This window comes from Paenibacillus sp. WG02, assembly GCF_055396115.1.
Genome location: NZ_AP036016.1, coordinates 4584436 through 4642106, shown reverse-complemented (window position 1 = coordinate 4642106; position 57671 = coordinate 4584436). Strand labels below are relative to the sequence as shown.

Annotated in this window: 49 protein-coding genes and 4 pseudogenes (2 of these 53 only partly in view); 40 read left to right on the top strand and 13 right to left on the bottom strand. The window is 43.8% G+C overall.

Annotation, left to right across the window (positions count from 1 at the left end; genetic code table 11):
- Positions 1 to 102, bottom strand: partial view of a helix-turn-helix domain-containing protein gene (locus ACBP55_RS21000; RefSeq protein ID WP_464644697.1) — the 5' portion only. 459 nt of this gene lie to the left of the window's left edge; only the first 102 of its 561 coding nucleotides appear in the window; its start codon is at positions 100 to 102; the stop codon falls past the left edge of the window.
- Between the two features lie 138 nt (positions 103 to 240).
- On the opposite strand from ACBP55_RS21000, the gene tdh reads away from it, so the two are divergent.
- From tdh to wrbA, 5 genes are all read left to right on the top strand, one after another.
- Positions 241 to 1281: an L-threonine 3-dehydrogenase gene (gene tdh / locus ACBP55_RS20995; RefSeq protein ID WP_464653367.1), complete on the top strand. Its 1041-nt coding sequence runs from the start codon at positions 241 to 243 to the stop codon at positions 1279 to 1281.
- A gap of 51 nt (positions 1282 to 1332) precedes the next feature.
- Positions 1333 to 2508: a glycine C-acetyltransferase gene (locus ACBP55_RS20990; protein ID WP_464644695.1), complete on the top strand. Its 1176-nt coding sequence runs from the start codon at positions 1333 to 1335 to the stop codon at positions 2506 to 2508.
- Between the two features lie 145 nt (positions 2509 to 2653).
- On the top strand, positions 2654 to 2827 hold the full coding sequence (locus ACBP55_RS20985) for a hypothetical protein (RefSeq protein ID WP_464644694.1): 174 nt from the start codon (positions 2654 to 2656) through the stop codon (positions 2825 to 2827).
- A gap of 545 nt (positions 2828 to 3372) precedes the next feature.
- Positions 3373 to 3792, top strand: a complete 420-nt coding sequence (locus ACBP55_RS20980) for a DoxX family protein (protein WP_464644693.1) — start codon at positions 3373 to 3375, stop codon at positions 3790 to 3792.
- Between the two features lie 110 nt (positions 3793 to 3902).
- Positions 3903 to 4517, top strand: a complete 615-nt coding sequence (wrbA, locus tag ACBP55_RS20975) for an NAD(P)H:quinone oxidoreductase (RefSeq protein WP_464644692.1) — start codon at positions 3903 to 3905, stop codon at positions 4515 to 4517.
- Between the two features lie 111 nt (positions 4518 to 4628).
- Here wrbA and ACBP55_RS20970 read toward each other — a convergent pair whose 3' ends face one another.
- The gene (locus ACBP55_RS20970) at positions 4629 to 5276 is read right to left on the bottom strand and encodes an alpha-amylase family protein (RefSeq protein WP_464644691.1); all 648 of its coding nucleotides are present in this window, start codon (positions 5274 to 5276) and stop codon (positions 4629 to 4631) included.
- A gap of 191 nt (positions 5277 to 5467) precedes the next feature.
- On the opposite strand from ACBP55_RS20970, the gene ACBP55_RS20965 reads away from it, so the two are divergent.
- The 26 genes and pseudogenes from ACBP55_RS20965 to ACBP55_RS20840 all read left to right on the top strand — a co-directional run bounded on the left by ACBP55_RS20965 (position 5468) and on the right by ACBP55_RS20840 (position 38204).
- Positions 5468 to 7255: a sensor histidine kinase gene (locus ACBP55_RS20965; protein ID WP_464644690.1), complete on the top strand. Its 1788-nt coding sequence runs from the start codon at positions 5468 to 5470 to the stop codon at positions 7253 to 7255.
- Positions 7248 to 8852 (top strand): helix-turn-helix domain-containing protein, encoded by a 1605-nt coding sequence (locus ACBP55_RS20960; RefSeq protein WP_464644689.1) that lies wholly within the window; start codon positions 7248 to 7250, stop codon positions 8850 to 8852. The genes ACBP55_RS20965 and ACBP55_RS20960 overlap by 8 nt, the downstream gene beginning before the upstream one ends.
- A 110-nt stretch (positions 8853 to 8962) precedes the next feature.
- Positions 8963 to 10300, top strand: a complete 1338-nt coding sequence (locus ACBP55_RS20955) for an ABC transporter substrate-binding protein (protein ID WP_464644687.1) — start codon at positions 8963 to 8965, stop codon at positions 10298 to 10300.
- A 114-nt stretch (positions 10301 to 10414) separates the two neighbouring features.
- Complete coding sequence (locus tag ACBP55_RS20950; protein ID WP_464644685.1) at positions 10415 to 11299, top strand: carbohydrate ABC transporter permease; 885 nt, start codon at positions 10415 to 10417, stop codon at positions 11297 to 11299.
- On the top strand, positions 11299 to 12117 hold the full coding sequence (locus ACBP55_RS20945; RefSeq protein WP_464644684.1) for a carbohydrate ABC transporter permease: 819 nt from the start codon (positions 11299 to 11301) through the stop codon (positions 12115 to 12117). Before ACBP55_RS20950 ends, ACBP55_RS20945 begins: the two co-directional genes overlap by 1 nt.
- A gap of 29 nt (positions 12118 to 12146) precedes the next feature.
- A pseudogene (locus ACBP55_RS20940) lies at positions 12147 to 12862 on the top strand (glycoside hydrolase family 36 N-terminal domain-containing protein); the annotation flags it as partial.
- Positions 12851 to 14254: an alpha-galactosidase gene (locus tag ACBP55_RS20935; RefSeq protein WP_464653366.1), complete on the top strand. Its 1404-nt coding sequence runs from the start codon at positions 12851 to 12853 to the stop codon at positions 14252 to 14254. The pseudogene ACBP55_RS20940 and the gene ACBP55_RS20935, both read left to right, overlap by 12 nt.
- Positions 14255 to 14794: 540 nt before the next feature.
- Positions 14795 to 16225, top strand: coding sequence for a serine hydrolase domain-containing protein (locus tag ACBP55_RS20930; RefSeq protein ID WP_464644683.1), 1431 nt, complete (start codon positions 14795 to 14797; stop codon positions 16223 to 16225).
- Between the two features lie 90 nt (positions 16226 to 16315).
- Complete coding sequence (locus tag ACBP55_RS20925) at positions 16316 to 16471, top strand: hypothetical protein (RefSeq protein ID WP_464644681.1); 156 nt, start codon at positions 16316 to 16318, stop codon at positions 16469 to 16471.
- Positions 16472 to 16513: 42 nt separating this feature from the next.
- Positions 16514 to 16735, top strand: a pseudogene (locus ACBP55_RS20920) (cell wall hydrolase); the annotation flags it as partial.
- A 138-nt stretch (positions 16736 to 16873) separates the two neighbouring features.
- Complete coding sequence (locus ACBP55_RS20915; protein WP_464644680.1) at positions 16874 to 18106, top strand: aminopeptidase; 1233 nt, start codon at positions 16874 to 16876, stop codon at positions 18104 to 18106.
- 28 nt (positions 18107 to 18134) lie between these two features.
- Positions 18135 to 18743 (top strand): TetR/AcrR family transcriptional regulator, encoded by a 609-nt coding sequence (locus ACBP55_RS20910; RefSeq protein WP_464644679.1) that lies wholly within the window; start codon positions 18135 to 18137, stop codon positions 18741 to 18743.
- Positions 18744 to 18765: 22 nt separating this feature from the next.
- A complete protein-coding gene (locus ACBP55_RS20905; RefSeq protein ID WP_464644678.1) occupies positions 18766 to 19644 on the top strand; it encodes a GNAT family N-acetyltransferase in 879 nt (292 codons plus the stop codon).
- A 291-nt stretch (positions 19645 to 19935) separates the two neighbouring features.
- The gene (locus ACBP55_RS20900; protein WP_464644677.1) at positions 19936 to 21147 is read left to right on the top strand and encodes an ROK family transcriptional regulator; all 1212 of its coding nucleotides are present in this window, start codon (positions 19936 to 19938) and stop codon (positions 21145 to 21147) included.
- On the top strand, positions 21134 to 22264 hold the full coding sequence (locus ACBP55_RS20895) for an extracellular solute-binding protein (RefSeq protein ID WP_464644676.1): 1131 nt from the start codon (positions 21134 to 21136) through the stop codon (positions 22262 to 22264). Before ACBP55_RS20900 ends, ACBP55_RS20895 begins: the two co-directional genes overlap by 14 nt.
- Positions 22265 to 22328: 64 nt before the next feature.
- Positions 22329 to 23411 (top strand): ABC transporter ATP-binding protein, encoded by a 1083-nt coding sequence (locus tag ACBP55_RS20890; RefSeq protein ID WP_464644675.1) that lies wholly within the window; start codon positions 22329 to 22331, stop codon positions 23409 to 23411.
- 15 nt (positions 23412 to 23426) lie between these two features.
- Positions 23427 to 25157, top strand: coding sequence for an ABC transporter permease (locus ACBP55_RS20885; protein ID WP_464644674.1), 1731 nt, complete (start codon positions 23427 to 23429; stop codon positions 25155 to 25157).
- Positions 25158 to 25234: 77 nt separating this feature from the next.
- Entirely contained in the window at positions 25235 to 27760 is a 2526-nt protein-coding gene (locus tag ACBP55_RS20880) for an NEW3 domain-containing protein (protein WP_464644673.1), read from the top strand.
- Positions 27761 to 27822: 62 nt separating this feature from the next.
- The gene (locus ACBP55_RS20875; RefSeq protein WP_464644671.1) at positions 27823 to 28584 is read left to right on the top strand and encodes a creatininase family protein; all 762 of its coding nucleotides are present in this window, start codon (positions 27823 to 27825) and stop codon (positions 28582 to 28584) included.
- A gap of 4 nt (positions 28585 to 28588) precedes the next feature.
- Positions 28589 to 30097 carry an argininosuccinate lyase gene (argH, locus tag ACBP55_RS20870; RefSeq protein ID WP_464644669.1) on the top strand — a complete coding sequence of 503 codons (1509 nt, stop codon included), beginning with the start codon at positions 28589 to 28591 and terminating at the stop codon, positions 30095 to 30097.
- The gene (locus tag ACBP55_RS20865) at positions 30097 to 31083 is read left to right on the top strand and encodes an N-acetylglucosamine kinase (protein ID WP_464644668.1); all 987 of its coding nucleotides are present in this window, start codon (positions 30097 to 30099) and stop codon (positions 31081 to 31083) included. The genes argH and ACBP55_RS20865 overlap by 1 nt, the downstream gene beginning before the upstream one ends.
- Positions 31084 to 31104: 21 nt before the next feature.
- Positions 31105 to 31848, top strand: a complete 744-nt coding sequence (locus ACBP55_RS20860; protein ID WP_464644666.1) for a PIG-L deacetylase family protein — start codon at positions 31105 to 31107, stop codon at positions 31846 to 31848.
- A gap of 397 nt (positions 31849 to 32245) precedes the next feature.
- Entirely contained in the window at positions 32246 to 35227 is a 2982-nt protein-coding gene (locus ACBP55_RS20855; protein ID WP_464644665.1) for a carbohydrate binding domain-containing protein, read from the top strand.
- A 287-nt stretch (positions 35228 to 35514) separates the two neighbouring features.
- Complete coding sequence (locus tag ACBP55_RS20850) at positions 35515 to 35823, top strand: ArsR/SmtB family transcription factor (RefSeq protein WP_464653365.1); 309 nt, start codon at positions 35515 to 35517, stop codon at positions 35821 to 35823.
- A 133-nt stretch (positions 35824 to 35956) separates the two neighbouring features.
- Positions 35957 to 36490: a GNAT family N-acetyltransferase gene (locus ACBP55_RS20845; RefSeq protein WP_464644664.1), complete on the top strand. Its 534-nt coding sequence runs from the start codon at positions 35957 to 35959 to the stop codon at positions 36488 to 36490.
- A gap of 211 nt (positions 36491 to 36701) precedes the next feature.
- Positions 36702 to 38204 (top strand): MDR family MFS transporter, encoded by a 1503-nt coding sequence (locus ACBP55_RS20840; RefSeq protein WP_464644662.1) that lies wholly within the window; start codon positions 36702 to 36704, stop codon positions 38202 to 38204.
- Positions 38205 to 38282: 78 nt separating this feature from the next.
- On the opposite strand, the gene ACBP55_RS20835 is transcribed toward ACBP55_RS20840, so the two are convergent.
- On the bottom strand, positions 38283 to 38444 hold the full coding sequence (locus tag ACBP55_RS20835; protein WP_464644660.1) for a hypothetical protein: 162 nt from the start codon (positions 38442 to 38444) through the stop codon (positions 38283 to 38285).
- A 177-nt stretch (positions 38445 to 38621) separates the two neighbouring features.
- On the opposite strand from ACBP55_RS20835, the gene ACBP55_RS20830 reads away from it, so the two are divergent.
- Entirely contained in the window at positions 38622 to 39074 is a 453-nt protein-coding gene (locus ACBP55_RS20830; protein WP_029197525.1) for a cupin domain-containing protein, read from the top strand.
- A 148-nt stretch (positions 39075 to 39222) separates the two neighbouring features.
- Positions 39223 to 39633: a hypothetical protein gene (locus tag ACBP55_RS20825; protein WP_464644658.1), complete on the top strand. Its 411-nt coding sequence runs from the start codon at positions 39223 to 39225 to the stop codon at positions 39631 to 39633.
- Positions 39634 to 39901: 268 nt separating this feature from the next.
- Here the strand turns inward: ACBP55_RS20825 and ACBP55_RS20820 are convergent, their stop codons facing one another.
- Entirely contained in the window at positions 39902 to 40381 is a 480-nt protein-coding gene (locus ACBP55_RS20820; RefSeq protein ID WP_464644656.1) for a hypothetical protein, read from the bottom strand.
- Between the two features lie 137 nt (positions 40382 to 40518).
- On the bottom strand, positions 40519 to 41946 hold the full coding sequence (locus ACBP55_RS20815; protein WP_464644654.1) for an aminotransferase-like domain-containing protein: 1428 nt from the start codon (positions 41944 to 41946) through the stop codon (positions 40519 to 40521).
- A 116-nt stretch (positions 41947 to 42062) separates the two neighbouring features.
- Here ACBP55_RS20815 and ACBP55_RS20810 point away from each other — a divergent pair, with 116 nt between their 5' ends.
- Together ACBP55_RS20810 and ACBP55_RS20805 are read left to right on the top strand one after the other, a co-directional pair.
- On the top strand, positions 42063 to 43010 hold the full coding sequence (locus tag ACBP55_RS20810) for a DMT family transporter (protein WP_464644652.1): 948 nt from the start codon (positions 42063 to 42065) through the stop codon (positions 43008 to 43010).
- Between the two features lie 104 nt (positions 43011 to 43114).
- Entirely contained in the window at positions 43115 to 44395 is a 1281-nt protein-coding gene (locus ACBP55_RS20805; RefSeq protein ID WP_464644650.1) for an L-cysteine desulfidase family protein, read from the top strand.
- 175 nt (positions 44396 to 44570) lie between these two features.
- On the opposite strand, the gene ACBP55_RS20800 is transcribed toward ACBP55_RS20805, so the two are convergent.
- Both ACBP55_RS20800 and ACBP55_RS20795 read right to left on the bottom strand, forming a co-directional pair.
- On the bottom strand, positions 44571 to 45806 hold the full coding sequence (locus ACBP55_RS20800; protein WP_464644649.1) for an MFS transporter: 1236 nt from the start codon (positions 45804 to 45806) through the stop codon (positions 44571 to 44573).
- Positions 45776 to 46225, bottom strand: coding sequence for a MarR family winged helix-turn-helix transcriptional regulator (locus ACBP55_RS20795; protein ID WP_464644648.1), 450 nt, complete (start codon positions 46223 to 46225; stop codon positions 45776 to 45778). The genes ACBP55_RS20800 and ACBP55_RS20795 overlap by 31 nt, the downstream gene beginning before the upstream one ends.
- Before the next feature lie 417 nt (positions 46226 to 46642).
- Here ACBP55_RS20795 and ACBP55_RS20790 point away from each other — a divergent pair, with 417 nt between their 5' ends.
- Entirely contained in the window at positions 46643 to 47149 is a 507-nt protein-coding gene (locus ACBP55_RS20790) for a GrpB family protein (RefSeq protein WP_464644646.1), read from the top strand.
- 43 nt (positions 47150 to 47192) lie between these two features.
- Here the strand turns inward: ACBP55_RS20790 and ACBP55_RS20785 are convergent.
- The 3 genes and pseudogenes from ACBP55_RS20785 to ACBP55_RS20775 form a co-directional block, all read right to left on the bottom strand.
- Positions 47193 to 48330, bottom strand: a pseudogene (locus tag ACBP55_RS20785) (NADH:flavin oxidoreductase).
- A gap of 81 nt (positions 48331 to 48411) precedes the next feature.
- Positions 48412 to 49650, bottom strand: a pseudogene (locus tag ACBP55_RS20780) (MFS transporter); the annotation flags it as partial.
- Between the two features lie 4 nt (positions 49651 to 49654).
- Positions 49655 to 50269, bottom strand: coding sequence for an FMN-dependent NADH-azoreductase (locus tag ACBP55_RS20775; RefSeq protein WP_464644645.1), 615 nt, complete (start codon positions 50267 to 50269; stop codon positions 49655 to 49657).
- Positions 50270 to 50435: 166 nt separating this feature from the next.
- Here ACBP55_RS20775 and ACBP55_RS20770 point away from each other — a divergent pair, with 166 nt between their 5' ends.
- The 3 genes from ACBP55_RS20770 (at position 50436) to metE (ending at position 54589) form a co-directional block, all read left to right on the top strand.
- On the top strand, positions 50436 to 51080 hold the full coding sequence (locus ACBP55_RS20770; protein ID WP_464644644.1) for a helix-turn-helix transcriptional regulator: 645 nt from the start codon (positions 50436 to 50438) through the stop codon (positions 51078 to 51080).
- Positions 51081 to 51271: 191 nt separating this feature from the next.
- Positions 51272 to 52174 carry a LysR family transcriptional regulator gene (locus ACBP55_RS20765; RefSeq protein ID WP_464644643.1) on the top strand — a complete coding sequence of 301 codons (903 nt, stop codon included), beginning with the start codon at positions 51272 to 51274 and terminating at the stop codon, positions 52172 to 52174.
- A gap of 111 nt (positions 52175 to 52285) precedes the next feature.
- Positions 52286 to 54589, top strand: a complete 2304-nt coding sequence (metE, locus tag ACBP55_RS20760; RefSeq protein WP_464644642.1) for a 5-methyltetrahydropteroyltriglutamate--homocysteine S-methyltransferase — start codon at positions 52286 to 52288, stop codon at positions 54587 to 54589.
- A 121-nt stretch (positions 54590 to 54710) separates the two neighbouring features.
- Here the strand turns inward: metE and ACBP55_RS20755 are convergent, their stop codons facing one another.
- Genes ACBP55_RS20755 through ACBP55_RS20745 form a run of 3 tightly spaced genes read right to left on the bottom strand, consistent with a single transcriptional unit; the run spans position 54711 to position 56751 of the window.
- Positions 54711 to 55499 (bottom strand): hypothetical protein, encoded by a 789-nt coding sequence (locus ACBP55_RS20755; RefSeq protein WP_464644641.1) that lies wholly within the window; start codon positions 55497 to 55499, stop codon positions 54711 to 54713.
- A complete protein-coding gene (locus ACBP55_RS20750; RefSeq protein WP_464644640.1) occupies positions 55472 to 56176 on the bottom strand; it encodes a hypothetical protein in 705 nt (234 codons plus the stop codon). The genes ACBP55_RS20755 and ACBP55_RS20750 overlap by 28 nt, the downstream gene beginning before the upstream one ends.
- Positions 56170 to 56751 (bottom strand): GxGYxYP domain-containing protein, encoded by a 582-nt coding sequence (locus ACBP55_RS20745; protein ID WP_464644639.1) that lies wholly within the window; start codon positions 56749 to 56751, stop codon positions 56170 to 56172. Before ACBP55_RS20745 ends, ACBP55_RS20750 begins: the two co-directional genes overlap by 7 nt.
- Before the next feature lie 405 nt (positions 56752 to 57156).
- Between ACBP55_RS20745 and ACBP55_RS20740 the strand changes: the two genes are divergently transcribed.
- Positions 57157 to 57671, top strand: the beginning of a protein-coding gene (locus ACBP55_RS20740) for an amidohydrolase family protein (RefSeq protein ID WP_464644637.1). 604 nt of this gene lie beyond the right edge of the window; only the first 515 of its 1119 coding nucleotides appear in the window; it begins with the start codon at positions 57157 to 57159; its stop codon lies off the right edge, out of view.

Genomic DNA, 57671 nt, shown 5'->3' with positions numbered 1-57671 from the left:
ACTCACACCAGTCAATTCAGCGACTTGATCTAAGCTTAATCCTCTTGTTTTGCGAATATTTAATAGTTTTCTACCCACCATTTTATGTATCGGTTCGTTCATTTCAGGCCCCCCAAAAATTTATTTTCCGTTTTGTCAAAATGCCTATTTACAATATAACATACATTTGTATAATATGGTATATAGATGATAAAGCGCACGTTTGTGCATTATATTAAACTTTACTTGGGGGGAACCATGATGGGCGCAACCATGATTGGATTGGTTAAAGAGCACAGAGGACCTGGTGCCATTTTGAAAGAAGTTCCTATTCCGACTTGCGGTGCCGATGAAGTTCTTGTCCGCATTAAAGCAACTTCGATTTGCGGAACAGACTTACATATTTACAATTGGGATGCTTGGGCAGATAAAACCGTTGTAACTCCAAACGTCTTTGGTCATGAATTCGCAGGTATAGTTGTGGAAGTCGGAGAACGTGCCACAGGTGTGGCGATCGGTGATTATGTTTCTGCGGAGGGCCACATGGTATGCGGTATCTGTAAAGCATGCCGTACAGGAAATGCACATGTTTGCCCGAATACGAGAAGCTTCGGGATTACGGCACCTGGCTGCTTTGCCGAATATGCCGTTGTGAAGGCGACCAACATTATTCATAATGCTCCTGATCTGCCTTTTGAAATCGCTTGCTTGCAGGATCCGCTCGGTAACGCCGTGCAAACGGTTCTGTCCGGCGACATTGTAGGCAAGTCGGTTGCCATTATTGGTGTGGGCCCGATTGGTTTATTGGCCATTCAAGTAGCAAAGGCTTGCGGAGCAGGAGCTATATATGCCGCGGATATTAACCCTAACCGCTTGGAGCTCGCCAAAAAAATGGGCGCGGATTACACGATTAACGCCATGGAAACGCGTATATCCAAGGCTCTCCGAGAAATGACGGATGGAGAAGGCGTTGAGGTTGTTCTTGAAATGTCCGGAAATCCGCAGGCCATCGTAGACGGATTTGAAGCTGCTGCCAATGCGGGCAGAGTATCCTTGCTCGGTATTCCAACCAAAGAGGTGAGCCTGGACCTAACGAATCAAATTATTTTCAAGGGGCTGCGCGTTGAAGGGATTACAGGGCGAAAGATGTACCAAACTTGGTATCAAATGAAGGGATTACTGAATCAGAAGCGAATTGATCTGGCACCGGTTATTACGCATAGATTTACATTAGATCAGTATGAGGAAGCTTTCCGGTTAATGAATCAAGGTCAATGCGGGAAAATTGTATTTACACATTAGGCGGATGCTTACGAAGCAAGTTTTGCTCCGCAAAACTCTGAGGAGGTTCACATGAACTATTTGAACGATTTGGCAGCGGATATTGAAGGGTGGAAGCGAGAAGGAAGATACCGCTCCATTAAGGTATGGGAGAGCGGTTCCGATTCCTGGATGTACCTCAATGGGAAGAAAGTTCTTCAAATGTCTTCCAATAATTATTTGGGCTTGACCCATCATCCGAAGCTCAAGGAAGCTGCGATCGCAGCAATCGAGAAGTACGGGGTTGGCAGCGGTTCGGTGCGAACGATTACGGGAACTCTCGATATTCACGATGAACTGGAGATCGAGCTAGCCAAGTTTAAAGGCACGGAGGCTGCCCTTGTGTTCCAGTCTGGTTTTACAACGAACCAAGGCGCATTGTCAGCAGTTCTGGGAGCCGATGATGTGGTGATTAGCGATGAGTTGAATCATGCGAGTATCATTGATGGCATTCGCTTGACGAAAGCGAGCCGTAAAATTTTCGCTCACAAGGACATGAATCAGCTTGAAGCCATTTTGAAAGAAACGCAAAAACATCGTAAACGTGTCGTTGTGACGGATGGCGTCTTCAGTATGGATGGCGATATCGCGCCGCTTCCTGACATTGTTCAACTAGCAGAAGCATACGACGCCATTGTGTACGTGGATGATGCCCACGCGAGCGGAGTGCTTGGCACAAACGGTAAAGGTTCGACGGACCATTTCGGTCTTCATGGCAGAGTGCATATCCAAATAGGCACCCTATCCAAAGCAATCGGAGCCGTCGGTGGCTATGTTGCCGGCGCTCAGCTCTTAAAAGAGCATTTGATTCATACGGCAAGGCCGTTTCTGTTCAGCACCTCGCAAACACCTGCCGTTGCAGCTACGTGTTTAGCCGCTATTCAAGTGCTTAAGGAAAGCTCGGATTTAGTAACAAAGCTTTGGGATAACGCGAATGGATTTCGAGCATCTTTACAGCAATTAGGCTTTGACACGGGTGCAAGTGAGACACCTATCATACCGATTATTATAGGCGATCCTGCACAAACCATGCGCTTTTCGGATCGTTTGCTGGAAGAAGGCGTGTTTGCCCAAGGAATTATCTATCCAACGGTTGCCATGGATAAAGGCCGAGTGCGGCTAATTGTTACGGCTCAGCATACAAAGGAAGACTTATCTTTTGCCTTAGATAGATTGCAGAAGGTCGGTCAGGAGTTCGGACTGATTTAGTAAAAGTAAAAGTAAAAGTGCTGCCAACCTCTAAACAAGGTTTGCAGCACTTTTTTGTGCTTTTAGAACCATGCCATATGGATATGTCCAACTCTTAATCTCTCACATAGGATATAGCATCCTATTTTTATAGGAGGTGAGAGAAATGAAAGTGAACTATTATACGTTAGCTTTGGGTTTACTAGGAGCAGCCAAGTTGATATTGAATGCTTACGGATTAGATATTATTCAAGATGATCAAATGAATGCTATTGCTAATGGCGTTGCAGCTGTCCTATCTATAATCGGGGTTTACACCAACCATCAAAAACCTGTCTAATTTCGGATGAAATTGCAGAGGTGATAAGGCTCAGAATTTAGATTCACTTAGGGGCAAATGAAAATTAATGGGCTGGCATTCTTCTTGCCATCTCTTTTTTTTGTTTTCTGTCGATAAAATTGCAAGTATAAGATTTGGTGATTGATAATATTTCGTTATCTGTTGGTAAACAATTAAATAAGATGCGAAAGAAAGGAGCAATGAACATGGGTGACAACGGACCAATCAAACCAAACGGGTCTCAACATGCCGAGAAACCTTCAAACGATCCGGAGAAACAAGGAAGATCCGCAGCTAAGAAAAAATCAAAGTAGTGGATTGAATTTTATCATCTAATGCTTGATTAGCAAGGTTATATCATAGGATCATTGTTAAATTGATAATCACGGCTGCCGAGTGCAGGCGTGATTATTTACGTTAATACATAATAAGTATAATAATAAATTATTTATAGTTACTTGACATTAGTAAGCAAAATACAGTATTATACGAACATAAAGTTTATGACTTTAAAAAAGTTAGTGAAGTAAGGGGGACATAAAAGAGTGAAAAATAATTATCATATTGGCGCATTGATACTAAGAGTGCTGCTAGGAATTACCTTCTTTGCTCATGGTTTTTCTAAGTATCAAGGAGGTATTGGCAATATAGCAGGCTGGTTTGACAGTATCGGTATTCCAGGCTTTATGGCTTACGTCGTGGCTACGATTGAACTGATAGGGGGCCTTGCACTGATTTTAGGTTTTGGTACACGTATTGTATCCGCACTAATGGTAATACTCCTTTTAGTCGCTACTTTTAAAGTGAAATTAGCCGTCGGATTCCTCGGGAATGGTCAAATGGCCGGATACGAATTGGATCTTTCCATGATTGGGGCCGCTATTTATCTTCTCCTAAATGGCAGTTATGTCATTTCCATTGATTCTTTATTCAAAAAGAGTCAAAAACCAACACAGCATATGTAATGTTTCTATGGTCTAAGAGGTTCATTCCAGTAAATAAATGATGGTGGTGTTTTGTTATGGGCTTTCTCGATAAAATTTTTGGAAATACAGCGAAAACGGAGCGAATTAAGATGACGAATGTAAAACTTGCAGTTATATACTACAGTTCAACAGGAACGAACCACACACTTGCCAATTGGGCAGCTGATGGCGGAAGAGAAGCAGGCGCGGAAGTTAGAGTCTTAAAGATTCCTGAACTTGCTCCACAATCAGCCATTGATTCCAATCCAGTTTGGAAGGCGCATGTTGAATCAACTAAGCATATCCCTACTGTCACTTTAGATGATTTAGATTGGGCTGATGCGATTATTTTCAGTATCCCAACACGTTTTGGCAATATGCCAGGTCAAGTGAAACAATTTTTGGATACAACAGGCGGTCTATGGTTCCAAGGGAAACTCGCTAACAAAGTTGTAAGTGCAATGACATCAGCTCAAAATTCACATGGTGGACAAGAGCAAACGATTCTATCTTTATACACAAGTATGTATCATTGGGGTGCAATTGTTGCTGCGCCTGGTTATACAGATCCTGTCATTTTCTCTTCCGGAGGTAATCCTTACGGTACGAGTGTGACTGTTGATCAATCCGGTAAGATGGTTGAAGATGTTGAGAAGTCGGTTATGCATCAAGCGAAGCGTACAGTGACTGTAGCTCGCGCGATTAAAGCAGGCTTAGCTAATTAATTGCTAAATATAAGAAGTGACAGTTAGTCAGATATTGACTGCTGTCACTTTTTTCTTTTGCATAAGAAGAAGCTAGATCGATCATTTGATGGGAAAATGGTATGCGGTGCATCAATAAACATAGATGGTGTATTCATACTTAATAAAGATGTCTTGAGGTGCGGCGAGTAAAGCATCACGAATAATCTTCATGCCGATCCGATAAGCTTGAATGCCATTTTTCGAGGCGTCGAAATGGTTTCCTTCGAACATGCCGAAGTCGAGAAAATCTAGTTTTACGTAATCGATGCCTGCATTTACATAATAGGTGTTCATTAGATATCGGAGATAAGTTTGCGCGGCGGGATGTGTGGCATCAACGATATACGTATTTATATAGGTCTGGATGGGGTTGCCGTTGTCGTCCTTAAGCGCGATGTCTTGAAATGTATATGCCGGTGCACCGGGCACTGGTGTTGATAAGGAATCAAAAATACCAAAGGGTACTGCGTATCCACCTGCTTTCATCCCTTTGCCATGTACATAATTCGCAAAATCCAGAAAATCCGATCCCTGCGACTGGCCGGAGACACCTTTATAACAGCAATCCAGATTCATATACGTATAACCGAGGGGTTTGAGGTGAGCGGCGAAGTAATCGACCGTTGAACGCATGGCTTCGACCGTTGGGAAGTTATAGAAGCTGTTATATCCCATAGGAACACCTTTGTTCCATTCCAGCTTTGGCTCGCCAACAGCGTATGTGCTTCCGAATTGCATGTGTTCTGAATGTCAAATTTTTGGTGCATCAGGTTGCACGTCGAAAAATTGAACATCAACAACGCAAAATATTGGATTGCCCTTTCTTTTTAGTTAGATAGAATGAAGGTGGGGCTCTCTGAGCAACAAAATATGCTCATAAAACGACAGGCTTGATATAATTGTTCTATCAATGATGGGGGGCAGCTAGAATGATCAAGCTTTTCTTGAATCGAAGTATCAAAACGAAAATTGTCTGGATCAGCGTAGTTATTTCAATGATTCCATTACTTTTACTAGCCCTTTTATTTTATAAAACAAGTACGCAATTATTAGAAAATACCATGGTTCGAACGGCAGATCAGAATGCTGACTATTTATCAGACTATCTGGATAAGTATTTTAGTACGATTAATTATTCCGCCCTGCAGGTATACGGTTTTAAAAGCATTATGGATCTAATGGAAAATGGAAGCGATTATAACAATGCTGACATAATCAATGTGAGGGATTCTCTTAGTAATTATTACACGCTGCTGCAAAGTCAGAATGAAGATGTTATTAAAATCATGCTCTATGGGAAAAAGAATACTTTAGAAGAAAGCTGGTCTAGAGCCAGTATTTACGATTCGCTTCAACTAGGGGATGACTTTCCAAATTCGGAAGCCTTACTGGATTTGCCTTTTCAACGAACCTTTATGTTGACTTACTTTGATCAAAAGTTAAAGCAGTCTTTTTTTGTTTATGCCATCACCATTTATGATCCTTATTACAAGAAAAAAATTGGAACCGTTTTATTTTACATTCAAAATAAAGATTTTCAGAAGAGGATTGAGCTGTATAATCGTGCTCCCAATGCCATTGTTCTGCAAAACTCGAAGGGGGAGAGGTTCTATCAGACTAGCGAGGCCTACTCACAAGAAATTAAGGATTATTCAATCTCCTCATTTCCGATTAGTACCGTTAAGCATGAACTGAATTTTAATGACCGTCGAGATCTATTAATAAGTACGTCTTATTTGGATCATGGCAACATTCAGCTAAGCATCGTTTACCCTAACACAGAGTTGAATAAGAACCGTAAATATATTTTATACCTCACCCTTGTCATTCTATTTGTCGTGATCTTATTTATCTATTTATTCTCTCTGATGTCGCAGCAGTATATCACCAAGCCTATTCAAAGGTTAGGAAAGATGATGAAAGCCGTGCGTAATGGCAATTTCTCCGTCTCCTTAAAAGTAAATGATTGGCGGGATGATATCTCTGAATTGTCCAGAAATTTCAATTTCATGACCCGTAAAATTAGTGACTTAATCGAATCGGAGTACGAAATGAAATTACGCAATAAAGAGGCGCAAATCATAGCATTGCAGACGCAAATTAATCCGCATTTCTTATACAACACGTTGCAAACGATTGGTGGGAAGGCGGTACTCAACGGTGATTACGAAGTTCACGAAATGTGCAGTGCGCTCGGAGACATGTTTCGATACAGCTTCTATGAAGGCAATAAGGAATCAACACTAGGTTTGGAGTTGCTGCACGTTAATAATTACTTGCACATTCAAAAATTTCGTTTTGATGAGCTTTTGCAAACAAAAATTGATGTGGAAGAAGGTCTGATGGATTGTCAAATGTTACGATTCGTCCTGCAGCCTATTATAGAAAATGCGATCGTGCATTCTTTGGGAAAAACAGAAAAAACTGTGCTTAATATCCATTTATCTGCCATCCGAGATTCCCAGAATATTATGATTTTGATTCAAGACGACGGGCCTGGTATGAATGATAATGTGCTGACCGATATGCAAAATGCTTTAGAAAACAATGTAGGGACAGTGTATTCCGGTGTTTCTATTGGATTAAAAAATGTGCATGAACGATTGAGAATGGTTTATGGCCCAGAGTATGGCCTACATTTGGAAAGTATTAGGGGTCAAGGGACGAGCGTTTATATCACAATTCCCTATCAAAAGGGAGGTACGGATCATGTATAAAGTCATGGTAGTTGACGATGAACAGTGGGGAAGACGCTCGATTCGCAAGTTAATCGATGAGCTCTCTGTCCATGCAGAGGTAGTTGCAGAGGCCAAACATGGGAAAGAAGCCCTGCAGCTGATTCAGATAAACAAGCCTCACATTGTTGTAACGGATATGAATATGCCGGTTATGGACGGCAAACAGTTTCTGGAGAATCTTTTTCATTTGCACAGGGAGATCAAAGTTATTGTAATCAGCGGATACTCGGAATTTGAAAATTTAAAAGCGGCATTAACGTATCAGGTATGCGACTATGTGCTAAAGCCTGTTTCTGTCACAGATTTAAACAATGCCATCTGTAGGGCCATAGATGCACTGCAAAAAGACGGAGTTCATCGTGAACAAGAGCATCACGCGAATGCTGTATGGAAGTTAAAGCGTGAGGTTTTTCTGCAGCATGTGTCTAATCAGCGCATTGTGAATCAGTCCGATATCATGAAGCAAGCACAAGAATTTAAAATAGCACATTCTTTCAACAGGTATCGCATGGTGATGCTAACTTTGCGTCAATTTAAGCAAGTGTCCGAAAGTAAATTTCACGGAAATGCTGATTTGGTGATGTTTAGCTTGGAAAACATTTTATCCGAAATGTTAAAAAACCAAGCTCCGTTAGTTTTCACTGCGGATGACCGGATGAAATTGTGTGTGATTATGTCTGCAGACGAATTTGATTCGGAACGAATCGAACTTGTGTTAAATGAGTTCCAAGTTGCGGTTCATACCATGCTGAAGGTGGATGTGGTTGTTGGCATTAGCCGTAATATGGATAGATTGGAAACGCTGCCTATCGCTTACGAAGAAGCGCTCTCCGAGCTTTGGAATAATAAATTTCATAAGACCGGTTTATGCGTCTCGAAAGCTGAGTTGAAAGATGAAGTCTCCACTGTTAAAATTCTGTCTTCTTTTGACTTGAAAGCGTTAAAACGTGCCGTAGTCAACAAAGACGAGAAGGAAATCAATCAATGGCTGGAGCAATTCAGGAGAAGAATAACTCTTTCAACTGATATTCGTATTCAAGACGTGCACTATGAATGCACCAAACTGGTAGAGACGCTTGACAGCGGTATGAAGGAGATTTCATATGCCAATCAGGCAATTGTTGATTATCCAAGTCTTCAGCATGTGATGGATATCGACAGCATAAATGTCTGCCTTGATAAAATGAGTGCTCATATTGCCGACTTATGTGTCCACTTTGGCGGGCAAGATTCCTCTTTCTCTGTACAAGAAATTACTGATTTTCTCGGTAAGCATTATTTTGAAGATTTGAGCTTGGTTGATGTGGCTACACGCTTTCATCTGGATCCCAGTTACTTCAGCAAATTGTTTAAAACGGTTACCAATGAGAATTTCATTGAATATTTAACCCGACTGCGTATGGACAAAGCATGTGAGCTCCTCGTCTCCTCAGAACGAAGGGTAAACGAAATCTCCGAATTGATCGGCTACGAGAATCAAAGATACTTTAGTCAGGTATTTAAAAAATTCACGGGTCAAACGCCTTCGGAATACCGGGAATTTCATGGAGGCAGTTCAAAAATCACAAAAAAATGAACATACCTTACACAAGATTTTGTATTACTGTCTGATATGCATACAACTACAATTAGAGATAGAGGAACGTTATGTTCATCTGCAACCTGAATAAGAAAAGGGGATATGGCATGGAAAACAGGATCAGTTTTACCTTATGTACGCTCATTGTGATGGGGTTACTATCGGCGTGTGGAAACAGCGGAACCACGAACTCTTCAACCTCAACTCCTGCTGCAAGCGCAGCGGCAACAGCTGCTGGTACGAGTACGCCCGTCAAGAAAGAAGAAAAAGTTACAATCTCCTTTATGCATTTCAAGAGTGACATTACGGACGGCGTTCAGAAAATTGTTGACCAATTCGAGAAACAAAATCCGAACATCAAGGTCGAAGTGCAGCCGGTTAAATATGATGATTATTACACACTGCTCAAAACGAAAGTCGCTAGCGGCGATGTTATTGACGTATTTTCACTCAATTCAGGGAGTCAAACAAAGCTTCTTGTAGATGGCGGTTATTTACAGGATATTACAGATCAGCCTTTTATGAAAAATTTTGATTCGAGTGTGCTTAAAGAGCAAGCAACCGACGGGAAAAATTACATCATGCCGGTAAACAGCACACCGATCGCCGTTTTTTACAATAAGAAAATCTTTAAAGATCTAGGATTGGAAATTCCTAAAACTTGGGATGCGCTAATGGCTTCAGCCAAGAAAATTAAGGATTCTGGTAAGACGCCGTTTGCTCTAGGTTGGAAAGATGGCTGGCCGCTTGGGATGTGGGTCACTCGTGATATGCCGAGTAATACAGCTCTTATCTTCAATCAACCGGATTTCTTTGAGAAAATGGAAAAAGGTCAGGCCAAATTTGCGGATAATCCAGCAGCAAGAGTAACGATAGAGCATGCCAAGCAATATTTTGAATATGGCAACAAAGATCAACTCGGCGTTGATTACAACGGTGCCGTAGATTTATTCGCCAAAGGCGAAGCCGCAATGATGTACATGGGCACGTGGCCGCTTCCGGATATTGAGAAAAAGAACCCTGACTTGTACAAAAATGACATCGGTTATTTTCCATATCCATTCAGTAATGATGCAAGCAAAAATAAACTGGAATTTAACCCAGATGCCTCTTTGGCTGTAAGCAGCAAATCGACGCATAAAGAAGCGGCTTTGAAATTCCTGGCCTTTTTTGGAAGTAAAGAGGGCGGAGACGCATGGGTAAATAACACCAAATCGCTGAGCTACGTGAAAGGTGCAGTCACTAATATCGCTCCAGCGGTTGATGATTTAAAGCCGTATATTGAAGCAGGAAACATCTATAATTCACAAACTTACTTGGCAAAATCGACGATTGATTGGGCAGGCCAATTTAATCGGGACTTGCAAAAATTGGTATTCAACAAGATGACGGCCGACGAAATCATTAAAGATATGGATAACTGGGTCGAAAAGAATCATAAATAAGCTTAAGTAATAGGGCATGTAATGGCAGGTGAGTCTGCCTGGATGAACGTTTAAACCTTCATTAGGCAGACTCTTCTTACTTTGTGCTGCTGTTATATCGCTGGAAAGGACTTCATGATGAAAGCTTTGAAACGCTTATGGAAAATTGAGTCATGGTATGTTTTGTTTACACTTCCGGGTTTGTGTTTATTTATATTCGCGCTTGTTATTCCCTTAGCGATGGGGATCAAGTATTCTTTTACCGATTGGGACGGAGTTTCCACAACGCTTCACTACACGGGCTGGGATAACTATGTCCAAGCCATTGGGGATAGTGACTTCTGGAGGGCCTTAACGAACACCTTCAAATACGCCATCATTTTGACCATTTTGGTCAATAGTATATCGCTGCTATTTGCAATAATTTTGGATTCCTTTCTGAAGTTTAAAAACATCTTTCGAACGATATTTTTCTTGCCGGGCGTCATTTCGATTGTATTGTCCGGGTTTATTTGGAGCTATAACTACAGTAAAGGGCTGCCTAATTTATTGAAACTAGTTGGGATAGATGGTGTGACGAGTCCATTAGGAAACCCAAGCTACGCCTTGTGGGGGATCATTGTGGTTGCTGTCTGGCAGGGAATTGGCACGCCGATGATTATTTTCATAGCGGGATTACAGAATATCCCGAGTGAATTAATCGAAAGCGCTAAGATGGATGGAGCCGGTGTCAGACATACCTTTTGGCATATCACCTTACCATTAATTGCGCCTTCCATTACGATCAATATGGTTCTGGTATTGACAGGAGCACTCAAGGTATTTGATTTAGTGTATGTGACAACGAACGGTGGTCCAGGATTTTCTACGGATGTGCTTACCACCTTTATTTATCGTGCTTCGTTTGCTTCGCTTAAGGGCGGCTATGGTACCGCATTATCGATGATCTTTTTCATTTTGCTTGTTGTCGTTACCCTCATTCAAATTAAGATATTTAGAAAAAAGGAAGTGGAATTATAGTGAAACAGACGCAGGTTGCTGTCTTCGTGTTAATGTTGCTTCTGTCACTAACCTTTCTGTTTCCTTTTTATGTAGCCATCCTCATGTCACTGAAAACGAGTCAGGAAACTTTCTTATCCTTCTATGGTCTTCCCTCGGGAGTCAATCTTGCGAATTATATTCATGCCTGGAATACTTCCCATTATCCTAGAGCCATTATGAATAGCTTCCTTGTTACGACAGGTGCGGTTGTACTCATCATTACTGTTTCCTCTCTGGCAGGATATGCCATTGCAAGAAGAACAGGGTTATATTTTCAACTCATTTTCCTCTTATTTTTAGCGGGAATCATGGTGCCTTTTCAGATTACGATGCTGCCTCTTTATCAGTTGGGGAAAATGTTTCATATGATCAATACGCGTTGGGGCATCATTTTGATTTATGGCGGCGCTGGCGTTCAAACCGGTGTATTCTTCTTTACAGGATTCATTAAAGCCATTTCGAGAGAATTGGAAGAGGCAGCCAAAATAGACGGGTGCTCTGTGCCGGGGATTTTCTTTCGGATCATTTTTCCCTTGTTAAAGCCGGTGACAGCTACAGTCATGGTACTGAATACGCTTTACATATGGAATGATTTCCTGCTTCCGTTACTTTTTCTGCAAAAAGAGAAATTGCGTACAATTCCGCTCCAGCAGTATTATTTTTTCGGTCAATACAGCAGTGATCTCAACCTGGCATTTGCTTATGCGGTGATGGGGATGATTCCAATCGTTGCTTTCTTCTTACTTATGCAGAAATTTATTGTAAAAGGCATTACCGCAGGAGCAATCAAAGGGTAACATTAAATTACAACAATGGGGTGGCTTCCATGTCGATAACCTTTCACGAAGATTTGCGATTGTTCGAAATTCAATTGAGAAGTACGTCCTATCTGTTCGGTATCAACGAAAAGGGGATCTTGCAGCAGGTTTATTGGGGAGAAACGGTTGATGCGCGGGAATGTGGGTATCTTCTTAAGAGCCATCACCACAGTTCATTCGATGCGGAATTGGAACGGGAGATGGAGGAATATGGCTGTTGGGGTGGAAGCAGTTATGTGGAACCTTGCTTGAAAGCACGGTTTCATGATGGTGTAAGAGATTTGAAAATGGCCTATATCGGGTATGAAATACAATCTACGGATACTTTAATCGTTCAGCTCAAAGATGTTTATTATGATTTCGCTGTGAACATTCATTATAAAATGGTTTACCACCTTGATTTAATTGAGAGACATGTTGAAGTATGGAATCAAAGTAAGGAAGACATCGTGATTGAACAGCTGATGTCCGCTGCATGGTCATTACCTTCTCTTTCGGACTATCGTCTGACTCACGTTTCGGGGAGATGGGCGGGGAATTCCAGCTGAGAGAGACGATGCTGTCGGAAGGTAAGCAAACACTTGAATCGAGAAGAGGCTTCACAGGACCGCATGCGAATCCTTGGTTTGCGATTGATAATGGCAAAGCTGACGAAGCTTCAGGTAAAGTCTGGTTCGGTGTGCTCGGTTGGAGTGGAAATTGGAAAATCGTTATGGAGAAGTCCAACTTTAATCATGTCAGAGTCGTAGGCGGCATAAACGATTTTGATAGTTCGATTATGTTACATGCCGGAGAAGTATTCACTTCCCCTTCCTTTATTGGTGGTTTCACCTCTTCTGGGTTTGGTGATATGAGCAGAAAGCTGCATACGTATCAAAGGGAAGCAATTTTTCCTTCTCGAGCTCCACGAAGAGTGCTTTACAATTCTTGGGAAGCTACCTATTTCGACGTGGAGGCCAAGGGACAGAAGGAGCTGGCACAATCAGCTGCCCGTCTTGGTGTAGAGCTGTTTGTCGTGGATGACGGATGGTTTGGCAGCCGAAACAGCGATAAAGCTGGACTTGGGGATTGGTATGTAAACCCGTCCAAATTTCCGAACGGTCTTCACGAGCTGATTGATGAAGTGACGAGCTTGGGGATGGATTTTGGCCTTTGGGTAGAACCAGAGGCTGTGAATCCAGATAGCGATCTTTATCGAAAGCATCCGGATTGGGTTTATCAATTTCCTACACGAGAAGGCACCCAACTTAGGAATGAGTACACGTTGAATGTAGGTAAACCGGAAGTTAAGCAATTTATTTTGGATTTCATGACGGACTTATTAAGTACCAATCAGATCTCTTTTATCAAATGGGACATGAACCGTACCATTACAGAACCGGGAACGAGTTACAAATTTCAAAATCCGAATCATGCCATATGGGTTAAACATGTACAGAATTTATATGAGATATGGGCTGAACTAAGAAAAAGGTTTCCTGACGTTGAATTTGAATCATGCGCAGGCGGGGGAGCACGGATTGATTTCGGTATCCTGCGATATGCGGATCAAGTCTGGCCTAGCGACAATACGGACGCCTTCGATCGGCTTAGCATTCAGGAGGGCTTCTCGTATGTGTATAGTCCTCATGTGATGATGTGTTGGGTCACGGATTCACCGCACGGTTTAAATGGAAGAAAACTTCCATTATCATTTCGCTTTCATAGTGCCATGATGGGGGGATTGGGCATTGGAGCGAACTTGAAGCAATGGTCGGAAGACGAGTTTCAAGAGGCGTCCACTTTCATTCAGTTATATAAACAAATAAGGCCGATTATTAGTGCGGGAAATCTATATCGGCTGCACTCCCTTCGAGAATCTAATTTCGCAGCAGTCCAGTATATAAGTACAGATGGCAGTGAGGCCGTTGTTTTTGTCTTTTTGCATGCTCAGCGATTTGCCTCTGAATTACCTCGATTATATCTTCAAGGTCTTGAGCCAGATGTTGACTATCAGGTTTTTGGGATTGAAAACGGCCCCATTCAATTCAAGGGTAAAAATTTAATGCATGTCGGCTTAAAGGTAAAGCTAACAGGGGATTTTGACAGTAAATTGATTCGATTGAAAAGACTCTGAAGAGGGTAGAAACCGTTTCATTTCCTTAAAGGGGGAAGAAGCGGTTTTTTTCGGCACGCAGGTTGTTCGAAGGAGACCTTCGATTCATTCGTCCAATTTTGCTCTGCATTGAGGTGTCTTAAATCGGGTTCAAATCTCCTAAATGCTGAATTGAGGTTGCTTAATGAATGATGTTGCAGAAAGTGCAACAATTGTGCCAAAATCTCACCTCTTTCCCTACATTGTTGCATAATGTACAACAAATTGGCATTATAAAGGCGATTTCTCATCAAATGGTCTCGAATTGTTGTACAAACTATAACTTCAACTTGCAAAATAGCCTTGAGCGTGTGTATTGTTGCAGAAATTACAACATTGTTAGCCACACTATTGCTCATCTGCCCTCACAAAAGCCGAATGCTCTAAGGAGTTGAATACCTGTAGTAAATCAATTGACGGTCGTAGTAGTCTTGTAATCTATTATTTGTAAAAGTACCCATTGTAAGTGATATAATAGTCTTGTTGATTTACATATTCTGGTGTGTAGAAGGAGAGACAAGAATGAGTCCAATTCGATCCCTACCAAGAAGTCAGCCTGAGCGTCAAGGTATCGCGTCTTCCTCGATTACGAGCTTTCTAAAAGAAATTCAAGACCGCAGTCTAGAGCTTCATAGCTTCATGCTCCTCCGACATGGGCACGTTGTTTCGGAAGGATGGTGGACACCTTATTTGCCTGAACGTCCGCATATGCTATTTTCCTTAACTAAAAGCTTTGCTTCAACAGCCATCGGATTGTTAGTGGGAGAAGGGCGAGTCTCGCTCGATGACCGGGTTGTCTCCTTTTTCCCTGAGGATTTGCCGCCAGAAGTTTCACCTAACCTAGCTGCAATGACCATCCGACACTTACTCATGATGGGTACAGGTCATGCGCAAGATACGAGTGGAAAGATGCAGTCAACCGATAACTGGGTCAACAATTTCTTAAACATTCCCGTGGAACATGAGCCAGGTACGCATTTCGTGTATAACAGCGGGGCGACTTATATGCTTTCGGCCATTTTACAGAAGGTAACCGGTCAAACGTTACTGGACTATTTGCAGCCGCGACTGTTGGAACCGCTGGATATCCAAGGTGCCACTTCGGAAAGCTGCCCTCGCGGCATCCACATTGGCGGCTGGGGAATGAAGATCAAAACCGAGGATATTGCCAAGTTTGGACAGCTATATTTACAAAAAGGTCAATGGGATGGGAACCAGCTCATTCCTGAGATTTGGATAGAAGAAGCGACAACGAAGCAAATTTCCAATGACTCCAGCACCAATAATGACTGGTCTCAAGGGTATGGGTATCAATTCTGGAGATGCCGTCACGGCGCATATCGAGGAGACGGAGCTTTCGGGCAGTTCTGCATTGTTCTCCCGGAGCAGGATGCCGTCATCGCGATAACGTCTGGAGTCAATAACATGCAAGACGTACTTGATGTAGTCTGGGAGCATCTGCTGCCTGCCATGAAAACCGAAGAGCTGCCTGTGGACACGGAAGCCTATGAGTCGCTAACCCATGTGCTGCATGGACTGAGCTTAGAACCGCCGCGATTTCTTTCAAGCTCAGCGCTGGAGACCAGCATATCGGGAATCGAGTTTGAGTTAGAAGAAAATGAGGAGCAAATTCAAACATTTTCCATTGATTTTACAGAGGATTCAGCCAATGTTACGGTTCAAAATAACGCAGGGAAACATACGATTTACTTTGGTAGAAACGAATGGTTGGAGGGAATCTATACACTGCATATGAGACAGAAAAATGTCGCATTCGGCTCAGCAACATGGCAGGATTCGAATATGCTCTTATTAACGTTAAGATACGTGGAAGCGCCATTTTGCGTAACTGTCGTATGTACGTTCAATGATGGAAGTTTACAGCTGCAATTTCGACAGAACGTTAGGTTCGGCAATGAGGAGCCTAAGTGGATTCAAGGAAAAGTTAGTTGAACGTTAGTTGAAGAAAGGAAAGGTCGGTCTGCCGCAGCAGACTGACCTTTTTCTATATGCTTTAGGCACAGTGACAGAAGGGAAATTGACATGCGCGCGTTACTGGAAGCAGCAGCCCATGCCAATTATGGTGGTTTGTTAGCGCTTGAGCTATGGCACCCCGTAGAAACGAACCCTGTATGCACGATGGCAGAGGATGTCCAGAGTTCCATCGCTTTTTTACGGGAGAGCGTGGAGAATCTGTAGGGTTAATGATTATAAGTCTGTACAAGTTAAATCATATAGCACGGATACTTTTATCAAAAACCGAGAGAACGAGAAAAACGGCTTGCTAAAAGGTCTGTCGATGGAGAGATACTATGGCCGGCAAAATTAAGTCTGTGGTATTTCAGACCTCCCGGAGAGTGTCCTCCTACTTGGTATAATCAGCCTTTTGTAGGTCGTTATAAAAAGCATTGCTTTTATCAACCATTAGGAACCGAGTGCGAAAATATTTATAATACGTACTAAAACAGGTGTGAACTGATCGGAGCCGAAAGGCTTCTTTTTTATTTCTTGACAGCTGCCATGAAATGGCATAATAATTAAAATAATAAAACGACTGGTCAGTCTTTATTAAGTCGTATTTTAGCTTGAAGGAGGATTTACGTGCATTCATTCCAAGACAATTTAGATAAATATGCAGCTCTAGCCATCCAATTAGGTGTCAACATCCAACAGGGACAGACATTGGTCGTCTTCGCACCTTTAATATCGGGGGAGTTCGTACGCAGATTGGTCAAGCAAGCCTATGAGGTAGGCGCAAAGCATGTTTATGTCGAGTGGTTCGACGAAGAAATTACTCGGTTAAAGTATGAACTAGCGCCCGAGGAAGCATTGCTTGAATACCCTATGTGGCGGGCAAAAGGGTATGAAGAATTAGCTGGAAATAATGCTGCATTTCTCTATGTGGTAGCAAATAACCCCGATCTGATGAATGGCATCGACCCCAAACGTATTCAAACAGCGAGTAGAACATCGAATACGGCATTGAAGGAGCTGTCTGTCGCAAGGTTAACCAACAAAGTCAGTTGGTCGATTATCGCTGTTCCCTCGCCTTCATGGGCGGATAAGGTGTTTCCTTCGCTCCCCGAAGAAGAGCGTGTTGATGCGCTATGGAATGCCATCTTCAAAGCAACTAGAGCTGACTGTGATGATCCGGTACAGGATTGGAAAGAACATTCAACTGCTCTAAACACAAGATCAAAAAGACTTAATGAACGCCAATATAAGGCGCTTCATTACCGCGGCAACGGCACAGACATTACAGTATGTCTGCCGCCTGATCATATTTGGGTTTCGGCCGGTACTATCAACAGCAATGGCATTTCCTTTATTGCAAACCTGCCGACAGAGGAAGTATTTACATCTCCTTTAAAAAATGGCGTAAACGGAACCGTGAAAAGTACCAAGCCGCTGAGTTACAACGGCAACCTCATTGAGAACTTTACTTTAACATTCAAAGAAGGGCGGATTATTGATTTTAAGGCTGAGAAGGGGGAAGAACATTTGAGAAGTCTCATTGAGATTGATGAGGGCTCTCACTATTTGGGTGAAATTGCTTTAGTGCCGCATCGCTCGCCTATCTCTAACACGAATCTTATTTTCTATAATACGCTTTACGACGAGAATGCCTCATGCCATTTTGCCATCGGTAGAGCTTTTCCTTTCTGCCTGAATGGCGGAATCGATATGAGCCAACAAGATCTTCAGAATCATGGGCTCAACGACAGTTTGACGCATGTTGATTTTATGATGGGCTCAGCAGATATGAATATTGATGGGATTTTGGAAAATGGGGAAAAAGAGCCGCTGTTTCGTAACGGTGATTGGGCGTTTTGATGTGAAAAAAGAAAGAAGGAGGTGCTGAATGTCACCTAAAGTTACGCAGGCTTATAAAGATGAAAAAAGAGCGATTATTCTTGAGGGAGCCCTGCATTGCTTTATCGAAAAAGGCTTTCAAGCTACGACCATTGATGATATCGTGCGGCATTTGGGGATGAGCAAAGGCGCAATCTACAGTTACTTTTCCAGCAAAGAAGAGATGTATATTCAAATGGCCGACGATAAAATGAATGCGATGGTGGAGAACTCCAGTGAAGATTTCAAAAATATGCCAAGCGCAGAAGATCAAATTCGCTATATGTTTGATCGATTCCGTCGACAATCACTCGACGAACTGCGCAAATGGCTAGCTTTTCATTTGGAATTTATGCTGTATGCAGCGCGCCAACCGGAATTAACGGAACGATGGAACCAATATGCAAATAAAGCATTATTGTTCATGCAGGAAATTATGGAGGGCGGCATGAAGACAGGGGAGTTCCGCTCCGACCTTGATATTGCGGTTGCCTCCCGTTTATTCTGGTCCGTTCGGGATGGCCTTGCTCTGCAATTTATGCTTAGCGGTGAGGAAACTGGCTATAAATCCATGATTAATGAGATGGAAAAAAAGGTATTCCGCTATATCCAAGGATAATTCACGATGGAGGTAGAGGCTTATGATTTTCAAAAAAATGAGCGAAATGTCGGCCGAAGACATGGTGGCGTTGTGGAATAAGGGATTCGAAGGTTATTTCTTAAATAGTACACTGAACTTGGACAAATTTCTTGCAAGATCTGTCAACGAGGGGCTCTCACTAGAGAAATCCTTAGTCGTGTGCGAAAATAGGGACCCTATTGGCTTCGTGATGAATGGGTTCCGTGTCATTGAAGGAAAGAGAGTGGCATGGAATGGAGGTACTGGCATTGCGACTGAACATAGGGGCAGAGGGATTGGAAAAAAACTGATGGAAAGAAACCTCCAGTTGTATCGTGAACAAGGTGTAGATATCGCCTTGCTGGAGGCGCTTATTCAAAATAAAGCTGCGATTAAGCTCTATCAAAGCGTCGGTTATGTTATTACTGAGCAGTTAATCAGCTTACAACAGACAGAAGCCTTGGATGCAAGTCTCCTGCAGGCAAACTCTCTAAACGAATATGTAACGAGACGAGGACGGGCTGTGGAAGTGAAAGGAATGTCATTCTACAGACATTTGTCAGCATGGCAAACACAATGGGCAAGTATGAAGGATGGGGAATGTATCATCGTCTCTGATCATGAAGATGAGGTTGTTGGTTACGCACTTTATAAGCGAATTTTCGGAGATGACGGGAACCTGTCAACCATCGCACTTTATCAATGTGAATCGATTCCGGGCCGAACAGATGCAGAAGAAATCCTCAAAGCAGCATTAAGTGAAGTATACGCACCTTTTTCGTTTACTTGTAAGCGTATAACCATGAACATAAGAGATTCCAACAAGGGACTTATTGGGCTATTTGAGCGTTTAGGATTTACTAAATTTGTGGAACAAGTACACATGATTCGTCATTTATGAGAACTTAGGGGTAAAATACTTACGTCTTACGAGCTTAAATTCGATAGATTAACGAAGAAACACTTTTCAATGAGGTGGCAAGAGTATTCTTGCCTTCTCTTTTTTTTGTTTTTTTTCACTTACATGGGAAAGTCAATGGTTTTTGCGACAGCCACTTTTTCCAGTCATGCATGGATGTATGAATACGATCTCATTTTTTTATTGAAGTTGTACTTAATTCGGTAAATCAATAATAAGTATCGTATTAGAAAACTTTGTTAGTCATTCTAACTATCAAAGGGGGTGAACAAGGTGCTTGGTCGCAATCAAACTGGAAATAGCAAGCTCGTAAAACAATTGAACAGACAGGAGATCCTGCGTAAGCTTAGGGAAAATAAGCGGGTTTCGAGAGCAGATTTGGCAAAGCTAACGGAGCTAAGTCGTCCGTGTGTTTCCGCGTTGGTCGATGAAATGATGAAGGAAGGGCTAATCCATGAAGTTGGTGTAGGTGAGTCCAAAGGCGGAAGAAAGCCGATCCTGCTCGAGTATAATTTTCAAGCATATGGCGTAGTTGGGGCCATTTTTGAGGGTAGTACGCTGTATATGTCTATCGCTGATCTAAGTGGAGATTTGTTAGTTGATTACAACTTTCGCTTGCAGCAACCAACAAATGGCGATATGGCCATTCGTTGTCTAGAATTGGGTCTGCAGACTTTGCTTAGCAAGAGTGGGTTCGAGAAATCTCGCTTACTAGGTGTTGGCTTAGGCTTACCCGGAATTACACAGCGTCGCGATGGAACCGTGAGTTATGCGCCAAGCACAGGATGGATGGGTTTACCGGTGAAACAGGAGATCGAGGAGCGATTAGGTCTACCTGTTGTGATTGATAATGACGTTAATTTGATGACTTTAGGGGAGTTTCATAAGGGTGTCGGCAACGGAGTTAAGAATCAGGTTTATATGTATGTAGGGACGGGAATCGGCGCGGGAATCATCCTAGATGGGCAATTTTATAGAGGCTCGCGTGAAGCATCTGGAGAGATCGGATATATGATGGTGGGTCAGGCAAAGAAGCTGAACCGGGGTGAATATGGCGTTTTTGAAGGGAATTACTCCGTCCCAGTCATCCAAGAAAAAGCCAGAAAAGTACTGCCTTCCCTTATGGAAGATCCGGGTGTGATTAAACAACTGATACGCCATACGGAAGATGGTCATACAGAGGCAGGTCGATTGTTAAATGACATCTACAGACATTGGGCCTACGGAATCGCGAATATGGTCAGTATACTCGATCCAGATTTGTTGATTTTAAGCGGGGAGATGATTGACATCGAGGAAAGCGGTGTTGAGAAGATCCAAGGTATGCTGACGGAATGGGTTCCGTACGTACCCCAAATCAAGCTGGCGGCTCTAGGCTACAAAGCTGGCCTTATCGGGGCGATTCACAGCGTCCTTGAAGCTTTCCCCGTAGTTAATTCCAATAAAATATACCTTTCGGGAGGTTATGTGAATGAGAACAAGTAAGGGGAAAATGTCCAGAATGCTGGTAGGCACTCTAGTCAGCATCATGATGGTTGTGATTACAGCTTGCGGAGGCTCCACACCGAGTTCTGGAAATGCTAGTCAAGCACCCACGGTGAAACCTTCTGACAAACCGGCAGTTACGGAGGCACCTAAACCCGCAGAGAAGCAAAAGCTTGTTATTTATACCGCTAGAGATAAAAGTGTTGTCGATGAAATTATTCCAAAATTCAATGCGAAGCATCCGGAAGTTGAAGTCGAGGTATTAACGATGGGAGCTCAGCAGATTCTGGAACGTGTACGGGGAGAAAAGGCCAATCCTCAAGCTGATTTCTGGTGGGGTGGTACCCAATCTGGTCTGATGACGGCGGCGAACGAAGATCTCTTGGAAAGCTTCAAGCCAAGTTTCGCAGATAGCATTCCTGCTTTGTACAAAGATGCTAAGGATCGTTGGTATGGTGAAATGCTGCTGCCCGAAGTGATCATGTACAACTCCAAAGCACTTAAGCAGGAAGACGCTCCTAAAGATTGGGATGCACTTCTTGACCCGAAATACAAAGGGAAGATTATCATTCGGGGCGTGCTTGCATCAGGAACGATGAGAACGATTTATTCCGCCATGATTTTCAAGGAAGGTGCCGCTGATCCTAAAAAAGGGTATGACTGGCTGAAGAAGCTGGATGCCAATACGAAGGAATATGCCCAAGATCCTACTAACCTTTACTTAAAATTAGCCCGTGAAGAAGGAACACTTTCGCTCTGGAACTTGCAGGACATAATGATTCAGAAGCATTTGAAAAATCAGCCGTTTGATTTTATTTACCCAGCGAGCGGGGCACCTATCCTTGTAGACGGCGTAGGTATGGTAAAAAATGCTAAGAACAAAGAAGCAGCGAAGAAGTTTTATGAGTTTCTTTTCGACTCCAAACTTCGTGTAGAGCTTGCCGATAAACTGTTCCAGATCCCTACGCGTACGGATATTAGCAAAGACTCACTTCCAGCTTGGCTGAAAGGCATTGAACTTAAGCCAATGAATATCGATTGGACAGTCATGGCTGATAAAGAGAAAGATTGGATGCAGTATTGGGATGAGAGCATTAAAGGAAAAGGCGCGAAATAAGCGAAACATCCGTTCGGGTAGAGATAGCTCCTCTACCCGACTCAAAGTAAGGGAGGTACGGTACGTGATCGAAGTCGCTCTAGAACATGTAACCAAGCAATTTGGGAAAGTATCGGGCGTTCAGGATGTACATATTCGGATTAAGCCCGGTGAATTCTTTACTTTCCTTGGTCCTAGCGGATGCGGAAAAACAACAACTTTGAGAATGATTGCCGGCTTTTATTATCCAAGCTCTGGGCGTATCGTATTTGGCAATCAAGATGTAACGACAGTGCCGCCTCACAAACGCAATACGGGAATGGTGTTTCAGAACTATGCCTTATTTCCTCATCTGACGGTATTTGAGAATGTGGCCTTTGGCTTGCAGGTTAGAAAACGGCCGAAAGAAGAACGTCTCCAAAGGGTAGAGCGTGCGTTACAGCAAGTTCACTTGCAGGGTTATGGCAATCGGCGAATTGACCAACTATCTGGTGGTCAGCAGCAGCGTGTTGCGCTTGCCAGAGCACTTGTGATTGAGCCGAATATCTTACTGCTAGATGAGCCTTTATCCAACTTAGATGCCAAACTGAGAGAAGAAACACGCTTGGAGATTAAAAGACTGCAGCTTGAATCTGGTATTACAACCATTTATGTGACGCACGATCAAGCTGAGGCCATGGCGATGTCGGATCGGATCATGGTCATGCAAGGCGGCGTTGTTCAGCAGGTTGGAAGGCCGGAGGAAATCTATAACCGACCTATTAATCGTTTTGTCGCTTCCTTTATAGGCGAGTCTAATTTATGGAATGGAACCGTGGAGCGAATAGAAGGAGATCAGGTCTATGTTAGAGTTTCACCGGATCTAGTTCTATGCGGATTGGTGAGTCATACGGCACCTAATTGTCACCTTGCAGTGGGTGCACAAACCACTCTGTCTATTCGCCCTGAGGCGGTACGCGAGGCACAAACAGAATCTTCACAATCGGAGAACACTTTCCTAGCTAAAGTTGTCATCGCAGAATTCACCGGGGTGAATGTCAATTATTTGACGGACGTATCAAATAAGCCCTTGAAAGCGATGTTCGTCAATCAGGGTCATCAAGTACGACAGCGTGACGATACACTTGCGATGCATATACCAAAGGAAAGCATTTACTTTTTAGAATAGGCGGAGGATGAGAATATGACCTTTAAGAAACCAGCATCTCATCATTCTGTGATCAAACGGCCATCCATCACTACTTCGCCTCATTTCGTATACGTACTAATTGCTCCCTTGTTTCTGATACTGCTGGGCTATGTGCTCTTTCCGCTGTATCAGACTTTTATTCAGAGCGTTCAAATGGAAGGCAACTTTACTTTGAAAAACTATGCTCGGTTCTTCAGCTTGGAGCATACCGCCAATTTGGAGGCTCTCTGGACCAGTGTATATATATCCGTTCTAAGTGTAGTGACATGCGCGATAGTCGGAGTCACCATGGCTTTTCTATTGGAACGCTATGAGTTTCCAGGCCGTAAAGCCCTTACTGTTCTTGCTATGGTGCCGATGGCGCTGCCACCGTTGGTAGGCGTACTTTCATTCACTTTTCTATATGGAGAAAGCGGTATAATTCCGCGGACGCTTAAGCTTTGGTTTGAGATGGACCACGTGCCGTTCTCGCTAAAAGGGGTATGGGGCGTTCTCATGGTTCACACCTTTACGATGTACACCTATTTCTATATGACCGCTTCCGCTGCGATCAAGGGGCTCGACCCCTCACTGGAGGAAGCAGCTGCAAGTCTTGGAGCCGGACGTCTTTATATTTGGCGGAGAATCATATTACCCATGCTCACCCCAGCTATCGTGGCTTCGTCCTTGCTTGTCTTCATGATTGCCATGGCTTCTTATACGGCACCTCTCATCTTCGGAATCGAAAGAACGATGACGATGCAAATCTATTTGTCCCGAACAAATGGAAATTTGGATATGGCAGCTACGCAGTCTACCTTATTATCCATTGTTTCGATCCTATTTCTCATCATTATGCGCTGGTATCAAGGCTTGCGAAACTACCAGAACTTGAGCAAAGGAGTTAGTGTACACCGGACAGAGGTCAAGAGTGCATGGGGAAAATATACGGCCATGTTCCTCTCCGTGATAGGTGTTGTCATTCTGCTCCTGCCCATTCTGGTATTGATTCTCATATCCTTTTCTACCGATGGTACATGGACGACACAAATACTGCCGCCAGAATATACATTTAGCCATTATGTGGAATTGTTTACTAACAGCAAAACGTGGCGTCCTATTGCTAACAGCTTCAAAATGAGCTTTGTTGCAACGGTTGGCAATGTGATCTTCGGTGTTGCTGCAGCCTATGCGATCGTTCGCCTCAAATTTAGAGGGAAGACATTGCTTGATGTGTTTATTATGCTCCCTTGGGCATTACCAGGAACGGTTGTAGGGATTAATTTAATTACTGCTTTCAGTACACCGTCTGCCTACAGTTTTGGGCAAGTTCTTGTGGGGACGTTCTGGATTTTGCCATTAGCTTACTTTGTACGTCATTTACCGCTTGTTTTCCGCTCAACGTCGGCAACGCTTATGCAGATGGATCCTTCGATCGAAGAGGCAGCGCGTAATCTGGGAGTTTCCTGGTGGTATAGCTTTCGTCGAATCGTATTTCCCTTGTCGCTTAGCGGGATCTTAGCGGGAACTTTATTGGCCTTCGTAACTGGCATCGGTGAATTCGTATCATCGATTCTCTTGTTTACATCTAGAACAGCCCCGATTTCGGTGGAAATTTTCCAAAGAATGTATGCGTTCGAATTCGGAACCGCTTGCGCCTATGGCGTTCTTCAAATCATCCTCATTATCATTGTTCTCTTTATATCTAAAAAATTGACCGGTGACAAAGCGGGTACAGCTGTGTAAAGGTTGATCATTCTGCGGGAGCTTATAGGGTTCAAGACCGCTGCTTGATGATAAAAGGTGAATAAGGAGGAGTTAAAGTGAAGAAAGGTACATGGAAGAAAGTGTTTACGAGTGTAACTAGCGTTGCCGTAGTAGGTACCTTGCTGTTTCCTAGCATGGCGCAGCCGGTCAGCGCCGACAGAGGCGTTGTTGATCTCTGGAAATCGATTAAACCTCTCACAACCATCGCGAGCGCTATGAATACGGGAGCTCACCCTGACGACGAGCATAGTGCTATGCTTGCTTATCTTTCATTAGGAAAAGGAGTCAATACATTAAGTGTCATTGCAAACCGTGGGGAAGGAGGCCAGAATGAGATCGGCAGTGAACTAGGTAATGCGTTAGGCATTATTCGCTCACGCGAACTGCAGGAAGCCTCCAAAATCACGAATGTCACGTTGGGTATGTTAAGCGAGCAAATCAATGATCCTATATTTGACTTTGGTTTCTCAAAAAGCCCCGATGAAACACTGCAAAAATGGGGAGATTCGGTGGTCTATGAAAGACTTATTCGGAAAATTCGGGAGCTGCGCCCTGATGTAGTGATTCCTTCTTTCCTTAACGAAGAATCGACACATGGTCATCATCGGGCCATTAACGTTATAACCGTTCGTGCATTCAAGGATGCAGCTAACCCCGAGGTGTTTCCAGAACACTTGAAAAACGGCTTGCAGCCTTGGCAAATTAAGAAACTGTACCTGCCTGCCAATGATAAAGATTACAACGTGGCTGTACCTGTAGGAGATTACGATGAAATTTACGGTGCTTCTTATGTCCAATTGGGAGAAGAATCCCGTTTTATGCATAAGAGCCAAGGGATGGGAAGACATGTTGATGAAGGTCCGAGCTTTAACTATTACAAATTAAATTCAGCGGTTAAATCCGAAAAGGAAAATGATTTCTTCGACGGTATTGCTTTCTCCTTCGATGATTTGGCTAAAGAGATAGAAGCGAAGGGCAAAGATAACAAAGTGATCAAAGATTTGCGAGCCCTCCATAAGGATGCGGAAGAAGTCGTTAAAGCATACCCTGTGTTCTCTGACGTGGCGCGTGAGGTACAAGAAATGAAGGCAGATGTAGAAACAGCCGTGAGCGATGTGAAAACATCGACGCTGGATGCAAGCGTCAAGACCGACTTACTATACCGCCTTCAAGTGAAGGATGCCCAACTGAATAAAGCAGGTATGGAAGCATCATCGTTGGTTGTGAAGGTAAAACCGGAAACCGGTGAACTCGTTGCAGGTCAAACGGTCAAAATGGTAGTCTCCGCTTACAGTGGCGGTAAGAACAATCTGAAGAACGTTGAGCTCGGGCTGAATGTGCCTGAGGGCTGGACAACGAAAGCAGTCGGAAACACAAAGTTTGACCAACTTAGCTATAATAAGACGGTTTCTGCCACTTTTGAGGTTCAAGTCCCTAAGAATGCAGTAGAGTTCCAGGTATATCAACCATCTGTAGTAAGTGCGGATGTCTTGTATCAGTTAAATAATGTTTCAGGAAAAATACGTGTTACCCCATCGAATCAAGTGGCTGTGCTCCCGGCTTTTGCTATGTCGTTGAGCCCTGAGGCTACGGTACTTAACACATTGAAAACCGAAGAGCCTCTTCCGGTCAAAGTTACAGTACGCAACTACTCGCCAGGCGCTACCAAAACGTCTATTTCCTTGAACGTCCCTAAGGATTGGAATGTAACACCTGCATCTCAAGAAGTAAATTTCGCTGCCAAAGGTGAAACGAAGCCGGTTACGTTCCAAGTCAAAGCGCCTGCTGGAACAGCAGTTGGCAAATATACAGTAACAGCGATAGCAACAAGCGGTGATGTTACCAGCAAGGAAAACGTACAAATTATCGATTATCCACATATCGGTAAAACCTATTTGATTCAGCCAGCAGAATTAAAGATTCAGGCCTTTGACTTGAAGGTACCTACAGGTCTCAAAGTGGGATATGTATCTAGTGGTTTCGACAATATTGATCAGTACTTAACCCAATTTGGCGTGAACGTAACGAAACTCGACGATAAAGCGATCCAGTCAGCTGACTTATCTCAATATGATACGATTGTATTGGGCATTCGGGCATATGGTTTCCGTCCAGAGTTGTTATCGAGCAATCAAAGACTTCTCTCTTATGTGGAAAATGGCGGAAATCTGGTCGTTCAATATCATAAGCCGGAAGATAAATGGAAACCTGAACTTGCCCCTTATCCGATAAAAATTGGAGAACCGTTAATTCAATGGCGTGTCACGGATGAGAATTCCAAAGTAACAATGCTGGCACCTGATCATCCGATCTTTACGACTCCTAATAAAATTACAGATGCAGATTGGAACAATTGGATTCAAGATCGTTCGGCTTACAACCCGTCTGAGTGGGGCAAAGAGTACACGCAGCTGATCTCTAACGGTGATGCAGGGGAGAAGGAATTTACCGGAACGTTCCTAAGCGCTAAATACGGTAAGGGAACTTACACCTACAGTTCGCTTGTATGGTACCGTGAAATCCCGAACCTTGTCCCTGGTTCTATTCGCCTCTTCGTGAACATGATCAGCTTAAAGCAATAGTTATAACTACAGAGGGAGGCCTGAACGGGCCTCCCAATTTATCAAACGGGGGAATCAAGCCCATGGATATAAGGGAAGTACACGGCCGTGATCTACAGACTATATTAGAAGAAGTCCGTTTTGCAGTGGTGCCGCTCGGATCCATCGAATATCACGGCCCGCATTCACCACTCGGTACGGATGTCATTCTAGCGAAAGGATTCGCTGATCGTCTTAATCCTGCTTTGAAGCCACTCATTTATCCCGTTATCCCTTATACCGCTTGTCCTGGAAAGACCCGTCATTATCCAGGAACGATCTCAGTGAGTCCGTCAGTCATTACCGATTATTTATATGAAATTGTTGACGGGATCTGTCAGTTGGGTATCCGAAATGTGCTGTTGTTAAATGCGCATGATGGGAATATGGGTGTATCCAGAACAGTAGCGGAAGCTATTACAGCAACCTATAAGGACGCTAGTGTTCTATTAGTGAACTGGTGGCAAATGGTAACAACGCAAAGTGCCGAAGAAGCTGGAATCTTTGCAGGAACAACGGGCAGAGGTCATGGAGGCCCGTATGAAATGTCGGTTGTCAAAGCATTTCGACCGGATTTGGTTCATGTTAGTGACAGTGACGTAGACCTAACAGCAAATCATTCACTTTCAAATCTACCTTATGTGTTGGTGGAAGGCAGTCCAGAAGGATGGAATGGGTACACGGGGCATGTCGGGCAGACATCCTTAGAAGCAGGGGAATGGATTATAGCAGAAGCAGTCACCAACTTACATCAATTACTTGAAAACTGGTTACAGAAACCAGTAATGAAAGACGGAGGGGAATAACTGGATGGGAAATCGTGAGTCTATTTTGGAAAGTGAAGGTAAGGTTTTTCCTGGTAAAACCTATACAGAAGCTGTTCTAGAACCTGCTTTTAATGAAGCCAAACAGCATTTATTGGATGCCATGATGGCCATTAATAAGGCTCATTTGATTATGTTGAAGGAGCAGCAGTTGATTTCACAAGATGAGGCAAGCCAGATTGCGACAGCCATTGTACATCTTGACTTGGATCATCTCCGCCACTCTAGTTATACGGGTGAATTTGAGGATTTATTCTTTCAGGTGGAAAGCCAGCTGCAGCAGCACGCAGGCGACGTTGCGGGAAATTTGCATCTAGCGAAGAGCCGTAACGATATGGGTGTCACTATTTACCGGATGGTACTTAGGGAGAAGCTTCTGGTTACGATGCAATCCGGTTTACAGTTACGTAAGCAGCTTCTGCAATTCGCAGAGGAGCATATTCATACGTTGATGATTGGCTACACACATACGCAGCAGGCGCAGCCAACCACCATGGCTCACTACATCATGGCTGTTGTTGACTCGCTTACGAGAGACATCCGCCGGATGACGGCCGCTTACCATAATTGCAACCGCAGCAGTATGGGAGCAGCTGCCCTCACAACGTCAGGCTTTCCAATTGATCGGAACCGAATGAAAGAGCTTCTAGCCTTCGATGAGCTTGTAGAGAATTCCTATGATGCGATTGGCGGAGCGGATTATTTGGGAGAGGTTGCTACTTCCATTAAACTTGCAGCGATCAACCTGGGTCGAGTCGTTCAGGATTTGTTGCTCTGGTGTACACAGGAGTTCGCCGCTATAAAGGTAGCCAGTCCGTATGTTCAAATCAGTTCTATTATGCCGCAAAAGCGAAATCCTGTTTCGCTAGAACACATGCGCGCCCTTCTTTCTAGCTGTGTAGGCAATGCGGATTCCGTGCTTGCAATGATGCATAATACACCTTTCGGCGATATAGTTGATACTGAAGACGATATGCAGCCTTACGCATGGAAATCTCTTGAACTCATGGACAAGATCTATCGACTACTAAGCGTCGTAGTGGGGACTATGGATGTTAATAAAGAAGTACTTCGTAAAAGGACTGAAAGCAGCTTCGCTACCGTTACCGAACTGGCGGATACCTTGGTTAGAACGGACAAACTCTCCTTCCGAACTTCCCACCATATCGTTAGCTCAGTAGTGAAGAGAGCGATGGTGGAAGGATTAGCTGCGAATGAAATTACGTGGGAACTAGTTAATGAAGCAGCTAGTGAGATCATCGGTCGTCAGTTGACTATGGATAGAGACACATTGGCACAAGCCTTAGACCCTGAGAACTTTGTTCAAATACGCTCCTTGCCTGGAGGACCAAGCCCCCAAGAGATGATTAGAATGATTCAGATACGTTATCATGAACAACTAGCTCTAGATCAATGGTTAATAGAGTCGGATCATAAGAGCCGAACTGCGCTGCAGATTTTGGATGAAGTCATGAGGGAGTGGGGGAACCCATAATGTCTGTTAAAAAGATTCCATTCCTTGCAGTGGACGGAGGAGGAACGAAAAGCCTGTGCTACTTCTTCGATGAGGATGGACACATTCGAGGACAGGGCAGATCAGGATCTTGTAATTATCAGGGGGTCGGTAAAGAAGCAGCCGTGAGGGAGCTTATCCATGCGATTCGCAATGCTTTGGAGGACGGTAAATTAGTAGGGAATGGGGAGGTTGGCGAAACAGAATTAGAAACCGATTGTGCCGCGTTAGGGATAGCCGGTTTGGATACCGAATATGACCGGAGGATTATCCTAGCGTTGGTCGAAGAGGCGCTGCAGCATTTGCGTATACGTGCCAAACGTTTAATTATTGAAAATGACGGCTTCGCAGCATTACTGGGGGCAACCAATGGTCAGCCAGGTATTCTTCTGATTGCTGGAACGGGATCCATCGTTTATGGCGTTAATGATCAAGGCGAGGTTGCCCGAGCAGGGGGGTGGGGACACCGCGTTGGAGATGAGGGAAGCGGGTATTGGATCGGTAAACAAGCGATCATTCATATTTTGAAAACAGTGGATGGACGGGTGGCCCCCAACAAGTTGGCTGAGTATATTCTTCCTTATTTGGATTTGAAAGATCCAGAAGATTTGTTTAATTGGACATACAACTCAAGCTATTCTGTGGAAAAAGTAGCTGAATTGTCCAGTCTCGTCTCAAAAGCTCATTCGCAGGGCGATCAAGTGGCTAAGTCTATTATGATCCAAGCAGCCGAACAATTATTTACTTGTGCTAAGGCCGTCATTGAGCGAATAAATTTATATAGACAACCTTTCCAAATCATTTTGCAAGGCGGCGTACTTCAAAACAATGCGTTTGTAAGGGAGTATGTAACGAGCCGATTCAACGCCTTTGTACCATCCGGACAAATCGAAAACAAGAATAAGGAGCCCATATACGGAATGATGGCTCTTGCTCTAGATCACTATCAGAAATTTCATGAGGGATGATTACTCCAATGGAGGGATCCTATGAAAAAAAGACTGTTGTTCGTGTTTGCCCATCCTGATGATGAGTCCTTCGCTTGCGCCGGCACCATGGCCAAATATAAGAAAGCCGGTCACGACATCAATTTGATTTGTGCAACCTCTGGATGCGGGGGTAAGTCTGGCGAGTATTTGGTAACCTGTAAGAAGGAACTCGCCACACTCCGGGAGCGGGAATTGTCACAGGCTTGTAACGTTATAGGCGTAACTAACTTGTATTTGCTTCATTACGCGGATGGAAGTTTAATTAACCAGGATATCAACGAATTGGCCGCAAAAATTGAATCTCTTATTATGCAGCTGCTGCCACATGTCGTCGTTACGTTTCCTCCAAACGGAGTTACTGGACATAGAGATCATATAGCCATTTCCCGAGCTACAGAACAAGCGGTTCTTCAATCAGAGGAGAAATTGACGCCCTCTCATTATTGCACCTTGTTTTTCGCATCGATTCCTCACTATTATGATTATTGCGCAGATTCAGCACCAACCGGTGCAGTCCCCATAACTGGTAAGGTGAACATTGTGAATCATCGTGAAACAAAAGGGCGTGCGTTACACGCTCATCGAAGTCAAGTTTATTCGGTAAACCGAGCCTATCCAGGTGTTATGCAAGGAGATTATGGGGTTATCGGACAATATGAATACTACACGAAGGTACGGGCAGACGGACTGTTTGAAGACATTCAGGAAAGCACGGAAGGAATTCCAGAGATAGAACTTTGTTAACTAATGAGCAGATGACGCCAAAAGTGGAGCGAGGTTGGCTTATTCGAAAGTTTGTAAAATTTATCGTATGGATCAACCCCCTCTATGAATATCTAGAGGGTTTTTTTTTGTATAATTCTTGACTTATTAGTAAAGTATATCTTGAAATTTTATATACTTTATCTTGAAATTGTCCACATTTTCTTGAAATGATGACATATTTTAAACGCACGCATGGGCTTAAAATGAGAATAGATCATCGAGGAAATTACGCATTGACTTTCGTTAAACAAACGAAGGGAGGTGAACGAGAAGTCTAATATAGGCTCCAATGGGTAGGAAAGGAGTTCGTAAAGGTAGAGCGTATCGACAGCATCACGATTGACCGCAGCCAAACTTTGTGTGAGGAGTGGTAATTATGAGAGCAATAACGTTTCGTCCTTTGTGGATTCGTATCGTCTGTATGGTGTTTAGTAGTTTGCTTATGATCAGCAGTTTCCAGAACCTCGATGTTCGCGCATCCGGCATCACAGTGACTATCCCCAACTCTTCTTTCGAAGATGCCGGAACCGGCATACCGCATTGGACCACACACCCCACATACGGCCAAAATACAGCAACCGTCTCAAATGAGAGAGCCTACACTGGCTTGAACAGTATGAAAATGGTGGACACCAGTTCTACGGCTTCACTAGCTCGGATTAGCGAAAAGGTTAGCATTACACCGAATGAAGAGTATACCGCTTCAATCTTTGCTTATATTGAGCAAGGTTCGATTGATGTTTGGCTGATTTTCTATAACGGCACAACGGAAACGATTGCAGCGCCCACAAGCGTAACGCCTCCGCTCGGTCAATGGACGAAGAGATCTATTACTGCAAAAGCTCCATCTGGAACGACTCAAGTAGCGGTCATGGTTTACAGCTCATTAGCTTCTGTTACGACTGCTTATGTAGACGATGTTTCGATCGGTCAAACTGTTAGAAATGCAGGCTTCGAAGACACGTTAAGCGGAACATGGACAGTGTCCTCTGGTGCAGCCGTTTCGTCGGTGCAGAAGGCGGGGGGAACTTTCAGTCTTAAATTGGACGATTCCAGCTCAACCGCAGCTAGCACAGCGGAAAGCTCAAATGTGCCGGTTAGTTCTGGCTCTCGCGTAGGGGCTACGGCCAAAATCTACCCAACCAGCGGGTCAGGGCTGAGCGTCCATCTTCTTTTCAAGAATTCTACTGGGACTATCCTTAAAGATGCTGCAAACGATTTCACTGGCACTTCGTCACAATGGACCCAGGTTTCTGTATCCGCTACCGCCCCTACAGGCACAGCATCCGTCTCCGTATATCTAACAACAGGGACGACAACTTCGATGGTCGCTTACGTCGATGATGTGACGTTGGACCGTCCGATTGAGTACAATCTCGGCACTCAAATTACGAACAATCCTCTTGACGTCGCTGTGATCGGCAAAGATGCGAGCGGTAACACGGATCTAATGTATGTCGGTTCCAGCGGGTTTCCGTCCAAGCTGGTGGTTTACGATGCCCGAACGGGTGAGTTGGTGGATGATCAGAATCTCAATCAGACGGAAGCTGTCTGGGGAATGACGGTGGCTACTGATAAGTCCGTCTATTTGGGAACGGCCAACAAGAAAACGATGTTTCGGTATCTCCCGGGCACAGTTAGCACTGTTAATGGGAAAAAAGTAATTACAGGCAGCTCGTTAGTGCCAATCACTCTACCAACGGGAATGGACGTTATTTGGGATGTAACGGCGGGAAGCAGCGGGAAGGTCTACGGTGGAACTTCCACCAGCGGCAAAGCGTTCCAGTACGATCCGACCGGAGGCACTGTCGTCTTAAACAATAACCAACCCATCGTCAGCGGACTAGATTTTGTGAGGTCGATCGCTTATGCGAGTGATACTGAGGTGTATATGGGCATGGGACCGACCTCGAATGCGACAATCATACGTTTTAATCCGACGAATGGAACGCAATCCACCATTTCTCCGGCAAATTATGGCAGCACGTATGTGCTTGGACTCGATTATATTTCAAATGGAGCGGCGTCGAAGGTGTTCGCTAAGCTGTCCGCTGGTCCTATGCTTGTTTTGGATAGCGCAAATGGTACGTTAGACACTTCCTTAAGCAATGTGGATTCACTTGGCGTATCGACGAAGCATCCCTCAGACGACAAAGTGTTCTACACGAAGGGGAATCATCTTTACAGCTACGATATTTCATCGAAAACAGAATCAGATCTAGGCGATGTCGGAGGAAGCGCAGTTGGTTATACTTTTTTGACCGACGCAGGCAACACTTATCTGTATGCTGCGCTCAAATCGGGAAAAGTTTTGAAATATTTGCTTGTAGCAACTCCTACGATTGATACGACGACATCGTTCGTAATTCCAGAATCGCCGACCAAAATCCGGTCACTGGTCAAGGGGCCTGCCGACAAGATTTACACAAGCGGATATTTACGTGGAGGAATGGGCATCTATAATCCGGACACAGGTGAAGAAACTCGCTATAAAGGCGCAGGCCAAGCGGAAAACATGACCACAATAGGCAACAATCTGTATATGGGCATATATCCTGGCGCGTGGATCAAAAAGTACGACACAACGTCGACGTGGAATGATACAACGAATCCTTCAATCCTGTTCCAGGATATTGACGACCCCCCTTATCATCAGGATCGACCATTTGGTATGGAGGCAGAGCCGTCACTTAATCGACTTTATGTTGGTTCCGTAGCGGGCTCAGGCAAAAATAAAGGCTCTTTTACCGTTTATGACTTGTCGACTTCCCAACAAGTCACGACTATAAACGATATTGTTTACCATCAAAGTGTCATTTCACTCGCGTATAAGGACAATAAAGTTTTCGGCGGCACATCCGTTTACGGGGGAATTGGCAGCACGGTTGATGCGGCGGAAGGAAAAGTGTTCATTTGGAATACAACGAGCGCCAACTCGACACCTGTTCCTCAATTTGTCCCAGCCCCAGGAAGAAAAGTCATCTCTGATCTCATCGTTGGTCCAGATGGGAAAATATGGGGACTTGCGGAAGGGAACTCGTCAGGCAATTCGTCCCACGACACGACCGCAGATTTGTTTATTATCGATCCGAATAATCCATATGCCGCTCATACGACTGTCTATTCCGACAAATTCAGCTCAATACCCGTGACCTGGCAAGGCGGCAAGATGGTTGTCGGCAACGACGGAAACGTCTATGTGAGCATTGGCGCAAAATTGTACGCAGTTGACGCCAACTCCGCCACCAAAGACGCGGTTGTTTTAGTCGGGGCGGGTGTGTCATTGCTGACAGCGGATAAGTATGGAGATCTTTATTATGTGAAGTATGAAACTAATCTCTACAAGTACGATAAATAGAGGATTTTTTGATTATTGATTATTCGACCATGTCATGGGCATGGTCTTTTTTTCATGCAAGAGATGATATTCTTGCTATCATGAAGCAACAGGGATAAAGTGAAAATATGGATTTATTAAACTCCAAGGTTCAAACTAGTTTAGAGATGAACATTCCAAACGAATGAGGGATATGGCGCTTATGAAAATTTGACTTGACACTATACGGTGTCATATAATGAATCACCATATAGTATCGTATTTATCGATGAAGTAAGGGGAGGGTGATTTTGAACGATAAAAGTCAAATGCGGGATGTTTATGACGCCATTGCCGATCCAACTCGTCGCAAACTCCTTCGTCTGTTGGCTGATGTAGAAGAACTGCCTCTTTATGAATTAACTGATCAGTTTCAAATGGGACGAACAGCTGTATCCAAGCATTTGGCGATCCTTAAAGAGGCAGGTCTCGTAACAGACCGGAAGGTCGGTAGAGAAACGCGGTATCGGCTGAATCCCGCTCCACTCCGAGAAATTCAAGATTGGGTATCGTTTTATGCTAAATTTTGGAATGAAAAAATGGTGCTTTTAAAGCATTTATTACAGGAAGAAGAATAAAATATTTGTGAGTTATCTAAAAAAATCCGATTATTAGCCGCTAAAATAGCGGCTTTTATTTATTTTATATGATTCAAATGCATTATGTTAAAATGTGGATATATGAATTATGACGAAGGAGAACGAGATTCCTATGAAGCAAAGTAATGAAAATATTACAATCGATGTTCGGCCTGCATCTATTGATGAAAGTCATATTGTACTAGAGCTTTGGAAAGGGTCCGCAAGCTGGCTTCAATCTAAGGGGATAAATCAATGGAATCCAGAACATTTCAATATGAATCAAATTCATGAATGTTTCAATAAAGGTAATGAGATATATTTGGCAAGGTTGAGTGAAGAAGTTGTGGGAACACTTTTCATTTGTTGGTCGGATCCTTTCATTTGGGCAGAGCTTAATAATAACGAATCAGGGTATGTTCATAGATTTGCTGTAAGTAGAAATCATTTAGGAATGGGGATAGGTCAATTATTATTGAAATGGGCTGAAAACTATATAAAAAATAAAGGGAAGACCCGAATAAGACTTGATTGTATGGCTGAAAATGATAGATTAAATCAATATTATTTGGATAGCGGATTTCAACATATAAGACTGCTGCACTGGGATAATGGATGGAAAATCAATTTATATGAGAAGAGTTCATGTAAGTATACAGAACATTAACTTAAAGGTGGATTAAATGGGTTTTATAATTGTTGTTCACGGTGTGAAGGATGGATAAGGGGAAGGTACCTTTTTTTAAGTAATTGAATGTTATTGACAAATATACAATATTTCGTTAGCATCATCATTGAGTTACGGACAATTGTCCGTAAAATATGCAAATAGACAAGAGAGAGTCAGCAGAGGATGCTGAATCGGATGGAGGGAATACATGTCTTCAGGTAAAAACAGTGCTGCAACAGAAGCCCCGTTTTCAATGCGAAGCATATTAGGGCCGTTGGTGGCAATTGTGGTTGGGATTTTCATGGTTATTTTGGACGGAACGGCGGTAAACGTTGCTCTTCCCAAGCTGCAAGAAGAATTTAAACTATTGAACTTGTCCTTAGTACAATGGACCGTTATCGGATATGCGCTGGCACAAGCAGCTGTCATTCCTTTAGCGGGGTGGTTATCCGACAGATTTGGCGCCAAGAAAATATTTTTGATCTCGGTAGGTCTATTCACTATTGGGTCTGGTCTATGTGCGCTGGCGAATTCGGTTGAAATGCTGATTACTTTCCGTATCATCCAAGGTCTGGGTGGCGGTGTTGTTGTTCCTATTGCTATGGCGTTCATTTATCGTCTGTCACCGCCGGGAAAAGTAGGGGCCGTCATGGGCATGATGGGTATTCCGATCTTGCTGGGGCCGGCGCTTGGACCCGTAGTTGCAGGCTGGCTAGTTGAATATCATAGCTGGCAGTGGATATTCCTGATTAACCTACCTATCGGTGTAATCGGAATTATCCTCGGAATCCGTACTTTACCGAATATTGGGCGGCAGTCGGTAGCATCCTTGGATTTACTTGGCATGCTTTTAGGACCAATTGCGTTTGCAGCGCTAGTCTACGGTGTTTCTAATGGTGGTATTGACCCGATCACTGGGAAATCCACTTGGATGGATGCTGATACGCTAATTGGCTCAGGAATCGGTATTGTGGCGCTTATTTTATTCGTTATTGTGGAATTAAGACGTGAAAATCCGCTGCTCGAGCTGCGTGTTTTCCGTTCAGGTAATTTTACAAAAGGGATCATCGTGCAATGGATTTCTCAGATTGCGATGTTCGGAACCATGTTCCTTGTCCCCCTATATTTACAACAGGCCCATGGCTATAGCCCTCTGAAAACTGGTCTTATCATGCTTCCGCAAGCTCTGGCATCCGGTTTATTTATGCCAATTGGCGGTAAACTGTCAGATCGTTTCGGAGCGCGTCCGCTTGTCTTGGCGGGTATGGCACTTACAACGATTTCAGCATTTTTACTGTCTAATATTTCTGGCGATTCAGGTGTAGGGACAGTGATCCTGCCGCTTGCACTACTTGGCGCTGGAATGGGACTGTTTATGATGCCTCTTAATAATCATTTGATCCAATCCGCACCACAGAATTTGGTTGGCCGCGTAACGTCGCTCACGAATGCCGCACAACAAGTGATGATGTCCTTCGCTATCGCCATTTTGATGACGATCTTTACGACGAAGATGAAAAATTTGATGGTTGAATCAGGCAAGCAGAAGCCGGATTTAGACTTGTATGCTTCTTCCTTTGGTTACACTTTCTTAATTCTTTTGGGTATCGCCGTTGTCGGTGGTTTGCTGGGTCTTATGCTGCAAAAGCCCAAGAAGGCGGAAGGCGAGTCCATAGACGGTGCAGAAATTCCAATGATTGTTAGTCATTAATCTGATAATTTTTTTACTTTAAGAAAACGAAAAGCCCGGTCCTAGTGGAATCGGGCTTTTTTCGCATTCATCTTAGGATTATTGATCTTGAGATTTGCTGCTGGAAGATTGATTTTCTTGAAATGCCTCAGCAGCTTCCTCTGCGGAAAATTCCGTATCATTTTTACCTGGGACAGGCATTTTGTTTAACTCCGTTGATTGTACTTCCGCCTTTGTTGCCTGATTATCTTGATTGGGCATGTGACACCTCCTCTTTTAAAATAACAACACAGAATAGTTTTCCACAGAAGAAATTATTTATTCAGATTAGGACTAGTTCTTAAATGTCTAGCGCTAACAACCGATTTTCAGTGTATAATGGATTAGGAATTTTATAGAGATAGAAATAGAAATAGGAAGAGAGTGAGAAACAAAATGATTACAAAATCTTTATCACCGTTAGTAGCTGCGCTAGATTTAAAGCCTCATCCTGAAGGCGGCTGGTACAAGGAGCTTTGGAAAGCTTCGTTCGAAATCCCAAAAGAGGTACTTAATGAAGCGTACACAGGTTCCCGATATGCAGCGACTTCCATTTATTTTGTGCTTCATCCTGATGAGTTTTCAGAGTGGCATACGGTATTATCGGATGAACTTTGGCTCTGGCATTCAGGAAGTCCATTGTTACTAACACTTGGCGGTACAAAAGACAAGCCTGAGGAAACACAAGAGATTATTCTCGGACCAGATGTCATTAATGGACAATGTCCACAAGCCTTAGTTCCGGCCACTGTTTGGCAGACGGCAAAACCGCTAGGAAACGAGCCTGTTTTTGTCTCCTGTGTTGTTGCGCCGGGGTTTCATTATGATGATTTTAAGTTAATTAAGAAATAACATGCAGCAGTAATTGAACGAAAATGTAAAATGTTGTATAGTTAAATGTAAAGACTGCCATTTGTTGGCGGTCTTTTTCTGCTTGATAGACCTGTTAGTGGGTTATGGAATGCATTGATGTATGACGAATTTAAGGAAGGAGAAAATTATGAGAAAAAGATTAACGAAAATAATGATAACATGCATCGCTATTTTATTTATATTTAGTTTGATTAGTTGTAGTAATACTGCCGAGAAAGTTTCAAGGGATAAAACCTTTGAGCAAACAATCGATGGAAAACTCAATAATATTACTAATCCAAAAAATAATACAGTGTCACTATCCTCAAATCCATATGACTATGTTAAGGGGGAAGATAGTAATAAGGATTACAAATACATTGTTTTGCAAGGAGAAAAGTCTTTAAATTATATGCTCAACCAATTTGCTAATAGCGATAATAATGGATTAAAAGAATATATTATGGCAATTGCATGTTCTGAAATACTAAAAGAGAATCCGGCTTCTAAAAAGTGGGCATCAGGTAGGGAATGGTATGATAACTATATTAAAAAGTAATACTGCACCAATAATTTTCTTGAATTATGATGTAAAGGGGGAGCATCGGTGAAATTAGACCAATTTTAGGCTGCATCTGTTTTCACAGTTGCACTACTGAATAGCGATTCCCACCCTAAATTAGAGGGAGGTTTTCCAGTTAGATGACCGTTTAGAGCAATTAACGCCAAATAACTGGAGGAATTCCTGTTAGATTTCGCTCCGTATCGAAACAAAATAGAGGCTGCTCGCTAGGTTATTAACCTTTTGAGTCAGCCTCTTTCGTAAATCATGCTGGCAGAGAGGGGAACTTGTTAATTTCTATAAAGTGAATCTGTAAAGAACCGAAAAATGCTCGACCTTGGTTGTAATGAAGTTCACATTTGTACCCATACTTTCGTGAAATGGTTTGCAGTTCTTTAAACCCTGGGAGCGCTCTGACCAAAGAGGTTATCTGTTGAATGACATGGTTTGGCAGCTTCATAAACATCGTCGTCGAATTAATGCCATCGACAACCGATATGAAGCTGGGAAATGTGGATTTCTTGAAATGGGAGAGATGGATACTATCCTCGGCAATTTGTAATATTTCTTTGTTCAGACGATTTAGGTTAATAGTAATATTTTCATAAAAGTAAATACCAAATCCGATTTTGTTAGTCAAGGGATTTAAACGTTTTTTCCATTTCAACACTTTTGCTTCCCAATAAGTCTCTAACTGCTCACTTAATTTATGCCAGTTGATTCGTGATGTGAAAAATTTTCGCATGATATACTCCTTCTTTTTAACATGTTACGTAATAAAGACGTTGGAACGATGATTTTTGTTCAATATTTAACCCACGAAGAAAAATCCCTTCCTCAAGCTTAGTCTTGGGGCTGGGATTTTTTTTAGTCTTGTTGGGATCAAAATCGTCTAGCGATATCTGCAAGCAGCCTGACACCCTCACGAAGTTGCCCCTCACTAACGAATGAATAGCTTAATCGAATCCAAGATCGCATCTCTCTGAGCGGATCACAGATCATACCCGGAACAAAAGAGACCGATTGTCGGACGCTTTCTTTTAATAACTCTTCCACAGGCAAAGCTTCGGGTAGCTTAAGCCATAGATTGAACCCTCCTTGTGGACTAACCCAACTCCATCCGGTAGTGGACAATTCCTGCTCCACAATTTCTTTTCGTATTTGAAGGGCGATTCGCAGCTTCTCCAGGTGTTGTTTAATGCGTTCGGACTCGAAATAGTGTAGGAAAATTTTCTGGTTGACCAGAGGAGTTCCGTTATCAGCCAATGATTTTGCTGTTATTAGCGGTTTTATTACGGATGGACGACCGATGACCGCGCAAATGCGTAGCCCAGGTGCCACGAATTTACTGAAACTGCGGAGATAAACAACCCAACCATCTGTATCATAAGAAAAAATGGGCTGAGGCGGCGGCTGATCAAAATACATCTCATGAATGGCATCATCTTCTATTAGTAAACAGCGATAGCGTTCAGCCAGCTCGACAAGCTGCTTGCGTTGGTCCGTGGGAACCGTATACCCAGTTGGATTATGAAAGGTAGGATTCATATAAAAAATACGGGGTCGGTACTGCTTCATCAGCATCTCGACTTTCTCCAAATCATAACCTTCTGGGTAAATATCGACTGGAATAAATCGTGCACCCTGTTGGCGGAAAATATCAAGCGCGGCGCTATATGTCGGCCTTTCTACCAAGATGAAATCCATTGGTCTGATGTATACTCGTGAAATGAGGTCAATTGCCTGTTGTCCCCCAGTCGTGATCAATAGATCACTTGCTGTCAGTTGAATACTATGATGAAGCTTCATGTACTGGCAAAGGAATTCACGCAGTTCGTCATCCCCTTGTGCACTGGAGTAGGTTCCCATTAGTTTGGGATAGATGTCGAAAACTTTCTTAACATATTCAGATAGGTAAAGATTCGGCAGTAAATTCGGATCGATCAATGACTGGGAAAACTGATAAATTACCGGTACCTCCTGAATCTCAGATAAGGAGTTTCTCAAATGGCCGGAAGAGGCGATGGGGCTTCGTTCCGTATAGTCAGAAATAACATGTTCCGGGAAGTCTGGTGGACATACATAATAACCCGATTTCTCCTTTACGTAGACGATATGGTTTTGTTTTAGCAGCTGATAAGCTCTAAACACGGTTAGCCGGTGTACCTGGAGCTCTTGGGCGAGCAGCCTTATCGAAGGGAGTTTGTCATGTGCCTTTAACTCTCCACGTTCGATCCTGGTGACGATAAAATCGTATGTTTGTCTAAAAAGTAGTTTGGTATCATTCGTTGATGTGTGCCTATTTATCATACCTTGTTCACTCCTTAATTCACTAATTATAACTCATGCTCAAGCAGTCTGTTCTGCTGTGTAGGATCTGTTCTATTGTCTCCCCTGTATAATACATAACAAGAGGGGGAACATCCATGATTATTTTCAATTATTTGCTCGTATGTCTCATATTTGGCACAACGTTTTTAGCCATAAAGGTAGGTGTCGACGCTTCTACGCCGCCTTTCTTCTCCGCAGGAATAAGGTTTTTCCTTGCAGGTATGATATTGTTCTTTTGGATGGTATGGAAGAAAAAGGCCAACTTATCCTTACTAATTCACAAAGAAATGCTGCTAACGGGAATAGGTCTGACTTTCGGTACATTTTCTACGTTGTACTGGGCTGAGCAGTATGTTTCCTCCGGTTTCGCTGCCGTTCTATCAGCTACGGCTCCAATGATGATGCTCGTGCTGCAAACCATTGTTCTGCGGCAGAAGACATCGTCAAGATCCGTATTCGGTTGCATCCTCGGATTCGTTGGAATCGTATTGTTATTACTGCCACACCTTACAATAACCGCTAATATCAGGTGGATAATCGGATGTGTCGCTATTTTAGTCGGGCAGATCTTCTATTCCTCGGGTGCCTTATATTCCAAAAGGGTTATTCAGCGATTCCCGCAAGCATCGCCAATTGCGCTTAATGCGGCTCAGATGATTTATGGAGGCTTGCTGCTTGTTATTTTGTCTTTATTCACGGAACATGTGGACATCAAGAGCATGCTGACAACAAAGGCGATCGGGTCTCTTTTATACTTAATCGTTATTGGCTCCATGGTAGGGCACAGTCTTTTCTATTGGCTCGTCGCCAAAACGAATCCCGTTTTTCCGACCACGTGGCTTTATATTTCGCCGACAATTGCTCTCACATTCGGAGTACTATTGTATGGCGAGACGATCACTTGGGTATCAGCAATAGGAGTGATTACCATTATTGTTGGAACTGTTTTTGCTAATCTGGATAGTTTGAAGCAATTGATCCATAAGAAGAAAACGGACGCTATACCAGTTAGTCAACGAGTTTCTGAAGTTAGTGGGAAATGAGGCTGTTCATGAATTTACTAGTTGAACTAAGTGAAGAAACTATCGTATATTTTAAGAATGATTCGAAGGTCTTTGGTGACTTTCGGTGTTGAGGGAGGTTCATCTTGCATACAAATACATTTATTAACATCCTACAAAACGAACTTGTTATCGCGCTTGGCTGCACAGAACCAGTTGCGATCGCCTTAGCTGCGGCTAAAGCAAGGACTTATGTGGACGGCAATATTGACAATATTACTGTTTATGCAAGCGCAGGTATTATCAAGAATGCACTAGCAGTGGGAATACCCGGTACTGATCTGACTGGGATCGATTTTGTCGCTGCATTAGGTGCAATTGCTGGAAATGCAGAGAAACAGCTAGAAGTACTTGCAGATATTAAGCCGGATGATATTTCAGTGGCGCAGTCGATGGTGGAACGAGGCGTTTCAGTAGTTCATCTTTCGGATACGACAAGGAAATTATATATTGAAGTTATCATTGAAGCAGAGCAAAGGTACGCTAAGGTTGTCATTACCGATAATCATACCAATATAACGCTGATAGAAGTTGATGGGCAGGTAGTTGACACTGGAGGCTGCGCAAGCGCGAGTTTTAAGAGCTCCAATGCGGAGCGGAGTGAGCTAACGGTTGAATCGATTGTTGAATTCGTGAATACCGTTGAGCTTGTTGATCTCGTTTTGGTCAAACAAAGCATTGAATTGAACCGTAAAGCAGGTTTAGACGGCTTGGAGCATTCTTACGGACTTGAAGTTGGTAAGACAATTAAAGAAAATGTGCAAAAAGGTATTTTGTCAGACGATTTAATCTCTCATGCCATGGCTCTTGCAGCAGCTGGATCAGATGCTCGAATGGCTGGATCCTCCATGCCGGTTATGGCGAATTCCGGAAGCGGAAATCAAGGGATTGCAGCGACAAACCCTGTTATAGCAGCTGCAGAAAAGTTAGGAGCATCGGAGGAAAAACTCATTCGTGCCGTTGCACTGAGCCATTTAATCACCATTCATATTAAATCCAAGTTTGGGCGATTATCCGCATTATGCGGCGTCACCGTATCCGGTACGGGTGCAAGCTGTGGCATAACCTATCTGCTTGGCGGAGGGAAACCGGAGATAAAAGCGGCGATCCAAAATATGCTCGGTAATGTGGCTGGGATGATGTGTGATGGAGCAAAAGGTGGCTGTGCTATGAAAGTTGCGACCTGTACGAGTGCAGCCGTACAGTCTGCGCTACTCGCATCAAAAGGGATGACTATTTCCTCGACAAATGGATTTATCGAAAATGAAGCGGAAAAGACGATTGACAACTTTTGCCGTATAGGTAATGAAGCAACATCTGAGATTGACAAACTTATTCTCGAAATGATGTTAAATAAGGACTTATAGTGTAATAGAGCAGCGTGTGGCAGCTATGTCCAATTGGATGAAATGAACCGCAAACAACAGGTTCAAGACGGTTAGATAATGATAGCTTTTCAACCTATAAATCCTACAAACAAAAGCAGGCGCCGCGGCGACCTGCTTTTATTAATTGAGTTAACGTAACATTGCACTTAGATAGCTAAGAGATATTCTTCGAAATTGTTATTGGACTTGGTTTGATGGAAGAAGCTGTTTTTCGATGATAAAGCCCATAATACAGAATAGCAGAGCATGCGACAACCAACCCGGCAATGAAATACATGGTATGGTAATTCGTTTTCGAAGCGACTGCGCCAAGCACATAGGAACCAATTCCGTATCCTGAGTCGAAAAGTAAGAAATACGTGCCTGTCGCAAGCCCTCTGCGGTGTGCGGGGGCGGCTTGAATTGCGATCGTCTGGAAGCTGGGAAGCATCGCTCCGAATCCAAGTCCCAGCATACCTCCTGCGACTAAAAATAGGACAGGGGAAGAAGCCATGCTGAGGAGTATCATTCCTAAAGTGAAAAGGATGATCCCCGGATAAACTAATAAATGAGGACCTGAACGATCAAACCATTTGCCTGTAAAGGGTCTGGATATAACAATCATTAAAGCGAACGCCATGAAGAAGTAACTCGCATACGTATCCAACCCAATGGATTTGGCGTACACGGAAAGAAAAGTCGTAATAGCTCCGTAAGAAAAGGCCAACACAGTGCCTGCCAAAGAAATAGGCAAAGCCCGCGGCTCAATGAACTTTCTCCAACCTGACACTGATTGCACGTTAACTCTAGAGATAGCTTGAGGAATGCGAATGGTCACCCCAAATAAGAAAGCAAGAAGCGCGAACACAATGCACACACCAAATAGAAGACTATTATTGTGAGTTTGCATAATGGTTAGCCCAAGAAAGGGACCAACGACCATAGCCAAGCTCATGAAAAGGCTGAAATACCCAATACCCTCACCTTTGCGCCGCTCAGGAACTAGCTCGATCGCAATTGCACCTGCAGCCGTTGTCGCCATCCCGAAACCTATACCATGAAGAAATCTTAAGCCAAGCAATATAGTATAGTCATGAACGAGAGGATACAGCATCGTGCAAATCATAAAAAGCGCCAGCGAGAAAAGTATGATCTTCTTGCGGTTCCATTCATCCATCCACTTGCCGGTTAAAGGCCGTAAAATGACGGTTGAAATAATAAAGACGGTCATAACCAGACCAATCTGCTGTTGTCCGCCATGCAGCGTATCAGTAACGAAGATAGGAAGCGTGACGGCGAGAATATAAAAGGTCATAAATAAAAAAAAGCTGCTGAAGCAGACAGCAACAAAATCCCGATTCCATAATTTTTGATGCGTATTCACGATGACTCCTCCACTTCCTTGATGCATGCATTGGCCTGGTTGGTCAATTGGTTGAGCATCTCCCGCAAAATCGTTGTTTGTTCGTCCGTAAAACCGCTAAGAACCGAGGCGATTACCTTTTGCTCAATCGGCGTCAGGATATCATTCAAAGCTTTGCCTTGCTCCGTGATAAAAGTAAGAAACGATCTTCGATCCGTCTCATTGGCCCGTCGCTCCACTAGGCCTTTGCGTTCCAATTGATCGAGGATTCGTGTGATATTGGTCTGATCCTTTTCGGCTCGGACCGCTAGCAGTTTCTGTGTAATGCCATCTTCATCAGCTAAACGATTGAGTACGGCCCATTGCTCTGTTGTCATATCATAAGGTTGAAAATGGCTGTTCAATAACTGCGTCAATCGTCTCCCTGCATGGTTCAAAATAAATCCAAATGAGCTATCCAGTCCCAAAATGATTCACCCTCTCGAAATTAATTGCTATAGCAATTATATGCTTAGCAAATAAATTCGTCAATCAAATGAGTGTCCAGATGCATAACATTTTCGAAAACGGACATATTACTTTACGACGGTGATTCAGCGAGGTGTTGTGTCGCATACCATGCAACGAACTACCAGGGAAGTTGTTTTTGAATCTATATAGAAGCGAGGAGATGTGCCGCAGATTCATTAATGTAGTCATATACTACAGGAATGTGTTGAGGTAGAGACCCAGCTAAGTAAGGTTCAAGGCAAAAGTACCATAATCCTATCACCGTCGAAAAAGACCCCGGAAGGGGTCTTTTTTAGGTTTCATCTTTTTTGACGGAAGGAATAAGTATAAAGGCTATCGAACTATTTTGTTACTAAGTTGTAGGGAGGATTTCTATGGGAGCAAGTGTCGTAGTTGTAGAATATGATCCGAGATGGGTTCAGTTGTATGAAGAGTTACGAGACTTCGTACTCCCCGTTTTAATCGACCTCCAAGTAAAGATAGAACATGTTGGGAGCACATCCGTTCCAGGATTAGCAGCTAAACCTATTGTTGATATTGACGTGGCGGTATCTACACAAGGTGATGTCCGTACAGCCATCCAAAGGCTCGCCACTCTAGGATATGTGCATGAAGGCGATTTAGGAGCCACAGGGCGTGAAGCTTTTATTCCTCCCGTTGGCATTGCTTGGCATCACTTGTACGTATGCACCGTTGAAAACGCTGAATTTAAGCGTCATATTCTATTTCGAGATTATTTGAGAACCCATCCAGCTGACGCTAAAATGTACGGCGACCTGAAGATAGAACTTGCTCGACGATTCCACAATGACCGGGTGGCCTACTCTAATGCCAAGAGCGATTTCGTAAAAGGGATATTGAAGCATGCTGGATGGAAATAACTTGAATTTAGATTTTTGAAATCTTCGTTATAAAATGCAATCTTCAAAATAACGTCCTTAACACATCGACGGTGAAAGGTTTCAGTTCGTCCCACCGTCCACTCCGAATTTTCATGGCCCATTCCGGGTCAGCCAACAAAGATCGTCCAACCGCCACCAAATCGAATTCGTTCCGGCTCAACCTTTCGATAACGCCTTCAATACCAGTTGTCTGTGACACTTTCCCTGGCATCATTGAACTCATGAATTCTTCGTCAAGGCCAACTGAACCGACGGTGATCGTAGGTTTTCTGGTTAATGCTCGGACCCAGCCTGCCAAATTCAGGTCTGAGCCCTCGAATTCCGGTTCCCAAAACCGACGGGTCGAGCAATGATAGGCGTCAACACCTGCGGCTGTTAGCGGTTCTAAGAACGCAGCCAGTTGCTCTGGCGTGTCAGCTAGCTTGGCATTGTAGGATGAAGTTTTCCATTGCGAAATGCGAAGCACGATGGGGAAATCGGGTCCAACGGCTTTCCTGACGGAAGCAATTATCTCTGAAGCAAAGCGTGTCCGCCCTTCAACTTCATCGCCGCGGTACCGATCTATTCGCTGGTTGGTTTGTTTCCAGAAAAATTGATCGATCAAATAGCCATGTGCGCCGTGGATTTCAACACCATCGAACCCTAGTTTCTTCGCGTCGGCGGCAGCATTGACGAATGCCTCTATGACAAAGTGAATATCCGATTCAGTCATGGGCGCGGTTACTTGATTGCCGGAGAGATCGAGGCCTGGACGGACCGATCGGGAGTGATTCCGGATTTGGCGGATGCCCGACTGACCGGGTCATACCAACATGCCACAGTTGGGGGAAGATTAGACCGCCTGCTGCATGTACTTGTTCCACAACAGTGGACCAGCCATCTAGCGCAGGACCGTAGAAATGGGGAACGTTCGGATTGTCTGCAGACGAAGGATGGTTAATGACGGTACCTTCCGTTATGATCAGACCAACTCCGTTTTCAGCTCGGCGCCGGTAATATTGGGCAACATCAGGCCCGGGTATTCCTTTCGGAGAGAACGTTCTTGTCATTGGTGCCATGACGATTCGGTTAGGCAGCGTCAACTTGCCGAGCGTAAATGGCTGAAATAAAGGTTTTTCGGGGTCTAGTGGATTATGGGTCGGGTCGGAATTCGGAGCCAGCTGGAATTGGGTGGTTGCCGTCTTGACCGACTCTCTCATATGGGAATTGACGATTATGGCCATGATCGAGGCACCCATAACACCACCCATATTTCTACAGAAGCCGATAAGCGAAGCGGAGACTCCGATGTAACGCTTTTCGACGCTGTTTGCGACAGCGTTCTGGCTGACACTGTTGAGTGGACCGATAACTCCTAGCCCGAGCATCACAACAATGCCGATGATTTGCCAAAAAGGTACTTCCCGCGAGATATTCATGAGTAGGAAGGAAACACCGATTCCAAGCGCCATATTGATAAACATGACAGTACGAAATCGGAAGTGAGACTGCAAGAAACCAATAAGAACAGCGCCGCCGATCATGGAAAGCATGAACGGGGTCAACAGCAGGTTTAGTTTGTTTTCACCGAGTACATAGTTGATATACAGCGGCAGGTAGGACATCGCGGAGAAGAGGAGTGCGCCTTGGCAAAAAACGACGATACTCGTACCTGTCACCATGCGGCTTTTAAAGAGATGGAACGGCAATATCGGCTCCTTTACCCGCTGTTCTAGAAAGTAGAAACTGATTATCGCCGATCCAGAAACCGCGAACAAACCGACGATCTTCCATGAGGTCCATGGATAGTCTTTACCGCCTAATTCAAGTGCAAGCATGGAGGTGACTGTCATGATGACAATCAGCAGAGCGCCGAGCACATCGATTTTCGGTTTTGACTCCGTGCGGGATTCATGGAGCGTGAAGAGCAGTACAACGAACGAAACAATACCGATCGGCAGGTTGACATAAAAGCACCAACGCCAGGTGAGCGTATCCACAACCCATGTGCCAATCTGTGGTCCTGCAATGGAAGATAGCCCGAACACGGCTCCGAAAACCCCGGATAGTTTCGCTGCATCTTTCGGGTCAGTAAACAAGGTATAAATCAACGAGAATGAAATCGGCAAAATAGCCCCGGATCCGATTCCTTGAATGATTCGGTAGAAAATAAGCTGTTCGATACTATCGGCCGTTCCGCAGAGCGTAGAACCCAGCAGGAAGATGCCGATTCCGATCAGGAAAAAGGTTTTTCGCCCGAACAGATCGGAGAGCTTCCCGAAAATCAGCATCGTGCTGGTTCCGGCGAGCGCGTAAGCTGTATAAATCCAAATGATCTTATTCAATCCGCCAATGTCGTCTAAGATTGTGTTAATGCTTGCCGATACGATCGTGTTATCCAATGCGGTCAGCATTAAGGCTAGGGCGATGAACAAAAGAATAATGCCCTTTTTTTGTTGCTTCAAGTTAGTTTCCTCCACTTCGATATTCAACTTCAGCATGCCATTAGAACGTTCTTGCAGCCCGATTCGTACTCAGGAGCCCTTTCGCAATAATCGTCTGACTGCGATCAGGATGTTGGTTATGCCCCTCAATCACAATCGTTGTAATGTCACGAATGCCGAACACCTGCAAGTGTTTCTTGACGAAATTTACTGCGATTTCCTCTAGTTCTCCATATACTCCACCTCTGGCATTTAATAAAGCGACCTTCTTTCCGGGTAAAAGTCCAACCAGACCTTCAGCTGTATACTGAAAGGTTTTGCGCGGTTGATGCAAATAGTCTAGGTAGGTATGCAATACAGCCGGAACTGTCAAATTCCAGAGGGGGAAGGCAATGACCACTTTATCGGCAGCCAGAAACTGATCAAGGTGTTTGCGGACAACTGTTTGCTCGGCTTGTTCTTGCGGTGAGAGTGCTATGCCATGAGCGAATTTGTAATTTCCCACAATCATCGTATCCCCCAAATAGGGCAGTTGTTCAAGAAATAAGTTCACTTGTACAATCGTATCGTCCGGATGCGATTCCTTGTAGCTCTTCAAGAACGTATCGTACATTCTCACACTTACCGAATGCTCCGCTGAGCGGTTGTTTGCTTTGATAAACAACGTGGTTGCCATTTCATTTCCTCCGTTCATATGCTTATTTTTGAAATAAATACTTTATAAAGTAATTCATTTACAAACCAAATTTATCCTTATTCTTTGACTTTGTCAAGAATATTCTTTACAATGTAGAGAGTGCGGTTCCAGTTCGAAAATATACGTCATTGGAGGCAGTGATCTAGTGAATAAGAAAGATCAAGCGACGGTAACATCCACTAGAAAAGCGATTGTTACGTTGCTGAAACAACACGGACCTATGGATGCTATTTCATTAGCGTCGAAGTTATCCTTGACGGGGATGGCCGTGCGTCAGCATTTATACGAATTACAGAACCAACAGGTCGTTGAATATGAAGAAGAAGCCCGTCCTATGGGCAGGCCTGCTAAAATATGGAGGCTGACGACCACGGCGAACCATTGGTTTCCTAATGGCTATCTGCAGTTGTCGGTCGATTTGCTCCATTCGGTTCGAGCGTCGTTCGGAGAAGAAGGGATGGAGAGGGTATTAGAGGACCATACTCTTTCAAAAAAGAAACAATATCATGAGCAATTATTAGATGCAGCGACTCTGAAGGCAAGGCTACAAAAGCTTTTCACGATACGCATGAACGAAGGATATTTCGCAGAAGTACAGGAGCAGGAAGACGGAAGTTACTTATTCATACAGAAGCATTGTCCGATCATCGAAGCCGCCGCCGCATGCAGCGCTATTTGTCGAAATGAGTTTGATCTCTTTCAATCGACGCTTGGCGATAATGTTACAATTGAACGTGTGGAGTATCTCTTGTCAGGCGGAAATCGTTGTGCCTATCGGATAACGGAATAAGAATGTATCACTTTGGGGATTTTCGGGTACTCTGACCGATGATTTCAGAAAGTAATAAATTTTTACTAATTATAGAGGCTGCTAAGGAAGGAGCTTGCCGTTAAGGGGGCTCCCTTTTCATATTCACATATTGAAATGATATTCTTAATTTATGGTAATCATGGATCAAGATTCTAGAGGGGAGTATTTCGTTGACTCTACAACAATTAAAGTACGTTATTGAGGTTGCTAATCGGGGATCAATTAATGAAGCGGCCAAGCGGTTGTTTATTTCTCAGCCTAGTCTTTCAAATGCGATTAAGGATCTGGAAGAAGAAATGCAGCTTGAGATATTCGAAAGATCTAATAAAGGAATCTCACTTTCTAAGGAAGGTATTGAATTCTTGAGCTATGCGCGACAGGTAGTCGAGCAGGCGGAATTATTGGAAAGCCGCTACCTCAATGCGAAGCCTTCCCCGCAGCATTTTTCGGTTTCCACCCAGCATTACGCTTTTGCGGTGAATGCATTTGTGAGTCTGGTCCAGGAGTATGGCCAAGATGAATATGAGCTAGCTTTGAAAGAGACCAAAACTTATGAGATTATTGAGGATGTCAAAAATTTGCGCAGCGAGATCGGCATTTTATATGTGAATGAGTTTAATGGGAAAGTCATCAACAAGCTGCTCAAAACCGCGAATTTGCAATTCAACAGCGTATTAACGGCTAAGCCGCATATTTTTATCAGTATAAAAAACCCGTTGGCCAAGCAATCCATAGTGACCATTGACCAGCTTCAGAATTATCCATATCTATCCTTTGATCAAGGGGAGTATAATTCCTTTCACTTTTCAGAAGAGATTCTGAGTACGGTATCACATAAGAAAAGTATTCGTGTTAATGACAGGGCGACGCTATTTAATTTATTGATCGGATTGAACGGATACACCATATCGACAGGGGTGTTAAGCGCCGATTTGAATGGAAATGAGATTATTCCCGTACCTTTGGATTGTGAGGAAACCATCCACGTCGGATGGATTTCCCATAGAAATGTTTCGTTATCCAAATTAGGAGCGGCCTATATTCAAGCACTCATGCAAGCAATATCCCAATAAAACGCTTTGATATAGCCATTAGCTATGGCTAGATATAGTTTATTCCAGTTACGCTATATCCACCAATACGTGATATCTTTCTTGTAACAATTTGTAGAGGAGATTTACAAGATGATGAAAAGCAGTGTGTTGGGATATCCGCGTATTGGAGCGGAGCGAGAATGGAAGAAAGCGCTCGAAGCTTTTTGGGCAGGCAAGCTTGAAGAATCGGAGTTTCACCGTCAGTTGCAAGAGATCCGTTTGAATCATTTGCGTAAGCAGCAAGAGAAAGGCATCGACTTCATTGCGGTCAACGATTTCAGCTATTACGATCATATTCTGGATACTTCCACGATGTTCGGCATTATTCCGAAACGCTTTCGGTATGATGGCGGCAAGGTACCGTTATCGGTTTATTACGGGATCGCTCGTGGGACGAAGGATGCTACGGCAAGCGAAATGACCAAATGGTTTAATACCAACTATCATTATATCGTACCGGAACTGGGCGAGGCATCGCCGGTGCTTACCGAAAATAGACCGCTTATGGCTTATCGGGAGGCTAAGGAGAAGCTTGGTATCGAGGGCAAGCCCGTTATCGTCGGACCGCTGACATTTCTGAAGCTTTCAAAAGGATACCGTATTTCGGAGACCGATGACTGGCTGGGACGATTACTTCCGCTTTATGTGCAGATCCTACAGGAGCTTGCAAGTGAAGGGGTTCAATGGGTACAAATAGACGAACCGATTCTCGTCACGAAATTAAACGCAGATGACTTGCAGCGATTAAAGACCATTTATGGGACATTTGCAGTCTCGGTGCCGAACCTGAATATCATGCTGCAAACTTACTTTGAATCGGTAGAGAATTACAGTGATATTGTTGCGCTGCCCGTCAAAGGAATAGGGTTAGATTTCGTACATGGTTACTCCGGTAATCTATCGTCGATTAAAGCGCTAGGTTTTCCGGCGGATAAGGTGTTAGGTGCGGGGGTCATTGACGGTCGTGGGATCTGGAAGGCGCCACTGCGCGAGAAACTGGCACTCGTAGAAGAACTCGCTGAGATCGTAACGACTGAGCGACTTATCGTGCAGACTTCGTGCAGTTTGCTTCATGTGCCAGTATCAGTTAAACATGAGACGAAGCTCGTATCTGAACTTAAAGATGCTCTCGCATTTGCAGATGAGAAGCTGGATGAGCTTGTACTTCTTGCTAAAGCGATCTCTCAAGGAGCCGCCAGTATCACAGGCGAACTGGAAGAACGTGATCGTGCTTTACTGGCGCTCAAGCTGTCAGATGAGCGCAACCGTAATGAAATTCAGCATGCGGTCGCCTCCATCAGTGCTCAACACCCTGAGCGCAGTCGACCATTTTCTGAGCGTCATATTGCTCAACAGAAGAAGTGGCAAATGCCGATTTTTCCGACGACGACAATTGGCAGCTTTCCGCAATCCCCTGAGGTGCGCAAAGCCCGTCAACTGTGGCGCAAGGGTGAATGGAACAATGAGCAGTATACTAACTTCATCCGAGAACAGATCGATATCTGGATCAAGCTTCAGGAGGAAATCGGTTTAGATGTTCTCGTGCATGGCGAATTTGAGCGAACCGACATGGTCGAATTCTTTGGAGAGAAGCTCGCGGGCTTCGTTTTCACGCAGAACGGATGGGTGCAGTCGTACGGTTCTCGTTGTGTTAAGCCGCCAATTATATTTGGGGACGTAGCTTTCAAGGGGCAGATGACCGTCGAAGAAACAAAGTATGCTCAGTCACGGACCAAACGCCCTGTTAAAGGCATGCTGACTGGCCCGATTACGATCATGAATTGGTCGTTCGTTCGCGAGGACATCACGCGTGAACAAATTGCCTACCAACTGGCCTATGCGCTTAGACAAGAGGTGGAGGCGCTTGAGCAGGCGGGTATTGGTATGATACAGGTCGACGAGCCTGCGGTTCGCGAAGGCTTGCCGCTTAAGGCGGATGATCAAGCGAAGTACTTGGCGTGGGCAGTCCGAGCCTTCCGTATCGCCACCTGCACGGTACAGGATACAACGCAAATTCACACACATATGTGCTATTGCGAGTTCCATGACATGATCCATTCGATTGAAGCCATGGATGCCGATGTGATTTCGATCGAGACATCTCGCAGTCACGGTGAACTGATTCATAGTTTCGAATTGAACACATACAAACTTGGCATAGGATTAGGCGTTTACGATATCCACAGTCCTCGTGTTCCGCGTGTGGAGGAAATGACCAGTATGATCGAACGTGCCTTGCGTGTGCTGGATCCGAAGTTATTCTGGATCAATCCGGATTGCGGACTTAAGACTCGTGGATTCGAAGAAACAGTTGATTCCTTGCGCAACATGGTTGAAGCGACACAGATCGCCCGTGCGAGGCATGCCCAAGAACCTATAGCCAATAATCGCTAAACAAAACAACATTCCTGTAGGGACAAAGATTTGGACTTCGGGCTTCGTTAATAAAGGAGCAAAAAAGAATCGGACAGCGGCAGTTTAAAACTGCTCGCTATCCGATTCTTTTTACATGGATTTATTCTTTTTTGGACAATCCATAAGCTTCACGAATAAGTGTGAAATATTGTTCGGCGTTTACGATCTTATATTCCTTTTCGAGTGATTCAGAGATGGCCAGAATATCGTTAGGTCTCATACCCCACGCATTCACCCCGACGGAAAGGAACAACGGCGATTTGCCGTCCCAGCCTTTCTTGGCCTCGGCTAGCATATTAATTCCATCCTGAACCGTTCCAATTCCTCGCATCATCGATACCGGAAGCGTACCGTTCATGATTTCGATGCCGAATTGATCGCTTACAAGCAGGATACCGGGAACTTTATAATTTTGCTCGTATGCGGCTGCTTCGGATGAGCTTATGGGTATGTCTTTGGTGACATCCCGGTTTATCACCATCGGAATGGTCATACCGGTCTGTTTGAGATATCTATAAGTATCCTTCATGAAATCCGGTAACGTTTCTTCCGGCCATGGATGCGGGTTGAAATAACCAGCACCGGACGGTCCGGCGACCAGCAGGTCATTCTCTGTTGCCGTTTTCCGGTAATAATTAAGAACCATTGGAGCGGCATCGTAGAGTAATGGACTGGAGGTCCAATTAATAGGTACTTTGCCCCGTGCAGGATCTTCCCATAGGATCTCTCGCATATGGTTCAAATTGTATTGCAAATTGTCGCCTTCGCCGAACGTGAACGTCACATAAATTTTGTTTTCCAGCTTGAGCGGATTGGGCTTGATCTTAGGGACCGCTTCCACCTTCGTTCCCGAGAAGACGGTCATGTTGTGGAACCAATCAGCTGCCAATACGAAGACGCTATGCCTAGAGAGTAGGTCGACGGAAGCGGCTTCGCCTTCGAAGTCATTGCTGAACCAGCCCAGATAAGGTGTCCCGGCTCGACATCGGACAGAATCTTCTCTAAGAGTGCTCGCTGATCCGGCACATCCGTCGAAAGCCAGAAAACCATCGCTTTGTTAGCGACCGCATAGTCTCGCAAATATCCGTAAGGCTCTTTCTGCTCAGACGAGAGAGGGCGAATGTTGCCGACCGAAACTTTGTATTGATTCCACATCTCTACAGAGATCGTCAACTGTTTCGTGTCTGCAGAAGGTTTAAATTCATACATGAAGTAACTTCCGTTATCAGCGAAGCGGTGGTCTGCACCTGGTAAATGCTTGGAATTTTGCCTGTCATACAAGTACAATTCTTCCTCGGGCGTACCTGCCTCAAATTGAGCGATGACGTTCCCGTCTGCCTTTACGGTGATGGCATGAACGGCCGGTCCCCATCCGTCCTGGGTGAAAGAATCATCGAAACGAACGTATATCGCCTCTTTCCCTAAAAACGATGAAAGGTCGTATTCATACGTTCCACGGTTGCTGGCATCCCTTATTTGCCTTTTCTCTTCAGCAATCGTGACGAAGGATTCGGGTAGACCAGGAGGGAGCGAAATTGATGTGTCCGGACTGAGCCCAATCAGCATCCGGTGGGTCGTCTGATTCCATAAGTGTTCGTATTGCCATGTGTACGCGTCAATTTTATTTTTGAATTTGCCCGGAAATCTTCGATAACTTTCAATTTGTAGGGAGCTGCAGTAAGTTTGCCTGCCAATTCAGGGCTGACGACAACAGCATTCTTAAGTCCAGCCAACGTGGTCGCGACGTTTATGGAATCTGGCGTTTTCGGATCGTAGATAATGATTCCTTTTACTTCATTTTTATACAAATCGAAGACATCCATGCTGTTTTCATGGAGCTTATGCGGTATGGTCATTTCGTTATACCAGGGGTCCACCTTGTTCTGAATCAGATAGATACGGGGGCTTTCTCGATTCACAATGCCCTGAAGTGTAGCCATCAGCAGTTTGACGTCTCCAGATGCATTAGAAACATTGACAACGTCTAAATGCTTGGGTTGATTAAAAGTTGGAAGCGCTTGATTTTTGGGCCATTTAATCCCATCAGCAGTCACGCCATCAGCCTGTGCTGCAGAAATGCTGAAAGGCAGCATTGTCACACATAGTAATACCATACATAAAATTCTTAATTTCCCAATCAATCTGCTCACCTCATTTTGAAATTAATTACAGCGAAGCTGTCGTTGTTTCGACTTGACCTCCTTCTTTGGAGAGTAGCGTGCAATGTAATGTCATGACATATCTGAATGGATATATTTAACATGTTGTATATGATAAATCAAGTGTTTCGATAAACAATCTTAAGAAAATACAAAATATTGCCTTATTCTACATGAATAAAACCTAAGTAATGACATGTTTTGCAGTTGGAGGAGACTGCTTAACGGATGGAAGTAAACCTTATTTGATATATTATATAATGCGGACTAAGCTCTTAATTTTTCGTTGGAAAATAAAGGATAATCAGTTGAGTTCCCCGAATTAATATTATTTGGTTCTACGATTTGAAGGCTGATACATTTCAAGAAAGAAAGTTGGTCATACGAATGAAAAACCGGATTAATACATTAATAGTGACAGTGAGTACAGCCATAGGGATATGGCTAATTTCTGTTTTGGGTCTATTCCCGTTTGACCAAGTAAAAGATTCTGCCGTAACAAAAGCTTCACCCACCTCAAACATAACTTTAATCGTAAATGAGACAAAGATTGATAAGGGGACTCAGAAAACGGTTAAAGAGTTAGTTGAGCAATACCGTCTTTTAAAAGTCATCGATTCCCATAATCATGATGCATCTGATTCAAAGTATATAAATATGCTGGAAGTTTGGAAGCGTAATGCCGTCAATCAAGTTGTTCTCTTTGGAGATGTATCAGAGCCAAGCGCAGTAATGACCGACCAGATGTCATGGATGGCTTACAAAGATAACCCTGATGTAATTATTCCTTACTTTTCTGGCTTTGATATGCATGATAAATCGAGTCTCGATGTAGTGACACATAACCTGGAACAAGGATATTTTGGTTTAGGTGAAATTGCAGCTGCTTCTTTGTATTCACC

Coding starts and splice junctions, on each gene's coding strand:
- ACBP55_RS20750 (WP_464644640.1), bottom strand. CDS start 56,176: ATGCTGATTGGGCTCAGTCCGGACACATCAATTTCGCTCCCTCCTGGT.
- ACBP55_RS20965 (WP_464644690.1), top strand. CDS start 5,468: ATGATCAAGCTTTTCTTGAATCGAAGTATCAAAACGAAAATTGTCTGG.
- ACBP55_RS20950 (WP_464644685.1), top strand. CDS start 10,415: ATGATGAAAGCTTTGAAACGCTTATGGAAAATTGAGTCATGGTATGTT.
- ACBP55_RS20895 (WP_464644676.1), top strand. CDS start 21,134: ATGAGAACAAGTAAGGGGAAAATGTCCAGAATGCTGGTAGGCACTCTA.
- ACBP55_RS20835 (WP_464644660.1), bottom strand. CDS start 38,444: ATGCCCAATCAAGATAATCAGGCAACAAAGGCGGAAGTACAATCAACG.
- ACBP55_RS20790 (WP_464644646.1), top strand. CDS start 46,643: ATGGGAGCAAGTGTCGTAGTTGTAGAATATGATCCGAGATGGGTTCAG.
- argH (WP_464644669.1), top strand. CDS start 28,589: ATGGGAAATCGTGAGTCTATTTTGGAAAGTGAAGGTAAGGTTTTTCCT.
- ACBP55_RS20970 (WP_464644691.1), bottom strand. CDS start 5,276: ATGCAATTCGGAAGCACATACGCTGTTGGCGAGCCAAAGCTGGAATGG.
- ACBP55_RS20850 (WP_464653365.1), top strand. CDS start 35,515: ATGCGGGATGTTTATGACGCCATTGCCGATCCAACTCGTCGCAAACTC.
- ACBP55_RS20885 (WP_464644674.1), top strand. CDS start 23,427: ATGACCTTTAAGAAACCAGCATCTCATCATTCTGTGATCAAACGGCCA.
- ACBP55_RS20855 (WP_464644665.1), top strand. CDS start 32,246: ATGAGAGCAATAACGTTTCGTCCTTTGTGGATTCGTATCGTCTGTATG.
- ACBP55_RS20875 (WP_464644671.1), top strand. CDS start 27,823: ATGGATATAAGGGAAGTACACGGCCGTGATCTACAGACTATATTAGAA.
- ACBP55_RS20910 (WP_464644679.1), top strand. CDS start 18,135: ATGTCACCTAAAGTTACGCAGGCTTATAAAGATGAAAAAAGAGCGATT.
- ACBP55_RS20775 (WP_464644645.1), bottom strand. CDS start 50,269: ATGGCAACCACGTTGTTTATCAAAGCAAACAACCGCTCAGCGGAGCAT.
- ACBP55_RS20925 (WP_464644681.1), top strand. CDS start 16,316: ATGCGCGCGTTACTGGAAGCAGCAGCCCATGCCAATTATGGTGGTTTG.
- ACBP55_RS20955 (WP_464644687.1), top strand. CDS start 8,963: ATGGAAAACAGGATCAGTTTTACCTTATGTACGCTCATTGTGATGGGG.
- tdh (WP_464653367.1), top strand. CDS start 241: ATGGGCGCAACCATGATTGGATTGGTTAAAGAGCACAGAGGACCTGGT.
- ACBP55_RS20820 (WP_464644656.1), bottom strand. CDS start 40,381: ATGCGAAAATTTTTCACATCACGAATCAACTGGCATAAATTAAGTGAG.
- ACBP55_RS20865 (WP_464644668.1), top strand. CDS start 30,097: ATGTCTGTTAAAAAGATTCCATTCCTTGCAGTGGACGGAGGAGGAACG.
- wrbA (WP_464644692.1), top strand. CDS start 3,903: ATGACGAATGTAAAACTTGCAGTTATATACTACAGTTCAACAGGAACG.
- ACBP55_RS20800 (WP_464644649.1), bottom strand. CDS start 45,806: ATGCATCAAGGAAGTGGAGGAGTCATCGTGAATACGCATCAAAAATTA.
- ACBP55_RS20905 (WP_464644678.1), top strand. CDS start 18,766: ATGATTTTCAAAAAAATGAGCGAAATGTCGGCCGAAGACATGGTGGCG.
- ACBP55_RS20840 (WP_464644662.1), top strand. CDS start 36,702: ATGTCTTCAGGTAAAAACAGTGCTGCAACAGAAGCCCCGTTTTCAATG.
- ACBP55_RS20990 (WP_464644695.1), top strand. CDS start 1,333: ATGAACTATTTGAACGATTTGGCAGCGGATATTGAAGGGTGGAAGCGA.
- ACBP55_RS20845 (WP_464644664.1), top strand. CDS start 35,957: ATGAAGCAAAGTAATGAAAATATTACAATCGATGTTCGGCCTGCATCT.
- ACBP55_RS20825 (WP_464644658.1), top strand. CDS start 39,223: ATGAGAAAAAGATTAACGAAAATAATGATAACATGCATCGCTATTTTA.
- ACBP55_RS20860 (WP_464644666.1), top strand. CDS start 31,105: ATGAAAAAAAGACTGTTGTTCGTGTTTGCCCATCCTGATGATGAGTCC.
- ACBP55_RS20935 (WP_464653366.1), top strand. CDS start 12,851: ATGGAGAAGTCCAACTTTAATCATGTCAGAGTCGTAGGCGGCATAAAC.
- ACBP55_RS20815 (WP_464644654.1), bottom strand. CDS start 41,946: ATGATAAATAGGCACACATCAACGAATGATACCAAACTACTTTTTAGA.
- ACBP55_RS20960 (WP_464644689.1), top strand. CDS start 7,248: ATGTATAAAGTCATGGTAGTTGACGATGAACAGTGGGGAAGACGCTCG.
- ACBP55_RS20985 (WP_464644694.1), top strand. CDS start 2,654: ATGAAAGTGAACTATTATACGTTAGCTTTGGGTTTACTAGGAGCAGCC.
- ACBP55_RS20930 (WP_464644683.1), top strand. CDS start 14,795: ATGAGTCCAATTCGATCCCTACCAAGAAGTCAGCCTGAGCGTCAAGGT.
- metE (WP_464644642.1), top strand. CDS start 52,286: ATGATGAAAAGCAGTGTGTTGGGATATCCGCGTATTGGAGCGGAGCGA.
- ACBP55_RS20810 (WP_464644652.1), top strand. CDS start 42,063: ATGATTATTTTCAATTATTTGCTCGTATGTCTCATATTTGGCACAACG.